This window comes from Aeromonas sp. XH, from assembly GCF_033348475.1.
GTDB classification, from domain to species: Bacteria; Pseudomonadota; Gammaproteobacteria; order Enterobacterales; family Aeromonadaceae; genus Aeromonas; species Aeromonas sanarellii.
Genome location: NZ_CP137630.1, coordinates 385001 through 439406, shown reverse-complemented (window position 1 = coordinate 439406; position 54406 = coordinate 385001). Strand labels below are relative to the sequence as shown.

Genomic DNA, 54406 nt, shown 5'->3' with positions numbered 1-54406 from the left:
CTCATCCATCTGGGGATCGGCCCCCGGCTGGTAGCCCCCCAGCGGCAGCAGCTCGCGCACCTGCTGGTAACGGCCCCACAGCTGGCGCAGGTTCACCGCCAGGGCCTGCCATTCTGGCGGCACCACCTGGGGCATCACCCGGCTCACCGAGGCGCCGATGTCGATGGCCGGGTAGTGTCCCTCCTCCGCCAGGCGGCGCGTCAGCACTATGTGACCGTCCAGGATGGCCCTGGCCGAATCCACCACTGGGTCCTGCTGATCATCCCCTTCCGCCAGCACCGTATAGAAGGCGCTCAGGCTGCCGTCCGGATGGGTGCCGTTGCCCGCCCGCTCCACCAGCTGGGTCAGCATGCTGAACACCGAGGGCGGATAGCCCCGGGTCGCGGGAGGCTCGCCGATCGCCAGGGCTATCTCCCGCTGGGCCTGGGCGTAACGGGTCAGGGAGTCCATCAGCAGCAGCACGTCCTGCCCCTGCTCACGGAAATATTCGGCGAGGCGGTGGCACAGCTGGGCGGCCCGCAGCCGCATCAGGGGGGACTGGTCCGCCGGGGCCGCGATGACCACAGCGCGGGCCAGCCCCTCGCTCCCCAGGCTGTGCTCGATGAACTCCCGCACCTCCCGACCCCGCTCGCCGATGAGCCCCACCACCACGATGCGGGCGCTGGTGTTGCGGGTCATCATGCCGAGCAGCATGCTCTTGCCCACCCCGGAACCCGCAAACAGCCCCAGGCGCTGGCCTTTGCCCACGGTCAGCAGGCCGTTGATGGCACGGATGCCCACGTCGAGCGGTTCGCGCACCGGGGTGCGCAGCAGGGGGTTGGGAGGGGAGGAAAACAGCGGCACCCGCACCCCTTCCTCTTTCAGGGGGCGGCCATCCAGGGGCTGCAGCAGGCCGTCGAGCACCCGGCCAAGCAGGTGCTCGCCGACCCGGATGGTCTCCTCCCCGTCGACGGGCAGAACCCGGGCACCGGCATAGAGACCGCTCATGGGCTGAAGCGGCATCAGGTAGGAGATATCCCGGTTGAAGCCGACCACCTCGGCCAGCAGGGCGGTCCCGGTGGCCGTCTCCACCTCGCAGCGCTGCCCCATCACCAGCTGGCAGCCCACCACTTCCAGGGTCAGCCCGGTGACGCGCACCAGCCTGCCGTAACGGCGAAACCCCGGGACCTCCTCCAGGCTGTCGAGGGCCGAGGTCAGCGCCTGCTGCAGCGCCTCATGCATCCTGCGGCAGCTCCAGGGTCTGGTTGAGCCGCTCGATACAGCGGCCGAGCCGCTCCCCCGTGTTGATCTCGATCACAGCTGCGCGGGTCTCGATCCGCGCGTCGCCGACCGCCAGCGCCGGGTCCACCTGCAGCGGCCACTTCTCGCAGCGGGTCACCCCCTGCTCGATCAGCCGCTGCCTGTCCCCCTCGTTGAGGTAGATCACCAGCTCCTCCGGCTCGCTCGGCAGGCTGGCCATGGCCTGCTCCACCTGATGGAGCACCTGCTGGGGATTGAGGGTGAATTCGGCCTGGATCACCCGCCTGGCCACCTGGGCGACCAGCTGGGCCACCAGGGCCTTCTGCTCCAGCATCCGGGCCCGGGTCAGGGACTCCCACTGCTGCTGCAACCTGGCGAAGGGGATCATGGCCTGATCGAAGGCGGCACGCCCCTCGGTCAGCCCCTGGGCCAGACCGCGCACCTGTCCCTGCTGCAGCCCCTTGGCTTCCCCCTCGATGAGGCCGCTGGCCAGCCCCTGCTGGTAGCCGGACTGGTACCCTTCGGCCTGCCCCTGTTCCAGCCCCTGCTGATAGCCGTATTCGAACTCTTCCTGCTGGCTCCTGGCCTCTTCCCCGCTCTGTCCCAGCGCCGGGAAACGGTAGAGACGGGTGGCCCCGGCCGCCAGTTTGCGAACATGCTGACTCATGCCTGTCTCCTGTTAGCTGACGGTGGGCTCTTCGAACAGCTGGAACTCGATCTCGCCCTGCTCCACCAGTTCCCGCACCAGCTTCATCACCTCTTCCCGGGCCTGCTCCACCTTGCGCAGGGAGACGCTGCCCTGATCCTGGATCTGGGCCTCCAGCGCCTGCGCCATTCGCTTCGGCATGGCCCCCAGCACCACCTTGCGGAAACCGGCCTCGGTGTTCTTCAGGGCCAGCGCCAGCAGATCCGCCGGCAGCTCCTGCACCAGGCGCTGCAGGGTGTCGTCGCTCTGGCGACGCAGGGCCATGAAGTCGAACATGTTCTTCTCGATCTCGAGGGCCATCTCGCCGTCGTGCTCCCGTAGCAGGGTGAGCATCTGCTCCTTGTTGCCCTGATAGCGGTTGAGGATGTCGGCCACCTGGCGCACCCCGTTGACCTTGGCGCCGGACTGGTCGGCCACATAGGCGAGACAGCGATCCAGGGTCAGCCGCAGCTCCCCCAGCACGTGCTCGCTGACCGAGCTGAGGCTGGCAACCCGCACCAGCAGATCGTCGTGGACCGAGCCCGGCAGGGCATCGAGCACGGCCGAGGCGGTCTGGGGCGGAAGGAAGGCGAGCAGCACCGCCTGCATCTGGGGGTGTTCGTTGCGGAAGAAGCGGGCCAGCACATCCGCCGGCACCCATTGCAGGCGCTGGATGTCCTGGCTCATCGCATCCCCGTAGAGGCTGTCGAGCAGGCTGCGGGAGAGGCGCTGGCCGAGGGCCAGATCCAGGGTCTGCTCCAGGTATTCCCGGGAGGCGCTGCCGATGCCGCTCTGCTCGCGATACTGGGTGAAGAACTGCTGCAGGGTCCACTTGGCTTCGATCGAGCTCACGCCGGAGAGGCCGGCCATCTTGGAGATGAGGCGCTGCACCTCGTCCCGCGACAGCTTCTGCATCACCTTGGCGGCCGCCTCGGTGCCCATGCTCAGCAGCAGGATGGCGGCCTTCTCGAGGTTGTCGATGTCGATGTCGACCGCGTTCTGATTCAGATTACCGTTGCTCATTGCCGCTCACCCATTGTCTGACCACTTCCGCCACCCGGGCGGTGTCCTTGTCCACCAGCAGTTGCAGGTGCTTGAGCTGGACCTCCAGCTCGGAGCCCGGCTCCGGCAGCGCCTCCAGATCCAGGGAGGAGAACTGGGGCTCCAGCCTGTATTCGGCCTGTTGCAGGCCCTTGCCGGAGGCCGGCACCTCGTGATCCTCATCGCCCTCCCGCCGCATGGCGAGACCAATGCTGGGTTCCTGCTCCTCGTCCGGCTCCTGTCCAGCCTCGGCATCAGGATATTGCTGGGTGCGCACCAGGTGCTTGACCAGGGGACGAATGCCGAAGAACACCAGGGTCAGCCCCAGCAGGCCGCCCACCAGATAGCGCAGGGAATCCTGCCAGTAGGGGGTCTCCAGCCAGCTCGACTCCGGCGGTGTCACCGGCTCGGCACCGGTGAAATCGAACACCTGCAGGCTGATCTGGTCGCCACGGGCGCTGTCGAAGCCCACCGAGCGTTCCACCATCTGGCGGATCTGTTCCAGTTGCTCGGCACTCCAACCCCCTTTGGGGCCGATCTGCTGATTGAGCAGGATGGAGACGTTCATCCGCTCCAGCCGCCCCTGCTGGTAGCGGGTATGCACTATGGTGCGGCTGTTTTCATACTGCTTGCTGACCTCCTGCCGCTCGGTGCGGGTGTCGTTCTTGGCAGGCTCTTGAGCCTTGTTATCCTCGGTGGCAGCCTGATCGGTCTGGGGCGCCGTTTCCGGGGGGCGGTTGGAGAGGGCCCCCGGGATGCCGAGGGCCAGGGCATCTATGGTCTTGTCGGACTTGTTGGATTCCTTGGTCACCACACCATTGGGATCCAGCTGCTGCTGGGTCTCCTCCACCGCATTGAAGTTGACGTCTGCGGCGATCTGCACCCGGAAGTTGCCGGTGCCCAGCATGGGATAGAGCATGTCATTGGCGCGCTGGCGGATGTACTGCTCCAGCTTGCGCACGTATTCCATCTGCTGGACGCTCTGCTTGCCGAACCCGGCCTTGTCCCCCAGCTCGGCGCTCAGCAGCTGGCCCGCCTGATCCACCACGGTCACGGCGCCGGGCTTCATGCCGGAGATGCTGCCCGCCACCAGGTTGGCGATCGCCTCCACCTGGCCCGGCTCCATGGATTGCCCGGGTTGCAGATCCAGCATCACGGAGGCACTGGGCTTCTCCTCGTCACGGCCGACGAACAGGGTCCGCTTCGGGATGGCCAGATGCACCCGGGCACTGCGTACCGCGTCCAGGGAGATGATGGTTCTGGCCAGCTCTCCCTCCAGGGCATGGCGGTAGCGCGCCCCTTCCATGAACTCGCTGGTGCCGAGGCCGGTGACATTGTCCAGCCCCTCCAGGCCCGCCGGCATGGCCGCCCTGACCCCCCGCGCCGCCAGCGCCATGCGCACGTGGGCCAGTTGGCTCTCCGGCACCAGGATCTGGCCCGAGCTCTTCTCCAGCCGGAAAGGTACCTGCTCCTTCTCCAGCATCTCCATGATGTTGGCGGTGTCGTAGAGCTCCTGCTTGCCGTAGAGGGGCACATAGTTCTTGCTGGAGGTCCAGAGGATCACCACTATGGTGGCGGCGACCACGGCGGCCAGCAGGGCGATGGTGAGGATGGACTTGTTGTCCCGCGACAGGGTGCGCCAGTTGCGCATCCCTTCCTGTACCCGGGCGATCAGGGAGCCGGACGCCCCCGGCGAGGATGATACCAGTTCAGTCATGACCTACCCTCAGAGCGGCATGCGCATGATGTCATCGAAGCCGGTCATCAGTTTGTTGCGCACCTGCATCAGGGCGGAAAAACTGAGGCCTGCCTTCTGGCTGGCCACCATGGCCCCCACCAGATCGTCGCTCTGACCGGCGTCGACGGCGGTCATCAGCCTGGAGGCGATATTCTGCTGCTCGTTGACGCGGCCGACGACGTCGCGCATGGCGTCGCTGAACGAGATGGCAGACGCCTCGTTCGGCTCGATGGAAGGGGTTTGGCTGGCGACTCGCTGCATTTCCTGCATCTGCTGCAGGAGCGTCACCTGTGATGACATCATCTCAATCTTCACTCGGTTATCCCTTAGTTTTGTATCTGCTGCTCGACATCGATGCCCTGCTCGCGCATGGCAGCCAGCTTGTATCTAAGTGCCCGGGTCGTCATCCCGAGGGCTTCGGCCGTGCGTGTCCGGTGACCACGGAAACGGCGCAACGTCTCAAGGACGAATTGAAATTCGGCATGCCGCTTGGTCTCGTTGAGCCCCTCCGGGGCCGCGAGCGTCTGCGGCTGCGGGGGATCGGCTTCGGCGGCGTAATGGGGCAGCATCAGATCGACGGCCTGAATATGCAATCCGCGAGCCATAATTAGCGCGCGCTGGATGACGTTATCCAGCTCCCGCACATTGCCCGGCCAGTCGTAGGAGAGCAGCTGCCTGCGCGCACTCTCGCCGAGGCGGTATCCCTGCTGGGGGGCGTGACGCTCGATGAAGTACTCCGCCAGGGGCAGGATGTCGTCCTGCCGCTCCCGCAGGGCGGGCCAGCTCATGGGCAGCACGTCGAGTCGGTAGAAGAGATCCTCGCGAAATGCCCCCCGCAGCACCAGCTCTCTCAGATCCCGGTTGCTGGCGGCGATGATCCGCACATCCAGCGGGATCACCTGGTGGCTGCCCAGCCGCTCGACCTCCTTCTCCTGCAGCACCCGCAGCAGCTTGGCCTGCAGCGCCAGCGGCAGCTCGGAGATCTCGTCGAGCAGCAGGGTGCCGCCCTGGGCCAGCTCGAACTTGCCCTGCTGGCTGGCCGTCGCCCCGGTGAAGGCCCCCTTGCTGTGGCCAAAGAGAATGGATTCGAGCATGGCCTCGGGGATGGCCGCACAGTTGATGGCCACGAAGGGTTTGGCCGCCCGGCTGGACATCTCGTGGATGTAGCGGGCCAGCCGCTCCTTGCCCGTCCCCGACTCGCCGCCGATGAGGATGGTGGCCGAGGTCTTGGCCGCCCGCCTGGCGAGCTGCAGCACCTGCAGGCTCTGGGGGGAGGTGGCGATCAGGTTGGGGATGGCCTGGCGCAGGCGCAGGGCCCCCCTGACCACATCGAGGATCTGTCGCTGGCTGAAGGGCTTGATGATGTAGTCGATGGCGCCGGCCCGCATGGCCTCGGCCGCCAGATAGGCCTGGTGCTCGTTGACCAGGATGACGCAGTCGGTTCCCGCCAGCGTCTGCACCATGGCAGGCCCGGCCTCGGTCATGACCGCCATGTCGAGCAGGATGAGATCGGCAGAATGGTTCGAGAGAAATTGCTTTGCCAGCGTCACTGAATCCAGACAGGAAACACGATAACCGGCATTCAACAATATATCCCCAATATCGTTTCCATTTGATAACGATGAGGAGACCAATAATAAATGCGCACGCGCTTCAATACCGACGGGTATTGAATTTTCCTTGATAGATAAATCAGAAATCATATAAACCCGAACCTGTGATTGCACATGAATCAATCAACAGAACTGACACCTGAAAAATGAAGACATACCGGAGACAGAGCAGCGCTTCTTATTGAGCGTTTACCCTGTATTGGTATAAAAACAAGGCGGGAATCATGGCCTTGGTAACCCCGCTATCATTAGCATCAATGCTGTTAGACCGGAGGCTTTGCGTCCTGACTTTTCAGTTCAGTTTGCCTTTATCATGCGACGACCCGTATTTGGATGGCATGGCTTTGTGATCCTTCAAGCCATGAGACACATCTGACTGTTTCTATTTTAATTTTTCACTGTCAGTCTGTGTCGCGTCAAAAGCCGTCACATCATAACGGCTTTATATGACAATTCAAGCAGATATGCGGAATAGCCTCTTCCTGCCGGCAGAGGGCCAAGGCAATTCAACTTCAGCCCAGGGTCCCAATCACCTCGACCCGCAATTCTTCCGGAATCTCGTTATAAGAGAGCACTTTGAGCCCTTTCGAGAAGGAGCGGGCATAACGGGCGATCAGAGGCCTGAGCTGGGGCATGACCACCAGCACGGGGGCATGGCCCTGCTGCTGCAACTGCTCCTTCACCAGCGGCATGTTCTGCTGCAACTGCGCCAGCAGCTGGGGATCCACCGGGAAGCTGTCCAGCTGGATCTTCCCCTGCTGCTGGGACTGGCTCATCGCATTCAACAGGGTCTGCTCCAGGCGATCGTCCAGGGTAAAGGCCGCCAGCACGTCGCGGGAGCCTATCGCCTGCCTGACGATCTGGCGCTTGAGGGCGCAGCGCACGTCCGAGGCCAGCAGGACGGGATCCTTGGTCAGCTCACTCGCGTCCAGCAGGGTGGTGGCTATGGTGCGAATGTCGGTGAGGCTGATCTGCTCCTTGAGCAGCTGGCGGAAGACCCGCAGTTGCTGCATCTGGGTCAGGGCCAGGTTGAGCTCCTCCGCCAGGCGGGGAGACTGGGTGGCGAGATGCTGGCCCAGCTTGCCCACCTCGTCATGACCGAACAACCCGTCGAGCTGCTCCCTGAGCAGCTTGCTGGCATGGGTGGCGATGACGGTGGCGGAGTCCACCACCGAGTAGCCCAGGTTGAGGGCCTTGGCCTTGTTGTCGGGGGAGATCCAGACCGCGTTCATGCCGTAGGCGGGATCCTGGGTCAGCTCGCCGTCCAGGGCACCATAGGTCTCCCCGCTGCTGATGGCCATCAGCCGCTGGCAATCCACATTGCCCGAGGCCAGGGCGATGCCGGAGAGCTTGATGCGGTACTGATCCGGCTGCAGTTGCAGGTTGTCGCGCACCCGGATCTCGGGCAGCAGGAAGCCGTACTGTTCGGAGAGCGTCTTGCGGATGCCGCGCACCCGGGCGAGCAACTCGGCCCCCTTGTCCGCCTCCGCCAGCGGCACCAGCCGGTAACCCAGCTCGATGGCGACGCTGTCCACCGGGGGCAGGTCCTGCCAGTCCAGCCCCTGGGGCTCCGGCTGCACCATCTGCCGCGTCAGCGCCTCGGCCGCATCCAGCGCCGGATCCGCCACCCGGCGCTTGCTGACGCTCCAGCCGGTCCAGGCCAGCACGGCGGCAAAACTGAGGAAGGCCAGCATGGGCATGCCGGGCACCAGGCCCAGGATCAGCATGATGGTCGCCGCCGTGTAGATCACACGAGGAGAAGCCAGGATCTGCTGGCCGACCTGATCCGACATCTCCCCCTCGTCGCTCACGCGGGTGACTATGATGGCCGCCGCGGTGGACATCAGCAGGGAGGGGATCTGGGCGACCAGGCCGTCACCTATGGTGAGCAGGGCATAGATACGGAACGCATCGGAGACCGGCAGCGAGTGCTGGAAGATGCCGATAGCCAGCCCCCCCACCAGGTTGATGATGAGCACCAGCAGGCCGGCGATGGCGTCACCACGGACGAACTTGGAGGCCCCGTCCATGGCACCGTAGAAGTCCGCTTCCCGGGCGATCTCTTCCCGCCTTGCCCGGGCCTGGTGCTGATCCAGGGTGCCCGCGTTGAGGTCGGCGTCGATGGCCATCTGCTTGCCCGGCATGGCGTCCAGGGTGAAGCGGGCGGAGACTTCGGAGATCCGCTCTCCCCCCTTGGTGATCACCACGAAGTTGATGATCATCAGGATCACGAAGACCACCAGACCCACCACGTAGTTGCCGCCTATGACCACCTCCCCGAAGGCCTGGATCACCTTGCCGGCGGCCTCGTGCCCCTCGTGGCCGTGCAGCAGCACCACCCGGGTGGAGGCGACGTTGAGGGACAACCGCATCAGGGTGGCGACCAGCAGCACGGTCGGGAACACGGAAAAATCGAGTGGACGGCGGGCCGAGACCGACACCAGCAGCACCAGCACCGCCAGCACTATGTTGAAGGTGAACAGGGCATCCAGCAGCCAACCGGGCAGAGGCAGTATCATCATCGCCAGGATGGCCAGCAGCATCATGGGGATAGCTGTATAGGATTGGGTCAATACACGCCAGTTCACAACTTACCTCTCAGGTTGACGTAATTCGGGCGGCACATGCAGGGGGGCAAGGGGGTTGGGTTTCTTGCCCTTGCCAGCCTCATAGGCCCGAAGCTGCAATACATGATTCAATACATAGGCGACCGCGGTGTACAAACCCGCCGGCACTTCCTGATCCACCCGGGTGGAGTAATAGATGGCCCGGGTAAGATCGGGCAGGCTCATCACCCTCTTGTCGTGCTGCCTCGCCACCTCGCGGATCCGCTCCGCCATGCCGTCCACCCCCTTGGCGATCACATAGGGGGCGTTGGCCCGTGCGGGATCATACTTGATGGCCACCGCGTAATGGGTCGGGTTCACTATGATCACGTCGGCCTGCGGCACCCGCTGCTCGATGCGAGCCCGCGCCAGCATGCTCTGTACCTGACGGATCCTGGCCTTGATCTCCGGGCGCCCCTCGCTGTTCTTGTGCTCGTCCTTGACCTCCTGCTTGGTCATCTTCAACTGCTTGTTCAGGGACCAGCGCTGATAGGGGACATCCAGCACGGCGATCAGCATCTGCACGCTGCCTAGCAAGATAAATGCCTGGGAGAGGATGCGCAGCGCCTGCTCCATGGCTGCCTGGGGCGGCATGCGGTTCATCATCATCAGCAGGGGCCACTGGTGCTGTAGCATCAGGGCCAGGGTGCCGCCGATCAGCAGCACCTTGAGCAGAGACTTCAGCAACTCCATCAGGCTGTGGGTCGAGAACATCCGCTTGAGACCCTTGAGCGGATTGAGTTTCTCCCCGCTTGGCATCAGCTTCTTCCAGACCAGCACCATGCCACCGGGCACTATGCTGAGCAGGATCAGCAACAGGGCGAGCAGGCCGAACAGCGGCAGCAGCACCCACAACATGCCGATCAGGGCATCCGCGGTCCACTGGATCATCATCTGGGGATCCCGCGCCCCCTGCCAGTTGAAGCGCTGGGGCTGCTTCATCAGCTCGGCAAAGAAGAGACCGAAGCTCGGCACCATCCACTGCATGGCCAGTCCACCGATCAGCAGCAGACCGGCGGAGCTCAGCTCCCTGGAGCGCGCTATCTGCCCCTCTTCCCGCGCCTTGCGCCGCTTCTGGGTGGAGGCCTCTTCGGTTTTGTCCTGGGCGCTGTGCTGGCTCATGGGGGCGTCAGCGCCCTGAGCTGGGCCAGCACGTGGCCGACCAGATCCAGATAGCGGGCCGGTACCCCGCTGATGGAGATGGCCATGGTGAGCAGCCCCAGCAGCAGGGTCATGGGGAAGCCCAGGGAGAAGATGTTCAGGGAGGGGGCCGTGCGGTTCAGCACCCCGAAGGTGAGGTTGACCATCAGCATGGCGACCACGGCGGGCAGGGTCAGGATGAGGGCTGCCCCTATGCTCCAGCCAAAGAGCCCGATGACCCCTTTCAGGTCAAGGGCATAGAGCGAGGTGCCCGGTGGCCAGGCACGCAGGCTCTGCACCAGCACGTCCAGGGTCACCAGATGACCGTTGAGGCCGAGGAACAGCAGGGAGCAGAAGATCAGCATGATCTGGCTGACGATGGGGGCAGTGTCCCCGTTGGAGGGGTCGTTCATCACCGCCATCGCCAACCCCATCTGCATGGAGAGGATCTGGCCCGCCATGGTCATCACCATGAACAGCATCTGGATGCAGAGCCCGAACAGCAGGCCGAACAGCAACTGCTCCAGGGTCAGCACCATCATGCCGACGCTGAGGGGATCCAGCACTGGCATCCCCTTCAACATGGGGGCGATCAGCAGGCTGATGACGAAGGCCAGAAAGATGCGCACCTGGGCCGGCACCCGGCCGTCACCGAAGACAGGCATCACCCAGAAGGCGGCCGCGATGCGAATGAAGGGCCACCACCACTGTCCCAGCCAGGCGGTCAGCTCGGCCGCACTGAACGACAGCAGGGAGTTCATCCGATGAGCCCGGGGATCTTCTGGAACAGGTCGGCGAACAGGGTGGTGATCTGCGACAGCAGCCAGTTGCCCGTGAAGATGAGCGTCAGCAGGGTCACGATGAAGCGGGGCAGGAAGCTCAGGGTCTGCTCCTGGATCTGGGTCGCCGCCTGGAAGATGCTGACCACCAGCCCGACGATGAGGCCGGGCACGATCAGCACGGACACCATGATGACCACCAGATTCACGGCGCCCCCCACCAGGGCCACACTCTGCTCGGGCGTCACGTCAGCCTCCGCCACCGAAACTGGCGGCCAGGGTCCCGACCGTCATGGACCAGCCGTCCACCAGCACGAACACCATCAGCTTGAACGGCAACGAGATGATGAGGGGCGAGAGCATCATCATCCCCATGGCCATCAGCACGCTGGCGACCACCAGATCGATGACCAGGAAGGGGATGAACAGCATGAAGCCTATCTGGAAAGCCGTGTTCAGCTCGCTCAGCACGAAGGCCGGCAGCAAGACGCCGAACGGGACCTCGGCCTTGCTGAGGGTGGTCGGCTCCCCTGAGATGCGCAGCATCTGCTCCAGATCCGGCTCCCGGGTCTGGGCCAGCATGAACTGGCGCAGCGGTTTCTCGGCCCGGGTCAGCCCCTCCGTCAGGGTGATCTCGTTCTGGTCGTAAGGCACGAAGGCGTGCTGGTACATCTCGGTCCAGACCGGCCTCATGATCACCAGGGTCAGGATCAGGCTGATGCCGATCAGCACCCGGTTGGGGGGGCTCTGCTGCAACCCCAGGGCCTGGCGCAGTATGGCCAGCACTATGATGATGCGGGTGAAGCTGGTCATCATCAGCAGCAGGGTCGGCAACAGACCCAGCAGGGTCATGAAGAAGAGGATCTGCAGCTTGATGCTGTAATCCTCACCCCCGGTCTCGCTGGGGGAGACCGAGAACAGCGTCATGTCCGCGCCCCAGCTCGGCAACGCGAACAGCAGCAGGGCTACCGGCAGATACCGCATCAGTCGTTCATGCCGCCCAGCAGCTTGGTGTCGACCACGTCCACCAGACGCAGGCCGTACTTGCCATTCACCACCACCACTTCACCCCTGGCCAGCAGACGGCCATTGACCCGCACATCCAGCGGCTCGCCGGCCAGCTTGTCCAGCTCGATGACGGCCCCCTCTTCCACCTTCATCAGTTCGCCCAGGGCCACCTCGGTGCTGGCCACTTCCAGGGTCACCTTGACCGGGATATGGTGAAAGAAGGAGAGGTCCCGCTGCTTGGTGCTGCTGGTGGGCGCCATGTAGTCGGCCGCACTCGGCATGCTGATGTCGTCCCCAAACAGCTGATCCAGGCCATCCAGATCCAGCGGGTCATTCATGTTGTGCTCGTTCACGATTCCACTACTCCTCTACCACCGTTGCGACCTGATACACCAGGCTGCCTTTATGCTCGGCAATGCGTCCATTGAAACAGGGGCGGTAGCCGATCAGGGCCGGCACCACCTCGGGTAAATCCAGCGAGAGCACATCTCCCACCTTGAGGCACTCCAGATCGGCCAGGGTCATGGACATCTGGCCCATGACCACCCGCAGCCGCACCGGCACCTGGACCAGGGCCTGCTCCAGCTGTGCCTGCTGCACAGTCTGACCGCCGATGCTGAGGGCCTCCTCGGGGGGAGCCAGCCAGAACTGCCAGTCATGCTGACTGCCCCCCGCCAGCATGCCGGCCTGCGCCACCCAGAGCCGGCTCGCCGGCACCGCATCCCGGGTGGTCAGGGTGAGCTGCCAGGCGAGGTCTCCCTGGCCCTGGCAGGCGGACCAGATCTCCACCTGATACTGGCAGAGCCGCAGCAGCAACCGCTGCTCGGTGTCGGTCAATCCCCTGCCATGGGCGACCGGGTTTCCCTCGTGTTGCAGAGAGCCCCCGAAAAACAGCACGGCGAGCCGATAGATGACGGCGGGAGCAATGGAGAAGTAGGCAACGCGCTGGGCATCCAGCGGGGTGCGGGCCTCGACCCAGATCAGCGGCTCGTCCCCTTCCTGCGGGAGCGCGGAGGAAAAATCCCGGTAAGCCAGGTCGCAGTCCGCCGCATTGAACAACTGGGCCATGCAGCCCGATACCTGCTGGGAAAAAGAGCCTAGCTGGGCATTGAGCTGCTTGAGGCGCGCCTGATTGGCGCGTTCAACCCCCAGCAAGTCATATTGAGGAAGGGCTCTGCCACGCTCGGCACAGAGCAACCGGGAAGGTGTGAGCATTACGCCGCTTGATGACATTACAAATCCACCTTTGCCATTTTCATCTCGTCCTGCTGCCATATGGCGACTCTCATCAGGCCGGCCGCGCGATCGATACCAATAGTCCAGCCGATACAGAGCGACCGAAACGGGCGAGAACTTTATTACAAAACCCCAAAAGGCGCCACGCGGGGGCATGGCAAGCCGGAAAATAAAAATCCCGGCACCTGGGGTGCCGGGATTTTAAGGTAATCGCTTACCTGAAGTAGGTCGGAGTCGGCCTGTAAGCCGGGTTCTGTACCGGGTTGCCCCGGGTAGCAATCATTCCTCTAGGCCAGCAATCGCTCGCTGGCTCAAGCAACCTACCCGCCCCCAACGCGGGCCGCGCCAATAGGGGCCTATTTGGTCTTGCTTCGGGTGGAGTTTACCGTGCCACGAACTGTTGCCAGTCGCGCGGTGCGCTCTTACCGCACCCTTTCACCCTTACCTGATCCCTTGCGGGCCATCGGCGGTCTGCTCTCTGTTGCACTGGTCGTAGGCTCGCGCCCCCCAGGCGTTACCTGGCACCCTGCCCTATGAAGCCCGGACTTTCCTCCCCTCCGCCCGTCTGTCCCAAGGGACACAACGACGAAGCAGCGATTGCCCAGCCAACTCCGAGGCGCGGATTATAGCCTCGTGAAGCGGACGGGGTAAACCGGCAATTCCCGATTACGACAATTAATGATGCTCGAGACCGTACTTGTAGAGGGCATTCTTCTTCACCCCGTGGATCTCGGCGGTGAGGGCCGCCGCCTTCTTGAGCGGCAGCTCGGCCACCAGCAGCCCCAGGGTGCGGATCGCCTCCGCCGGCAGCTCCTCTTCTTCCTTGCTGGCCCCCGCCACCACCAGCACGATCTCGCCGCGGCAGCGGTTCTCGTCTTCCCCGAGCCAGGCCAGCATCTCGGAGGCGGGCAGCCCGTGAATGGACTCGAAGGTCTTGGTCAGTTCGCGGCACACCACTACCTGGCGCTCCCCCAGGATACGGGCGATGGCCTCCACCGTCTCCTGCACCCGGCGCGGAGACTCATAGAACACCAGGGAGCGGGTGTCCTCGATCACCGCCTGCAGGCGATCATCCCGCCCCTTGGCCTTGGCGGGCAGAAAACCCTCGAAGGCGAAGCGGTCGGTGGGCAGGCCGGCCGCCGAGAGCGCCGTGATGGCGGCGCAGGGACCGGGCAGCGGCACCACCTTGACCCCGGCCTCGCGACAACGGGTGACCAGATGATAGCCGGGGTCGCTGATGAGGGGCGTGCCCGCATCGGAGACCAGGGCCACGCTCTTGCCCTCCTTGATCCGGCCGATCAGCACGTCCGCCTTCTGCTGCTCGTTGTGATCGTGCAGGGCGAAGGTCGGCACCGAGATCTGGTAGTGGCCGAGCAGGATGCCGGTGTGCCGGGTATCCTCGGCGGCCACCAGATCGACGCGGCGCAGAGTGTCCAATGCTCGCTGGGTGATATCCGCCAGATTGCCGATGGGGGTGGGGACTATATACAGGGTTGGGATGTCACTCATGGGATCTCCGAGCGTCCCGACAATTGTGTCGCCATATTGGCCCGTTTACACTATGGAGAATTTCAACACTGGTCGGGGAATGAACTTGAACCGGGTTACAAAGCAGCTAAGTGTATCACGACTCTTCGGCATCCTACTCGCGGCAGTCCTGCTTGCCGCCTGTGCGTCGGAGCCCAATCAACCTTCCGGACAGCCCGGCATGCCGTCGGCCTTCTCGGATCTGACCAAGAATGCCCAGTGGTATCTGGAGCAGGTGGATCCCGCCAAGCCGGCGGAAGCCTTCGTCTGGCAGGTGATGGCTGCGCGCAGCTACCTGGCCCTCGGCCAGGCCAAGCCGGCTGCCGCCCTGTACCAGCAGTTGCAGAAGCAGGCCCAGAGCCCGGAGCAGCAGGCGCAACTGCAGCTGCTGCAAGCGCACCTGCTGCTCGCCCAGGGCAACGCCAACCAGGCGCTGATCCTGCTGGAGGGCAAACCCGAGGTGGCGCTGGATGCCGATACCCAGAAGGACTGGTACCGCCAGCGCGTGGTGCTGCAACTGGACATCAACAACAAGTTCGGTGCCGCCAAGTCGCTGATCCTGCTGGAGCCCTACCTGGCCAAGAATGAGCTGGCCACCAACCATCAGCAGATCTGGTCTCTGCTCAAGAGCATGACCCCCTCCACCCTGCAGGCTCTGGAAGAGGCGCCGGCCCCCGACGTCACCACCGGCTGGCTGCGACTGGCCGCCCTGGTGAACGAATTCGGCGCCCAGCCGAGCCAGCTTGCCCGCCAGCTCGCCGGCTGGAAGCAAGCCTTCCCGAACCATCCGGCCCAGAGCGACATGCCGGCCGGCCTGGGTGATCTCGCCACCACGGATGCAGGTCCGCTGCAGCAGGTCGCCGTCTTCCTGCCCCTCTCCGGCAATCTGGAAACCCAGGGCGCCGCCATCCGCAACGGCATGCTGATGTCCTACAAGGAGAATCAGGGACAGTTCACCCTGAACTTCTACGACACCCAGGGCAAGGCGATGGGGGATCTCTACAAGCAGGCGATCCAGGAAGGGGCCAACATGATCATAGGCCCGCTGCTCAAGGACCAGGTCGAGGATCTGCTCAAGTCCAACCCGACCGTGCCCGTGCTGGCGCTGAACGAGCTGGACAAGCCCATCGTCAACGACAACACCTTCTATTTCTCCCTCTCCGCCGCCGCCGATGCGAGCCAGGCCGCGCAGTATCTCTATGGGCAGGGCTATCGCAAGCCGCTGTTGATCGCGGCGCAAGGCCGGATTGGCTACAGCAGCATCAAGGCGTTCGAGCTGGCCTGGGCCGGCGTCAGCCAGGAGAAACCCGTGGTTGCCACCTTCGGCGCGCGCAACGAGGTGCAGGGCATGGTCAAGAACGCCCTGAGCGGCCGATCCACCGCCCGTGCCGGGGAGATAGTCCAGCTGTCCGATGCGACGCCGCGCAGCATAGACGCCGTCTACGTGGTGGCCAACAGCCTGGAAACCCGGATGATCAAGCCCTATGTGGACATCTCGGTCAATCCCATGGGCAGCCTGCCCATCTACAGCAGCGCGCGCGGCTATGACAGCGGCGCGACCGAGGTCGCCTCCGAGCTCAACGGCATGCACATCTCCGAGATGCCGCTGTTGCTGGGCGGCTATGAGAAGCAACGTGAACAGATTGCCCTGCTCTGGCCGCAAACCCAGGGGGACCTGCTGCGCCTGTTCGCCCTCGGCTACGATGCCGTCGGCCTGGCTGGCAACCTGCAGCAGATGCGCAAGCTGAACGCCATGCAGCAACCGGGCATGAGCGGTCAGCTGAGCGTGGATCCTCAGGGCAACATAGTGCGCATGCTGGACTGGGCCACCTACCAGAATGGCCAGCTGGTCAGCGACAGCGCGGTGCCCCAGCTGGAGGACGCGACCCATGAAGAGGCTACTGGCACAACTGCACCAGCAGTGGTTGAACCTGTTGCCATCGGCGGCGACGAACAAGGGACAGCACTTTGAGCAAGTAGCGGAACGCTGGTTGCAGGCCCGTGGCCTGCAACCCGTGACCCGCAACTACCGCTGCCGCGGTGGTGAAATCGACCTCGTCATGCGCCAGGGGGAAACCCTGGTGTTCGTCGAGGTCAGATATCGCGCTCAAGCCAGCCATGGCGGAGCCGCCAGCTCGGTCACCCGGCGCAAGCAGCACAAGATCGTGCTGGCCGCACGCCACTATTTCAAGCAACATGCCATCAACGAGGCCAGCCAGGCCTGTCGATTCGATGTGATCGCGTTCGAGGGTGACCAGCCGGACTGGATCCAGAACGCGTTTTAAGAGGACTCCATGACAGACCCGATCAAAGAGAATTACACCGAGAGCATCCAGACCAAGATCGCCGCCGCAGAGGCGCTGCCGGACGCCATCCACACGGCGGCACAGATGCTGACCATCTGCCTGCTCAACGGCCACAAGGTGATGGCGTGCGGCAATGGCCCCTCCTCCGCGCTGGCACAGCTGTTCATCTCCGAGCTGGTCAACTGCTATGAGACGCCCCGCCCCTCTCTGCCCGGACTGGCTCTGACCCCCGACATGGCCACCATCAGCGCCATCGCCACCGATCACGGTTTCGAAGAGGTGTATGCCAAGCAGATCCGGGCCCTGGGTCAGCCCGGCGACATCCTGGTGGTCATCACCACCACGGGCAACAGTCGCAGCCTGATCAAGGCCGCCGAGGCCGCCCTCTCCCGCGACATGACCATCATAGTGCTGGGTGGCGGAGACGGGGGAGAGATCGCCGGTCTGCTCGGACCCAATGACGTGGAGATCCGCGTGCCGTCCGCCCGCCGCCCTCGCATTCTGGAAGTGAATCTGTTGACCCTGCACTGCCTGTGTGATCTCATCGACCAGACTCTTTTCCCGCAACAGGAAGACTGAAACCATGAAGAAGCCCATTCTCGCATTTGTCCTTCTGACCGGCGCCTTGCTGCTGCAAGGCTGCGCAGCCGTGGTGGTTGGCGGTGCAGCCGGTACCGCCAAGGCGACCGGGGATCGTCGCACCCTGGGCGCCCAGTGGGACGATCAGACCATTGAGCTGAAGGCGGCCAATCTGCTGGCCGACAACAAGCCCCTGAGCGCGGCCAGCAAGATCAGCGTCTACAGCAACAATGGCCGCGTTCTGCTGGTCGGCCAGACACCCTCTGACGCTTACAAGCAGGAGGCGGGCAAGATAGTGGCCCGCATCGAAGGGGTACGCCACGTCTATAACGAGCTGCGTCTCGGCAAGCCGGTCAGCATAGGGGTGCGCAGCAACGACACCTGGATCACCTCCAAGGTGCGGGCCGACATGCTGGGGACCAAGAACTTCGACAGCACCAAGGTCAAGGTCGTCACCGAGAACAGCGAGGTGTTCCTGATCGGTCTGGTGACGCGTCAGGAGGGGGATCAGGCCGTGGAGATCGCACGCCACGTCAGCGGGGTCAAGCAGGTGATCAAGGCCTTCGAGTTCGCCCAGAACTGATCGCGTCACCCGAACCCATAAAAAACGCAGCCAATCGGCTGCGTTTTTTTATTTGATGACTTTCAAAGTCGGGCGACCCGAGGGGCGTGGCGGCTCGGGGTCCGGCTCGGGCTGTATCTGGGTTTCCGCCTGCTCCAGCCAGAGATCGTAGCCAGGCTCGGGCGGGAACAGGGTCCCGACACCGTTCTCCCGGGCGTGGATGGCCAGTACGGCCGCCATCGGGATGTAGACCTGCTGCGACACGCCACCGAAACGGGCGCTGAAGCTGACTGCATCATTATCCATGTGGAACTGGCCAACGGCCCGAGGCGCAATGTTCAGGACGATCTGGCCATCCTGAACGAACTGCATCGGCACCATCACATGGGGGATGTTCGCATTGACCACCAGATGAGGGGTCAGGTCGTTATCCAGCAACCAGTCGAAAAACGCCCGCAACAGATACGGGCGACTGGGGGTCATCGTCGGTTCCATGCTCATACGCCGGCGCGGATCTCGCGCTCGGCTTCGGTCAGGGAAGCCTGGAAGGATTCGCGCTCGAACAGGCGCACCATGTAGGCCTTCAGCTCCTTGGCGCCACGACCGGTGAAGTCGATACCCAGGCTCGGGAGACGCCACAGCAGCGGAGCCATGTAGCAGTCCACCAGACCGAACTCCTCGCTCATGAAGTAGGGCATCTCGCCGAAGATGGGGGCGATGGCCAGCAGGTTGTCACGCAGCTCGGCACGGGCGGCTTCGGTATCCGTGCCCGCCATGATCTTGTCGGCCAGGGAGTACCAGTCCAGCTCGATGCGGTGCATCATCAGACGGCTGTTGCCGCGCGCCACCGGATAGACAGGCATCAGGGGCGGGTGCGGGAAACGCTCGTCCAGGTACTCCATGATGATGCGCGAGGTGTACAGAGCCAGCTCGCGATCCACCAGGGTCGGCACAGTGCCGTACGGGTTCAGCTCGGCCAACTCGTCCGGCAGGTTGGCAGGATCCACCTGGCAGATATCCACGCTAACACCCTTCTCCGCCAGGACAATGCGCACCTGATGGCTGAACATATCGTTGGCACCGGAAAACAGCGTCATTACCGAACGCTTATTGGCAGCTACAGCCATTGAACCCTCCCGTCATTAAAAAGCAGAAACGGCAATGAAGCATGTCTGTCTTCATTGCCGTGCGTCATATTACTCCGATCTGGTCGCTTAGTGAACGTCGCGCCAGAATTCCTTCTTCAACAGCACAGTGAAGATGAAGAAGATAGCGATGAAACCGAGCACCCAGAAGCCCATGCGTTCGCGCTCCTGCTGCACCGGCTCAGCCGAGTAGACCAAGAAGTTTACCAGATCCAGTACCGTCTGATCATATTCTTCGTTGTTCATTTCACCGTTGCCGTCAGATTTGATGCTGACAACCTGCTGGACATCGACGCCATCGACCTTGTGGGTCGTGAATTCGGCGCGGGGCGTCCCCTGCAGCGGCTCCAGTACGTGAGGCATGCCCACGGACGGGAAGACGGCGTTGTTCACTCCGAACGGTCGGGTCTCGTCCACGTAGAAGGAGCGCAGATAGGTATACACCCAGTCAGCGCCCCGCACCCTGGCGACCAGGGTCAGGTCAGGGGGCGGCGCACCGAACCACTTGGCCGCATCCTTCTCGGACATGGCGCTCTTCATCAGGTCGCCAATCTTGGCGCCAGTGAAGATCAGGTTCTCCTTCATCAGATCTTCCGGAATGCCGATGTCGGCGGCCACCCGGTTGTAACGCTGATACTGGGTGGAGTGGCAACCGGCACAGTAGTTCATGAAGGTGGCGGCGCCCCGTTGCAAGGATGCCTTGTCACTCAGGTCGTACTGCGCCTTGTCGAGGGGAAAGCCGCTGCCCGCGGCCAACACCAGACCGGGCAGAAGGGCCAGCACTGCAAAAATTATTCTTTTCATTTGAATGTCACCCTCTCCGGCAGCGGCTTGGTGCGCTCATTCTTGCTGTAGAAGAACAACAGGACGAAGAACCCGAAATAACCCAGAGTACAGATTTGGGCAATCAGGGTCAGCGTCGGGGTCGATGGCAACACCCCCAGCACACCCAGAATGATGAAGCAGACCACGAACTGGGCGATGTTCAGCTTATGCAGGGTGCTGCGATAGCGTACCGAACGCACCTTGCAGCGATCCAGCCAGGGCAGCAGGAACAGCACGACGATGGAGAGCCCCATCATGACGACCCCCAGCAGCTTGTCCGGCACCGCCCGCAGGATGGCGTAGAAGGGAGTGAAGTACCATACCGGGGCGATGTGCGCCGGGGTCTTCAGCCCGTTCGCCACCTCGAAGTTCGGCTTCTCGAGGAAGTAACCCCACATGTCCGGCTTGAAGAAGATGATGGCGCAGAAGAAGAACAGGAAACCGGCCACACCGATCATGTCCTTGACGGTGAAGTAGGGGTGGAATGCCACCGCATCCAGCGGCCAGCCGTTCTCGTCCTTGTGCTTCTTGATGTCGATACCGTCCGGGTTGTTGGAACCCACTTCGTGCAGCGCCAGGATGTGCATGGCCACCAGCATCACCAGCACCAGCGGCAGTGCGATCACGTGCAGCGCGAAGAAGCGGTTCAGGGTAGCGCCCGAGATGACGTAGTCACCGCGGATCCACAGGGTCAGATCGTCACCGATGACCGGAATGGCACCGAACAGCGAGATGATGACCTGGGCCCCCCAGAACGACATCTGGCCCCAGGGCAGCAGATAGCCCATGAAGGCTTCTGCCATCAGCACCAAGAAGATCAGCATGCCGAAGATCCACAGCAGTTCGCGCGGCTTCTGGTAGGAGCCGTAGATCATGCCGCGGAACATATGCAGATAGACCACCACAAAGAAGGCGGAGGCGCCGGTGGAGTGCATGTAGCGCAGCAGCCAGCCGTAATCCACATCCCGCATGATGTACTCGACGGAGGCGAAGGCCCCCTCTGCCGACGGGTTGTAGTTCATGGTGAGCCAGATGCCCGTGATGATCTGGTTGACCAGCACCAGCATGGCGAGGGAACCGAAGAAGTACCAGAAGTTCAGGTTCTTGGGAGCCGGATACTTGGCCATGTGATCGTTGTACATGGCCGTGAGCGGGAAACGATCGTCAATCCAGCCCATGAGTTTGGCAAACATGGTCAGGCCTCCTTGCCATCGGCACCCACCAGAATGGTGGTGTCGCTAAGAAATTGGTATGGCGGAATGACCAGGTTCAGCGGTGCGGGCACGCCCTGGAACACCCGACCGGCCATATCGAACTTGGAACCATGGCACGGGCAGAAGAAGCCGGAGGTCACCCCTTGCACCTGCTCGCCGAAGCTGTCCGGCAGGTAGGAGGGGGAACAGCCCAGATGAGTACAGATGCCCACGGCAACGAAGATCTCGGGTTTGATAGATCTGTAGCCGTTGTGGGCATAGTCCGGCTGCTGTGGTTCGTCCGAGGATGGATCTCGCAACTGACTATCGTGGGCAGCCAGGGCATCCAGCGTCTGCTTGGTACGCTTCACCACCCAGACCGGCTTGCCGCGCCATTCGACGCGGATCAGCTGACCCGGCTCCAACTTGCTGATATCCACCTCTACCGGTGCGCCCGCCGCTTTGGCTTTGGCACTCGGGTTCCATGACTTTATAAACGGCACTGCGGTAAAAGCAGCTCCTACTCCGCCAACGGCAACCGTTGACCAGGTAAGAAATCTGCGGCGACCGGTATCAACTGGCGCATTGCTCATCCAAAAACTCTCCCATGTGGACTCCGCTCATTCTTATAGTGTCCCCGTTTCCTATCTCCTCTCCCTGACAACTGCGGCGGAAGCGGAGTGGCAATTGACACAGAAAGACCATGGAAATTTTAAAGAAAAGATAACAATTTGACAAGAAAGGGAAGCGAGGGGCAAAAACAATAAATACACAAATTTTTGTCTTTTGTGACGTATGCTTAGCATTGACGTATGTAAGATTACCAATAAAAAAAGCCTGGCACGTGGCCAGGCTTTTTTGACACTCGTGAGAGTGCGTACCAAAAGCGGATTAACGCTTGGAGTACTGCGGACGCTTACGCGCTTTGTGCAGACCGACTTTCTTACGCTCAACCTTACGGGCATCGCGAGTAACAAAGCCTGCTTTACGCAGTTCGGAACGCAGGGTCTCGTCGTACTGCATCAGAGCACGAGTGATACCGTGGCGGATCGCACCAGCTTGACCGGAGATGCCACCACCGTTAACGGTGATGTACAGATCCAGTTTCTCGGTCATCTCGACCAGTTCCAGCGGCTGACGAACTACCATGCGGGCAGTCGGACGGCCGAAGTATTGCTCCAAGGAGCGCTGGTTGATTACGATTTTACCGCTACCCGCTTTGATGAAGACGCGAGCAGTGGAGCTTTTGCGACGGCCGGTACCGTAGTATTGATTTTCTGCCATGTTGCCAGTTCCCGTTAGATATCCAGTACTTGAGGTTGCTGAGCAGCATGAGCGTGCTCTGCGCCTGCGTAAACTTTCAGCTTACGGAACATGGCACGGCCCAGCGGGCCCTTCGGCAGCATGCCCTTGACGGCAGCTTCGATTACCATTTCCGGCTTGCGCTGAATCAGCTTGTCAAAGCTGATGGACTTGATACCACCCGGGAAACCGGAGTGAGCGTGGTACATTTTGTCGGTAAATTTCTTACCGGTTACGTGTACCTTCTCGGCGTTTACAACGATGATGTAGTCACCGGTGTCAACGTGCGGAGTGTACTCGGCTTTGTGCTTACCACGCAGACGAGCAGCGATCTCGGTTGCGATACGACCCAGAGTTTTACCTTCTGCGTCCACAATGTACCAGTCACGTTTTACGGTTTCTGGCTTGGCAACGAAAGTTTTCATTAAGTTAAACCCAATTACCTGTTACAGACCCAATTGCTTATGGGGGCTCTCCCACAAACAACAAACGATGGCCTACCTGTACCCCTTCGAATACAAGTAAAGCTTAAAGTGTTGCTGTCTTATCGACAGCTGTAACGTGGGCCGGGCGATTATAAGTGAAGTTGCCTTAAATATCACCTGCTAATTTCACTGCCATGAAACCAGCAAATGTCGCCCGGCCCTACCTGCCGCAGATGCCCATCCGACTGGCAGGCGCGGTATTGTGACTAAGGAAGGTGCACTCTGGCAAGGTATTCGTGCGATTGCATCTCCTGGAGCCGTGAAAGGCAACGCTTGAATTCGAAATTCAGCAGGCCGTTGCCATAGAGCGCCTGCATGGGCACCGCCGCCGACAGGATGAGCTTCACGTGCCGCTCATAGAACTCGTCCACCATGGCGATGAAGCGGCGGGCGGCATCGTCCGTCCCCGAGCCCATGGGCTGTACATTGGCCAGCAGCACGGTGTGAAACTCCCGGGCCAGCTCGATGTAGTCTCCCTGGGATCGCGGAGTGCAGCAGAGCTGCTCAAACTCCATGTAGAGCACCCCCTCCCCCATCCCCAACGCACTCAGCTGGCGGTGATTGACCTCCAGCCTGGTGGGGCTCGCCTGAGGCAACCCGGTCAGTTGCCCAAAATAGCGGTCGAGGTTGCACCTGGCCTGCTCGTCCAGCGGAAAGTGATAGATCTCCGCCTGCTCCAGGGTGCGCAGACGGTAGTCGATGCCCCCATCCACGTTGAGTACCTCGCAGTGGCGCTCGATGAGCGCGATGGCCGGCAGGAAACGGGCCCGCTGCAGGCCATTTCGATACAGATCCTGCGGCGGTATGTTCGACGTGGCCACCAGCACCACGCCGTGCCCGAACAGCGCCTGGAACAAGGTGCCCAGCAGCATGGCATCCGTGATGTCTGAAACGAAGAACTCGTCGAAACAGATGACATCTGTCTCGTCGGCCAGCTTGCGGGCGATCAGCTTGAGTGGATCGGCCTGCCCGGTCAGCCCCTTGAGCTCGTCATGCACCCTGTGCATGAAACGGTGGAAGTGGATGCGCAACTTGCGCTCTCCCGGCAGACTCTCAAAAAAAGTATCCATCAGCCAGGTCTTGCCTCTGCCCACACCGCCCCACATATATAACCCCTGGATGGGGTCGCGGCTCTTCGGCTTTTGCAGCCAGCCCAGCAGGCCGCGGGATCTGGTCGGAGTCGGGCTGGCACACAGATCCTGATAGAGTCGCTCCAGGCGGGCCACGGCCATGGCCTGGGCCGGGTCGGCCACAAAGCCGGGACGCTGCAAATCCTGCTGATATTTTTGCTGCGGGGTCATCCTGTAAACCGCCTCCAAGTCCCTGAATGAGGGACAAAATGGTATCACGCTCTCGGGGGGCACGGTATAGTGCCAACGAGGCGTTGCGGTCAATCCGACCGCTTCAAATTCATCGATTTAGCTGTAACAAGGAGCTTCTATGACTCTGCTTAACGGGATCCTGCTGGCGGTTGCCGCCCTGATCATCGGCGTCTTGATCGGCCGTTTCACTGTCCGCAGCCGGGATGCCGGACGCCTGGAACAGGAGCTGAAAAAGGCTCACAAGGAGCTGGAGAGCTATCAGGGCCAGATCACCACCCACTTCGCCGACAGCGCCGCCCTGATGGAGCAACTGGCCGAACAGTACCAGACCCTCTATCGCCACATGGCCGAACAGAGCAAGTTCCTAGCCAAGGCGCAGGAGCCGCTGTTCCGTGAACCTCAGGTGGAAGAGACAAGCGACGCCTCTACCGGTGAAGAGCCGGGTCAACCCCCCCGCGATTACGCGGGTGCCTCCGGTCTGCTCAAGCAGCCAGGCTAGTCTCTGGTGGAACTAATTACGCCTTATCGTGGTCAGACCTTGACGATTGCACTGCAACTTTTTCTGGGAGCTGTTTCTCATATGCGTAAATCTCTTTCTGTATTCAGTGTCTTAGCCCTCAGTGTCGGTATCGCCCTGTCCGCAGCACCGGCACAAGCCGCCCTGCCCCTGTCGGCGAACAGCCAGGAGATGCCGAGCCTGGCCCCCGTCCTCGAGCAGGTGACCCCTGCCGTGGTCAACATCTCCGTCTCTGGCAAGAAGATCACCCGCCAGCGTCTGCCGGAACAGTTCCGCTTCTTCTTCGGCCCCAACATGCCTGACGAGCAGGTGAGCGAGCAGCCGTTCCAGGCGCTGGGCTCCGGCGTCATCATCGATGCCAAAAAGGGCTACGTGATCACCAACGCCCACGTGGTCCACGAGGCGGACGAGATCAAGGTCAACCTGAAAGACGGTCGCGAGTACGCGGCCAAGAAGATCGGCGAGGACAAGCAGTCGGACATCGCCCTGCTGCAGATCAAGGCCGAGGATCTGGTGCAGATCAAGTTTGCCGACTCCGACGAGCTGAGGGTGGGTGACTACGCCCTGGCCATCGGCAACCCGTTCGGCCTGGGCCAGACCGTCACCTCCGGCATCGTCAGCGCCCTGGGACGCAGCGGCCTCAACATCGAGAACCTGGAGAACTTCATCCAGACCGATGCGGCCATCAACTCGGGCAACTCCGGTGGCGCCCTGCTCAACCTGCGCGGCGAGCTGATCGGCATCAACACCGCCATCCTGGGCCCGAACGGCGGCAACATCGGCATCGGCTTCGCCATCCCGTCCAACATGGTGCGCGACCTGTCCGAGCAGATCGTGAAGTATGGTGAAGTGCGCCGCGGCCAGCTGGGGATCACCGGCACCGAGCTCACCAGCGAGATCGCCAAGACCTTCGGCTACAACAAGAAGGACGGCGCCTTCGTCAACCAGGTCATGCCCGACTCCGCCGCCGCCAAGGCGGGTATCAAGGCGGGCGACATCATCATCAGCATCGACGGCAAGCCCATCCGCTCCTTCGGTGAGCTGCGCGCCAAGATCGCCACCATGGGGGCCGACAAGCAGGTCGCCCTCGGCCTCATCCGCGACGGCAAGGAGCAGACCGTCAAGGTCACCCTGAAGAAGGCCGATGACAGCGAGATCCTCGCCAGCGCCCTGCACCCGGCACTGGAAGGGGCCAAGCTCAGCACCACCACGGAGCCGGTGACCGGCGTGGCCGTGGCCGACATCGATCCGCGCTCCCCTGCGGCCGCCTCCGGCCTGCAGAAGGGCGACATCATCATCGGGGTCAACCGCCTGCGCATCAACTCCATGGGTGAACTGACCAAGGCACTGAAGAACAAGCCGGACGTGCTGGCGCTGAACATCCAGCGCGGCGACTCCTCCCTCTATTTGGTGATCCGTTAAGTCCCTCACACCCGCGGCAACCGCCGCGGGTGATTTTTATCCACCGATGATGTTATTCTCTGCGCGCAGCGTGTACGGACGAGAATGACATGAAAATCCCACCTTTGATCAGTTACTTGGGCAAGTCTGTCGGCTTTGGCCTCACCGTGGCTGCACTCCTGTTGCTGTTGTTTCCCAGTTTTCGCGGCGGCGCTCCCCTGCCGGGCCTCATCACCAGTGCTCGCGAGTTGAGCTTCTCCTACGCCGCCCATAGGGCCGGCCCGGCCGTCGTCAACATCTACACCCGCAGCTTCGCCGGCAATCGCGGCGAGAAGGCCGAACTCAGGCCCCAGGGGCTGGGCTCCGGCGTCATCATGAACCAGCGCGGCCACGTGCTCACCAACTATCACGTCATCGCCGACGCGGATCAGATCATCGTCGCCCTGCAGGATGGGCGAGTATTCAGCGCCGAGCTGGTCGGCACCGATCAGCTGACCGACCTGGCGGTGCTCTACATCGAATCGGACAACCTGCCGGTGATCCCGCAGGATCCGGAGCGTCTGCCGGACGTGGGGGACGTAGTGCTCGCCATCGGCAACCCCTATAACGTAGGCCAGACCATCACCCAGGGCATCATCAGTGCCACCGGCCGCATCGGCCTTTCCAGCATGGGGCCGGACAGCAACGGCCGGCAGGATCTGCTGCAGACCGACGCCGCCATCAACGAGGGCAACTCGGGAGGGGCTCTGGTCAATGCCCGCGGCGACCTGGTGGGCATCAACACCGCCGCCTACCACCTCAATGGCAACCAGGAGAGCTACGGCATCAGCTTCGCCATTCCCTACAAGCTGGCCAAGCGCATCATGGACGAGCTGATCGCCAACGGCCGGGTGATCCGAGGTTACCTCGGCATCTCCAGCGTCGAGATCAACCCCATAGTGGCGCGCATGCTGAACCTCGGAGATCTGCAGGGCCTGGTGGTGGAGAGCCTGGATCCCAACGGTCCCGCCACCAAGGCCGGCCTCAGGCGCGGAGACGTGCTGCTCAAGATCAACGGCGAGGCCATCACGGGCGTGCGTCCCGTCATGGACAAGATCGTCGAGAGCCGCCCTGGCACCAGGCTCATCATCTCGGTGATCCGCAATGGCAAGCCGCTGGACGTCGAAGTCGTCATCGAAGAGGATCTTCGCTACCAGAATCAGAACCTGCCGACCAGCGGCGCCGTCCCCGCCACCTGACCGGCACACCTTCGCAGGGTCCGAGAGGGCCCTTTCTTGTATCTGCAGCCCTCCGGCTCCCGCTTGTTCGTGAGATGACTCACGGTTTTCACCGATGCGTCCTCGGGGGGCGGAACCGCCAAAACGCGACTCCGATCACGCCTCACCGTCCCCTGATCCCCCCTTTTCTCCCTCTTGACCACAAAAATGGCCTCTCCCGACGCCGTTTCCTCCGGATTTCCATTTCGAATCGGAAAAAACCTGCCTCCTCTCCGCCGCCCCCCCGCCTTAAGGTGCTCCCATCCTTTCTGCCAGCCTGGAGAGCAGACCTTGAATACCGACCCCCATGACAGTCCCCTTACCCCGGACAGCCCGGCGCTGCTGCGCAAGACCGATCTCACCCTGGCCCGCATCCACAACCTGCTGGCGGATCAGGGCATCCGTCCCAACGAGGTGCAGCTGCAGATGCTGGCTTCCCACGTCAAGGCCATGGTGTGGCGCTCCCATAGCGGGGAATCCCTGCCGGAAGTCGACCTCAGCCTGTTCGAGGAGATCTCCCCCCTCTCCCTGCGCCTGGCGGAGCAGGTCGTCAGCTGGCTGGAGCGACTCGCCTACGAGGAGGCGCACCTGTTGTCCGTCCATTTCGAAGTTGCCAAAGAAAATGAGCTCAGCTCAGTCAAAGGAGAAAGCTAAATGACAGCCATCAAACTCGTGATTGGAGATCGTCTCGGCAAGGGTCAGAAAGTGGGAGCGGGCGCAGAAGCCGCCGGCGCTACCGTGACCGTCATCCCCGGCATGGCCGCCGACATGAAGCTTGGTGACGTGATGAACAGGGAGCAGGCCGACCTTGGCATCTCCTTCTGCGGCAGCGGCGGCGCCGGTGCCATCACGGCCCAGACCAAGTACGGCTACAAGTGCCGCTACGGCATGCGCTCCATCGAGGAGGGCGTCACCGCCATCAACGAGGGGTGCGTGGTGCTGGGTTTCGGCTTCATGGACAAGGAAGAGCTGGGCCAGAAGCTGGTCGAGGCCTTCGCCAAGAAACACGGACGCGCCTGATGAAAGAACACTTCACCACCCAGGTCACCGTCAACGGCAAGGGCGCGACCCGCCAGCAGGCGTTTGCCGCCGCCCTCAGCCAGGTGCAACCCGGCCTGCTCAAGGAAAGCCCGCGGGTGATGCTGCGCATCGAACCCCTCGAGGTCGAGGTACTCATGGCCGAGGAGTCGGTACGGGTGGAGAAGTTCCTGTTCTTCTTCCTGCCACGTCAGCGCCGCGAGTACCGGGTCCGGCTGGCGATCACCGTCAAGGTCACCAGCCTGGACGTCGACAAGGTGGACTTCACCCTCGCCTGACCCCACAACCAAAAGGACAAGTTGGATGTTTCTAATCATTTTGATGAAGTCACTCATCATCGGCGGCCTGGTAGGTGTCGGGGTGGGGGCTGGCGCGGCGCGGATGTTCCACGCCCCGACCGTGCAGGGGATGGGCGCGTTCCGTACCCTGGGCGAGCTCAACTCCTGCGAAGGGGACCCCGCCTCCCACTTCTCGTTCGGTCTGGGCTTCTTCTTCAACGCCTGGGCCTCCACGGTCGCGGCCGGCGCCTTCACTCAGGACGTGGATCACCGCATCCTGCCGAACTGGGGTGCAGCGGCCCTGATGATCAAGAACCGGGATCTCGCCACCACCCTCCATGATCCCAAAAAGATGGCCATCGCCTGCGGCATCATTGGTGCCATCGTGGTCGCCTTCCTCAACAGCACGGCCGCCGCCGTACCTGCCGCCCTGCAGGTGACCGCGGTCAAGGTGCTGGTGCCCGCCGCCAACCTGCTGGTCAACACCGTCATGCCGGTGATCTTCTGGCTGGCCGCCATCGAGGCAGGCAAGAAGTCCGGCTTCTGGGCCACCATCTTCGGCGGTCTGGCCCAGCTCATCATGGGCAACGCCGTACCGGGTCTGGTGCTCGGCATCCTGATCGGCAAGGGCGTGGAAGAGAGCGGCTGGAACCACGTCACCCGCGTCATGATGAGCGCCATCGTGCTGCTGTTCGTGCTGAGCGGCTTCTTCCGCGGCTTTGATATGAAACTGATCGAGTCCTTCCACCTGGGGATCCCCCTGTGGCTGGAGAACGTCCACAACCTGCTGAGCGGCAAATAAGGGATCACACCATGGATGAGAAACTGAGAAACAACTTCTGGTATGCCGACTGGTCCTTCCCCATCTTTGTCGGTCTGCTCTCTTCCGGCGTCTTCGCCGGTACCCATATGTTCTACCTCTACGGGGTCGGCGCCTTCAACGAGGTGGCCTTCGTTGCCATGCTCAAGGCCGGGATGGACACCGGCGCCTACGGTGCGGTGGCCGCCTTTGGCGCCAGCTTCCTGTTCGCCCGCATCATAGAGGGCTCCCTGGTGGGGATCCTGGACATCGGCGGCGCCATCCAGACCGGGGTCGGCCTTGGCGTGCCCGCCCTGCTGCTGGGGGCAGGCATCGTCTATCCAGTGGAAAACTTCACCGCCTCCCTGATCACCGGCATGGGGATTGGTCTGGCCATCGGTTACGTGATCATCCTGGCGCGCAAGTTCACCATCAACCAGAGCGACTCCACCTACGGGGCGGACGTCATGATGGGGGCCGGCAACAGCTCGGGCCGCTTCCTCGGCCCTCTGATCATCCTCTCCGCCATGGGCGCCTCCATCCCCATCGGCATCGGATCCCTGCTGGGCGCCCTGGTGTTCTACCTCTGGGAGAAGCCCATCACGGGGGGCGCCATCCTGGGAGCCATGCTGTTCGGCACCTTCTTCCCCATCGCCCTGGCATAAGCCCGGAATCACCGCCGCCCCTCGGGGCGGCCTTGTCGAGGCCATCAGCATGTACGACATGATCATCAGGGCGGGACGCCTGGGAAACGGGCAACTCGTCGACATCGCCATCCTGGACGGAAGGATAGCGGCCCTGGGTGCGCTGCCAGAGACCACGGAGGCGAAGCAAACCCTCACTCTGGCCGGACAGGTGCATGTGAGCGCCGGCTGGATCGACGGCCACACCCACTGCTATCCCGCCTCCCCCATCTATTGCGATGAACCGGACAAGGTGGGGGTGGCGTCCGGCGTCACCACCGTCATCGACGCCGGCAGCACGGGCGCCGACGACGTGGACGACTTCCAGCGCATAGCCGCCACCTGCAAGACCCGGGTGCACGCCCTGCTCAACATCTCCCGCATCGGTCTCTTGCGCCAAAACGAGCTGGCGGACAGCCGGGACCTCGATATGGATCTCGCCTCGGCAGCCATTCGACGCCATCCCGGCTTCATCGTCGGCATCAAGGCACGCATGAGCGGCAGCGTGGTGGGTGAGAACGGTCTGCAACCCCTGCGCATGGCCAAGCAGATCCAGCAGGCCAACGGCAACCTGCCGCTCATGGTGCACGTGGGCAACACGCCGCCGGATCTGGACGAGATCGTCGCCCTGCTGGGGGACGGCGATCTGCTGACCCACTGCTTCAACGGCAAGCCGAATCGCATCCTGACTCCGGCGGGCGAGCTGCGCCAGGCGGTGCGCGAGGCGATGCGGCGTGGGCTCTTGCTCGACATCGGCCACGGCGGCGCCAGCTTCAGCTTCGAGGTGGCGGAGCTGGCTATTGCCCAGGGGATCCTGCCCCGCACCATCAGCTCCGACATCTACTGCAAGAACCGCATCAAGGGGCCCGTCTACAGCCTGGCCCATGTGATGTCGAAATTTCTCGCCATCGGCATGAGCCTGGAGCAGGTGCTCGCCTGCGTCACCCACCATGCCGCCGACGCCCTGCGCCTGTCCGGCAAGGGGCGACTCGAGGTGGGCGCCGATGCCGATCTGACCCTGTTCGAGGTGATGAACGGCCCCACCCTCTTTACCGATACCGAAGCCGGCGCCCGCAGTGGCGATCGGCAACTGATGCCCCTCGCCGCCCTGGTCGGTGGCGAACTGGTTCTGACTCACTATGGGAAATCACACCATGCCTTCCGTGTATGAGAAATACCGGCTCAAACCGGTGATCAACGCCTCCGGGCGCATGACCATCCTCGGCGTCTCCACCCCCGAGCAGGAGGTGGTCGAGGCGGTCAACTTCGGCCTCGGCCACTACTTCGAGGTCAAAGACTTGATCAACAAGACCGGCGCCTACCTGGCCGACCTGCTGGGCGTTGAAGATGCGGTGGTGGTCTCCTGCGCCAGCGCCGGCATCGCCCAGTCGGTGGCCGCCATGATAGTGCGCGGCGACCCCTACCGTCTCGAGCAGTTGCACGCCCATGCCCACAATGTGCCGAGCGACATCGTGCTGCCCAAGGGACACAACGTGAACTTCGGCGCCCCCGTCGGCACCATGGTCAACCTGGGGGGCGGCAAGGTGGTGGAGGCCGGCTACGCCAACGAGTGCTCTGCCGCCCAACTGGCCACCTCCATCAGTGACAACACCGCCGCCATCCTCTACATCAAGTCCCACCACTGCGTGCAGAAGAGCATTCTGTCGGTGTCCGAGGCGGCCGAGGTGGCCAGGGCCCACGGGATCCCGCTCATCGTCGATGCGGCGGCCGAGGAAGATCTGCGTCTCTACTACAACCAGGGAGCGGATCTGGTCATCTACAGCGGCGCCAAGGCCATCGAAGGGCCCACCAGCGGCCTGGTGCTCGGCAAGCGTCAGTACGTGGAGTGGGTCAAGCAGCAGGCCAACGGCATCGGCCGTGCCATGAAGGTGGGCAAGGAGGGGATCCTCGGCCTCACCCACGCCATCGAGCGCTCCCTGGCCAAGGAGAAGGAGAGCGGCGCCGCCATGGTCGCCAAGATGACCCCCTTCATCGAGCGCCTCAACCAGTTGCCCGGCATCAGCGCCAAGGTAGTGTGGGACAGCGCGGGGCGCGACATCGCCCGCACCGATATCGCCTTCGACCACCAGCAGATCGGCATGACCACGGTGGAAGTGGTCTCCCGCCTGCAGCAGGGCACGCCTGCCATCTACTGCCGGGGCTACAAGGCCAACGAGGGACACATCGAGATAGACGTGCGCAGCGTCACCCAGCTCCAGCTCAACCAGATCCATGCCGCCATCGCCCACCTCGTTCAGGAGAACAACTGATGTCCCTTACCCCCAACTACTACCGTGATCGGGTCTGTCTCAACGTGCTGGCAGGTTCCAAAGAGAATGCCGTCGACATTTATGAAGCCGCCGAGGGCCACGTGCTGGTCGGTGTGCTCTCCAAAAACTACCCGGATGTGCCCTCCGCCGTCGCTGACATGCAGGCCTACGCCAGGCTTATCGACAACGCCCTCTCCATCGGGCTGGGGGCCGGCGATCCGCGCCAGTCCGCCATGGTGGCCGAGCTGGCTCGCCAGCTGCAGCCCCAGCACGTCAACCAGGTGTTCACTGGCGTTGGCGCCAGCCGGGCACTGCTCGGCCAGTCTGACACCCTGGTGAACGGCCTTGTCTCCCCCACCGGCACCCCGGGGATGGTGAAGATCTCCACCGGTCCCCTGAGCAGCCAGCAGCCGGACGGCATTGTGCCCATCGACACCGCCATCGCCCTGCTCAAGGACATGGGCGGCAGTTCGGTCAAGTTCTTCCCCATGGGAGGCCTGGCCTGCCGCGCCGAGTATCAGGCGGTGGCCGAGGCCTGCGCCCGTCACGGCTTCTGGCTGGAGCCCACCGGCGGCATCGATCTCGACAATTTCGAGGAGATAGTGCGCATCGCGCTGGATGCCGGGGTCGAGAAGGTGATCCCCCACATCTACAGCTCCATCATCGACAGCGAGAGCGGTCAGACCCGTCCCGAGGACGTGCGTACCCTGCTGGCCACGATGAAAGGACTGCTGGCATAGCAACACCCTCAGGCACCGGTCCGATCACTGACCGGTGCCTGGCTTGTCAATGACCCCCTTGTTAACATCGATATTTCATTCCGCGACAGGAGTCCGATCCCGCCTCATGATCAAGCTGCCCCACCCCAGACTCCAGCAACTGCTCACCCTGCTCCACGCCGAGCCGCTGCCGCAGGAGGAGCTGGCCCGCCGCCTCAACGTCTCTACCCGTACGGTGCGTACCGACGTGGCGACCCTGAACGAGCTCATCGCCACCCGGGGTGCCCACCTGATCCACCAGCGCGGCAGCGGCTATCAGCTCAAGATCTACAATCAGGGGCTGTTCGAGTCGCTGCTGGCGGCCCAGGAGCAGGAGAGCGGATTGCCCCGCACCAGCCGCGAGCGAGTGCTGCACCTGCAGATCCTGCTGTTGACGGCGGAGCAGGGGATCAAGCTCGACGAACTGGCGGACACCTGGTATCTGAGCCGGGCGGCGCTGCAGGGGGACATGGCTGAGGTACGGGAGCGGCTCGCCCACTTCGGGCTCGCCATCGACAGCAGACCCCGGCTGGGGATGCGCATCCAGGGGGGCGAGACGGCGATCCGCGCCTGCCTCACCCAGCTGCTCTGCCAGGAGCTGCTGCACCGGCATCCGCTCCAGAGCCTGCTGCCCACCCTCTGCCCCAGCAAGACGCTGGAGGTAGTGGGCAACCACATTCACGAGCAACTCGGTCGCCATCAGCTGCGTCTGGCCGACGAGAGCCTGCAGCAAGTCACCGTCTACTGCGCCGTCGCCCTGCTGCGCCAGGCGTCCGGCCACGAGTTGCGGCAGTTTGCCAGCGACGACATCACGCCGGCCCTGGCTGCGGTGGCCCGCGACATCTATGCCGAGCTGCCGACCCTGACCCCGCCGGGGCAGGAGGAGATCGCCTGCCTCGCCATCCAGATCCAGGCACGTCTCACCGCGGAGACGCCCCTGCTCAGCCCGGCCATGGCGACCGAAAGCGAGCAACTGGTGGCGCACCTGCTGGACTACATCCACCAGCACTACCCTTATGACCTTCGCGGCGATCCGCAATTGCGGGCCGACCTGCAGACCCACATCGGCGCCATGCTGCTGCGGGTCAAATACCAGATTGGCAGCCACAATCCGCTGGCGGACCACATCAAGCAGTACTATCCCCTCGCCTACGACATCACGCTGGCGGCCATCTCGGAGTGGATCAGGCAGACCCCCTACCACCTGACCCATCACGAGATAGGCTACCTGGTGATCCACATCGGGGTCGGCCTGGAGCGCCACCATGACATCGGTTACACCCGGCGCCCCCAGGCGCTGCTGCTGTGCGATGCGGGCAACGCCACCTTCCGGGTGCTGGAGGCGCGTATCCGGCGGGAATACCCCCAGCTTCAGCTGACCACGCTGGAGTCGGTGCGGGATTACGAGGGGCTGGTGCGGGTCGAACAGGATTTCGTCATCAGTACCGTCAAGGTGAGCGAGAAAAATGCCCCCGTGGTGCAGGTGGCCCCCTTCCCGACCCAATACCAGCTGGAGCAGCTCGGCAAGCTGGTGCTGGTCGATCGCACCCGCCCCTACCTGCTCGACAAGTACTTCGATGCCGACCACTTCATGGTGCTTGATGAACCTCTCAGTCAGGCGGCGCTGTTTGATCGCATCTGCAGCCAGCTGGAGGTGGAGGATCTGGTGGAAACCGGCTTTCGGGGATCATTGCAGGAGCGGGAGCGGATCGTCTCCACCCTGCTGGGGGACGGCATCGCCCTGCCCCACTCCCTCGGCCTGCTGGCGCGCCGCACCCTGGTCTATACAGTGCTGGCGCCACAGGGCATCGACTGGGGCAACGGGGAGAGCGCCACCCTGATCTTCGTGCTGGCCATCGCCAAGGCCGACTACGAGGAGGCCATGGGGCTTTACGACCTGTTTCTGGCGCTGATGAACGAAAAAGCCAGCAGGAACCTGCTGGCTTGTCGGGAGTTTGCCGCCTTCAAGGCGCTGGCGCGCAGCGCTCCCTGAGGCAACGGGGGGCGTTCATTCCTCGTTGAAGCCCGAGGTGAACAGCGCCACCACGGCGGCCAGAGCCTCCACTTCCTCGGGCCCCTCCACCTGGACTTCCACCTGCTTGCCCTGGGCGGAGTCCAGCATCAGCAGGCCGATCACGCTGTCCGCGTCGGCCTCCACGCCATCCTCGTTGCGCAGCAACACGTGGGCATCGAATCCCTGTACCAGCTCGAACAGCATCATGGCCGGTCGGGCGTGAATGCCTAGCTTGTTTTTGACTTCTACCGAGGCGGAAACTGTCATCTGAGCATCCTGTGTGTCAGGCGGGGTTTGAACGCTTGTCCAACGTGCGATGGCGGATCTGCACGTTCTTGCCAAGCAGCCGGAATGCGCTGGCGAGCCGCTCGGCGATGAACACCGACCTGTGCTGGCCACCGGTGCAGCCGATCCCGACGGTTACATAGCTGCGATTGTTGCGCTCCAGATGGGGCAGCCAGGTCCCCAGCATGTTCTCGATCTGCTGGATGAACAGCATGACGTCGGGCTGGCTCGAGAGGTAGTTGGCCACGGGCTCATCCTTGCCGGTGAAGGGCTTGAGCTCGGGAATCCAGTGCGGATTGGGCAGGAAACGGGCGTCGAACACGAAGTCCGCATCCTTGGGAATGCCGTACTTGAAGCCAAACGACTCGAACACCAGCACCAGTTCGTTCTCTTTCTTGCCGAGCACCCGGGTCTTGATGAGCTCGCTGAGATCGTGAATGCTGAGGTTGGTGGTGTCGATGCGCAGGTCGGCGGTCGAGGAGAGCGGCGCCAGCAGATGGGTCTCTTCCCGGATCGCCTCGTCCAGCGACAGCTTGTTGCGGGACAGGGGATGCAGACGGCGGCTCTCGCCGTAGCGTTTGAGCAGGGTGGTGTTGTCCGCGTCGAAGAAGAAGCTCGAAAACTTCACCCGTCCCTCGTTGCGAACCTGGCTCAGCAGGCTCTCCAGCTTGTCTGTCTGGGCTGGCAGGTTGCGCACGTCGATGCTGACCGCCAGCTTGTCATACTGGCTCTCCACCGAGACGATCAGCTGAGGCAGCAGGTTGACCGGCAGGTTGTCCACGCAGTAGTACCCCAGATCCTCCAGCACCCTCAGGGCTACCGTCTTGCCGGAGCCCGAACGACCGCTTACCACTATTAACTGCATCTTGTCCCCTCACGCCAACGTGGCTGTGTCAGACCCGGCCTCAGGCCGACGTCATGATCTGATAGAGTTCTTCGTCACTGGTCGCCTGGCGCAACTGGCGGCAGACGGCTTTGTCACCCAGCTTGGATGCCATCAGGGAAAGGGTCTTGAGGTGCTGTTTGCACTCGCTTTCCGGCACCAGCAATGCAAAGAGCAGGTCAACCGGTTGATTATCGATAGAATCGAAAGGGATGGGTTCGGAGAAGGTCATCAATACGGCGGTCGGGGCAAAAGCGTCGTCGATCCGACCGTGGGGAATGGCGATACCGGCACCGATCCCGGTACTGCCCATCTTTTCACGCGCCAGCAGGCTCTCAAACAGCACCTGGCGGGAGGCACCGAGGCGCTCTGCGGCCAGTTCACTGATGATCTCGAGCGCGCGTTTCTTGCTGGTACAAGGGACCGCACTCTTGGTGCAGTCCCGACTCAGTATGTGTTCAAGTTGCATAGTTATTTTTGATTTAACTTATCTTTGTGCTTGATGATCTGCCGATCCAGTTTATCCAGCAGGGTATCAATCGCCGCATACATGTCGGCATGCTGCGAATTGGCGAACACCTCTCCCCCGCTGACATGCAGCTTGGCTTCGGCGATCTGGTTCAGTTTTTCGACGCTCAACACCACATGTACGTTGTTGATATGGTCAAAGTGACGCTCGAGTTTGGCAAATTTGTTGTTCACATAGTCACGCAGAGCTTCGGTAATCTCGACATGGTGTCCGGTCAGGTTGATTTGCATAACGTCTTCCTTCTGTTTGCCTAAACCAGGCGTTTGCGCTGATTGGATGGCGGGATCAACAAGGATTCTCGGTACTTTGCGATCGTGCGTCTCGCCACCATAATACCCTGTTCGGCCAGCAAATCCGCGATCTTGCTATCACTAAGCGGCTTGGCGGGGTTCTCCGCCGTCACCAGCTTCTTGATGAGCGCACGAATAGCGGTCGATGAGCACTCTCCTCCTCCCTCCGTATTGACATGACTGGAGAAAAAAAACTTCAGTTCGAAGATGCCGCGGGGCGTATGCATGTACTTCTGGGTCGTGACCCTGGAAATGGTCGACTCATGCATCTCCACGGCCTCGGCGATGTCATTGAGCACCATGGGTTTCATCGCCTCTTCGCCATACTCGAAGAAGCCCTGCTGCTGCTCGACGATACAGCTGGCCACCTTGAGCAGGGTGTCGTTGCGGCTCTCCAGACTCTTGATGAACCACTTGGCCTCCTGCAAATGGGAACGGATGAACTGGGTATCCGTACTGCTGCGGGCATTGCGCGCCATGGCCGCATAGGCCTCGTTGACACGGATGCGCGGTGCCGAGTCCGGATTGAGCTCCACCACCCACTTGCTCCCCTTCTTGACCACGGACACATCCGGGATCACGTACTGGGATTCACTCTGGATGATGCCGTTGCCGGGCCTGGGCTCCAGTTGCTGGATGAGATCCAGCACCTCCTTGAGATCACTCTCCTTGAGGCGGGTCTTGCGAGCCAGGGTGCGATAGTCGCGATTGCCGAGCAGATCCATGTGCTCGCGGATCACCTCCCTGGCCTCGTTGAGCCAGGGCAATTCAGGCGAATACTGGCCGAGCTGGATAAGCAGGCACTCCTGTACCGAGCGGGCGGCGATGCCGACCGGATCGAAATGCTGCACCCGCTTGAGCACCGCTTCGACCTCATCCAGTTCGACTTCTACCTCTTCGCTGCTGACTGCAGCCTGAATATCTTCGAGGGTGGCCGTCAGATAGCCGGATTCGTCGATGGCATCGATGATGGCCAGCGCGATCGCTGCATCCACGTCGCTGAAGGGGGTGAGCCGCATCTGCCACAGCAGGTAGTCCTGCAGGTTCTCGGTGGTTTCCCCCTGATAGATGCTGTCCTCCCCGTCGTGAATGGGCCCTGCACTCTGGGCCGTACCGGCGGAGTAGACCTCGTCCCAGGTGGTGTCCACCGGCAGTTCGTCCGGCATGCTCTCCTGGGCCATGGCATCGCTGGAGTCGAGTTGACTGGCGTCCTGTGCCTCTGCCTCACTGGTTTCCTGCGCCTCGTTCTCCTCTTGCTCCAGCAAGGGGTTGTTGTCGAGCGCTTGCTGAATTTCCTGCTGGAGTTCCAGGGTGGAGAGCTGGAGCAGACGAATCGCTTGTTGTAATTGTGGCGTCATGGTCAGGGACTGACCGAGGCGCAACTGTAATGTCGGCTTCATCTACGTCGGGATATCCTTATGTTCAGCGAGGCAGTCACCTAACAAAAATGAGGGGTGCCCCCTTACTATAGACTGAATTGATCGCCCAAATAGACGCGCTTGACCTGCTCATCGGCGAGGATGTCGGCCGGCGCACCTTCGGCAATCATCTTGCCGTGACTGACGATGTAGGCCTTCTCGCACACATCCAACGTCTCTCTGACGTTGTGGTCGGTGATCAGCACACCCAGCCCGCGTTCTTTCAGATGCTGGATGATCTTTTTGATGTCTATGACGGAAATAGGATCAACACCGGCGAAGGGCTCATCCAGCAGAATGAAGCGCGGCTCAGCCGCCAGCGCCCTGGCGATCTCGACCCGGCGGCGCTCCCCGCCCGAGAGGCTCTGTCCCAGGCTGTCGCGGATATGGGTGATGTTGAACTCTTCCAGCAACTGTTCGACCTTATCCTCCCGCTCTTCCCGGCTCAACCCCTTGCGGGTCTGCATGACCCCCATCAGGTTGTCGAACACCGACAGGCGCCGGAAGATGGAGGCCTCCTGAGGCAGGTAGCCGATGCCGTTGCGGGCTCGGATGTGCATGGGCTGCAGGCTGATGTCCTGCTCGTCGATGGTGATGAGACCGGCATCCCGCTGCACCAGGCCCACGATCATGTAGAAGGAGGTGGTCTTGCCCGCCCCGTTCGGGCCGAGCAGTCCCACGATCTGGCCCGTTCCCACCTCCAGGCTCACGTCGCTAACCACCATGCGGCGCTTGTAGCTCTTCTGCAGACCCGTTGCTTTTAACACTGCCATGGTTTCTGTTTCCTACTTCTTCTGGTCGGCGGGCTTGTCGAAGTTCTCGACCTGATCCGGCAGGAACACCGTCTTGACGCGCTGGGCCGGCCCCTTGCTCTCGGCGATCATCTTCTGTTTGACGATGTCGTAGCGGATGAGATCCCCGTTCACCTGGCTGTCTTCCTGCTTGAGCTGGCCGTTGCCGGTGATGGTCACCAGCCGGTTCTTCAGTTCGTAACGGATGCTGTTGCCGTGGGCATTGACCGGCTTGCCGTTGTCCAGCACCTGGAAGAAGGTGGCCGGATTGCCGTAGGCCGTCATCACTTCCGCCCCCTTCTCGCCGGAGCGGATCACCACCACCTTGTCGGCCTGAATCTTGATGGTGCCCTGGGTGATGATGACGTCCTCGCTGAAGGTGATGCGGTTGTCCTGCATCTCGGCCACTTGCTTGACCGCATCCACATAGACCTTCTCGGCGAAGTCGGACTCTTTGGCGCTCAGAGTGCCGCACAGCAGCAGGGTCGTGAGGGCCAGATTAACGTTTTTCATTGAAATAAGTGGCATGGCCTTTATCCAGTAATTCGAAATATTTACGTTCCAGGTGACCCTTCAGGCCCACGCCTTCGGTCTGGAATTCCTGGCCCACTATGCTGATGTGCTGGTTGCTTCTCATCTCCTGAGTCACCAGATCCAGCTCCAGATAAGGGCTGTCCAGCGTGGAGATGAACGAGGTCGGCAGCAGGCCGTCCAGATGCACCTTGTCACGCAGGATCACATTGTCATCGGTGTTGAGCACCCCGGTCTCGGCCGTCAGCTTCCACTCGGCCTCCCCCTTCTCGTCGAACATGTAGACCACCGGCTTGTCGAAGGTGGCCTGCTCGAGGATCTGGTAATACTCCGCGTATTCCGACTCCAGCCGTTCGGTCCGCTTGCCCAGTTCGTTGAAGCGGGTCGTCACCAGGTTCCTAGCGGTGAAGTCCGGCTGAAAGTTCTCCACCTTGGTGGTCGGCTCCGGGGCCAGCTCGATCTCGCCCAACTGCCAGGCCGCCAGCGCCACCAGGAACAGCAGGCCGAAGAGCACCGTCTGCTTGTTCATATCGACGCCTCGGGTTGATAGTCTCCCAGGCCCTTGGCCTGGAGGATGAGATCGCACACCTCGCGCACCGCACCGACACCGCCTCCCAGCCGCGTCACCATGTCGGCCCGCGCCAGCACCAGAGGATGGGCGTCCGCCACGGCGATACCCAGGCCACAGGCCTGCATCACCGGCAGGTCTATGGTGTCATCCCCCATATAGGCTGCTTGTGATGCATCCAGCCCCAGCTTGGCCAGCAGTGCCTCGAAGTGGGGCAGCTTCTGATCCGCCCCCTGCACCAGGTGCTGTACCCCCAGGCCCTTCATGCGATCACTGACGATGCGGGAGTTGCGCCCCGTGATGATGGCGATCTCGATGCCCGCATTGAGCAGGGCCCGCATGCCGGCGCCGTCGCGGGTGCAGAAGGTCTTCAGCTCTTCGCCATTGTTGCCCATATAGATGAAGCCGTTTGAGAGCACTCCATCCACATCGCACACCAGCAGGCGGATCTGCGCCGCCCTCTCGTACTGGCTGCGCGTCACCGGACCATAGAGGGTCGGTACGTCTTGCATCAAATTACTCCGGCTTTCAGCAGGTCGTGCATGTTGAAGGCGCCCAGCGGACGTTTTTCCCCGTCCACGACCAACAACCCGTTGATCTTTCTGGTTTCCATCAGTTTGACGGCCTCGGCCGCCATCATCTCAGGTCCTACGGTAACACAGTTCACCGTCATGACGCGGCTGATGGGGGTGTGATGGATATCCACCTGCAGGTCCAGAATGCGGCGCAGGTCACCATCGGTGAACAGGCCGGCAAGCAGCCCCCGTTCATCTACCACCGCCGTCATGCCGAGCCCCTTGCGGCTCACTTCCAGCAGCGCCTGGCTGATGGTGGCATCTATCCCCACCTTGGGCAACAGCTCACCGCTGTGCATCAGATCGCCGACCCGCAGCAGCAGCCGCTTGCCGAGGGACCCGCCCGGGTGCGACAGCGCGAAGTCATCGGCGGTGAAGCCGCGGGCCTCCAGCAGGGCCACGGCCAGCGCGTCCCCCATCACCAGGGTCGCGGTGGTGCTGGAGGTGGGTGCCAGACCGAGGGGGCAGGCCTCCTTCTCCACCTTGATGCACAGATGCACATTGGCCTCTTTCGCCATGGTGGAGGCCGGGTTGCCTGTCATGCAGATGAGTGGAATGCCGCGACGCTTGAGCACCGGCAGCAGGGCCAGGATCTCGTCGCTCTCGCCGGAGTTGGAGATGGCGATGATGAGATCCCCGCCGGAGATCATCCCCAGATCCCCGTGGCTGGCCTCGCCCGGGTGCAGGAAGAAGGCGGGTGTCCCCGTGCTGGCCAGGGTCGCGGCAATCTTGTTGCCGATATGACCCGACTTGCCCATGCCGGTCACCACTATCTTGCCACTGCAGCGCAGCACCATCTCGCAGGCGCGCTCGAAGGCTTCGTCAAGGTACTGGTAGAGCCCATCGATGGCTTGTTTTTCTATGTCCAGCACCGCACGGGCACTGCGACGGAAATCGAACAATTCAGACACTTTTTCAGGCTTTACAGACATAAAGGCACAGCTCCGGGCCGAAATTTGCTGCGGGATTATAAAAAAGTCTGCCGAGATAAGCGAATCGGATGCGGAAGGGCCGGTCGTTGATGCAAGTTGTTACATAAAACTGTCGCATCTTTGGGGGGGAAACCCGCTCAATAGTTGTTCCTCGCTGTTGCTTAGACCTAGACTAGCCCATAAAATTCGCTCTTCATTTATACCGGATGGACAATTGTTTGAACGATGACCTGATCACCATCTCCGACCTGACGTTCAGTCACGGAGATAGGTTGCTGTACGACAGGATCAACCTGACCATTCCCCGTGGCAAGGTCACCGCCGTCATGGGGCCGAGCGGGATCGGCAAGACCACCTTGCTGCGCCTGATCGGGGGCCAGCTGAAGCCTGAATCCGGTCACATCCTGTTTGACGGGGAAGACATCCCCACCCTCTCGCGCAGCCGGCTGTATGAAGTGCGCAAGCGGATGAGCATGCTGTTTCAGAGCGGCGCCCTGTTCACCGGCATGACGGTCTTCGACAACGTGGCCTTTCCGCTGCGGGAGCACTCCGGTCTGCCGGAGGAGCTGATCCACACCATCGTCATGATGAAGCTGCAGGCGGTGGGCTTGCGCGGCGCGGCGAAACTGATGCCCTCCGAGCTCTCCGGCGGCATGGCCCGACGCGCGGCCCTGGCCAGATCCATCGCTCTGGATCCGGATCTCATCATGTATGACGAGCCCTTCGTCGGTCAGGACCCCATCACCATGGCGGTGCTGGTCAAGCTGATCAAGGAGCTCAACGGCGCCCTCGGCATCACCTCCGTCATCGTCACCCACGACGTGAAAGAGGTGCTGAGCATCGCCGACTACGCCTACATCATCGCCAACCGCAAGGTGGTGGCCCAGGGCACGCCGGAGCAACTGCGCGAAGAGCACAATCCCGAAGTCGAGCAGTTCCTGAAAGGATTGCCCGACGGTCCTGTTCCGTTTCATTTTCCGGCAGGCGACCTGCTACAGGATCTGTGATGTTGACAACTCAGGTAAGCAAGCTGGGGCGGAGCGGGGTGCGCTTCATCAGCGCCATCGGTCGCGCCACCATCATGCTGTTTCATGCGCTGGCGGGCCGCCCCCAGCCGCGCAAGCACTTCCCGCTGCTGGTGCAGCAGCTCTACGTGGTGGGTGTACAGTCCGTCGCCATCATACTGGTGTCGGGCCTCTTCATCGGCATGGTGCTCTCGCTGCAGGGCTACAACGTATTGAAGGATTTCGGCGCAGAGCAGAGCCTGGGGCCCCTGGTCTCCCTCTCCCTGCTGCGGGAGCTGGGCCCCGTGGTCACCGCCCTGCTGTTCGCCGGTCGTGCGGGCTCGGCCCTCACCGCCGAGATCGGCCTGATGAAAGCCACCGAGCAGCTCTCGAGCCTCGAGATGATGGCCGTCGATCCCCTGCGCCGCGTCGTGGCGCCACGCTTCTGGGCCGGTGTCATCAGCATGCCGCTGCTGGCCTTCATGTTCAGCCTCATCGGCATCTTCGGCGGCAAGCTGGTTGGCGTGGACTGGCTGGGGGTGGATGAGGGCAGTTTCTGGTCCGCCATGCAGGCCTCCGTCGACTGGCAGGACGACATCATGCAAGGGGCCATCAAGAGCCTGATCTTCGCCCTGGTGGTCACCTGGATCGCACTCTTCAACGGCTATGATGCCAAACCGACCTCGGCCGGGATCAGTCAGGCGACGACCCGCACCGTGGTCCACTCATCCCTGGCCGTGCTCGGTCTGGATTTTATACTCACCGCAGTCATGTTTGGATAAGGGAAAGATGAAGTTCAGCAAAGTAGAATTTCTGGTTGGCGCCTTCATGCTGGCTGGCATCGCGGCCATTCTGGCATTGGCACTGCAAGTGGCGGGGTTGAGTTTCAAACCGGAAGGAGAAACCTATACCCTGCGCGCCCATTTCGATAATATCGGCGGCCTGAAAGTACGCTCGCCGGTCAAGGTGGGTGGCGTCGTCGTCGGCCGGGTCAGCGACATCAGCCTGGATGCCAAGAGCCAGGTGCCCGTCGTCTCCCTGCAGATGCAGAAGAGTGCCGGCGAGTTCTCCGAGACCAGCACCCTCTCCATCCTCACCTCAGGCCTGCTCGGCGAGCAGTACATCGGTCTGGCTCCTGGCTTCACCGACGAGGAGATGGGCACCAGCATGCTCAAGGACGGCGACATGATCGAAGACACCAAGTCCGCCATCGTGCTGGAAGACCTGATTGGCAAGTTCCTTTACAGCCAGTCCTCTCCGGCCGCCAATACACCCGCAACCAAGGAGTAACCATGTTCAAGAAAATCGCCCTGCTGCTGGGTCTGATGACCAGCATGCTGTTCTCCCTCGTCGCCCGGGCGGATGTCAACACCTCGGATCCTTACGCCCTGGTGGATCAGGCCGCCCAGCAGACCTTTGCCCGCCTGAAAGCCGACCAGGCCCAGGTGAAGAGCAACCCGGACCACCTGAGGGTGATCATCCGCGAGGAGCTGCTGCCCTATGTGGACAACCGCTTCGCCGCCTACAAGGTGCTCGGCAACCAGATCAAGCAGACCACCCCGGCCCAACGTGACGCCTTCGTCGACGTCTTCACCGAGTACATGGTGAGCTCCTACGCCGATGCCCTGGCCCACTTCGACAAGCAGACCGTCAAGGTTCAACCGGGCAAGGCCGCCGAGAGCAACATCACCGCCGTCAACGTCAGCGTGAAAGAAGCCGGCAAGCCGGATATCTTCCTCGAATTCAAGCTGCGCAAGAACAACAAGACCGGCGAGTGGAAAGCCTTCGACATGGTCGCGGAAGGGATCAGCCTGCTCTCTGCCAAGCAGAACGAGCTCGGCGGCCTCATCCGCCAGAACGGCATCGACGCGGTGATTGCCCAGCTGCGCGAACACAATGCCAAGCCGCTGGTCATCAAGTCATGATCCTGAGCGGTGACTTGCAGGCTGCCCAGGTCAACGATCTGTGGCAACGCCGCGCCGACTGGTGGCAGGACGACCGACTCGAACTCGGTGCCGTCACCACCCTGGATTCCGCCGGCCTGGCCCTGCTGGTCAAATGGGCCAAGGCGGCCCTGGCACGAGGCGCCACACCGACACTGGTGGGCGCCTCCGACGATTTTCATACGCTGGCCAACCTCTACGGGGTGGCCGGCCTCTTTCATTCAACCCCGCTCACAACTGAGGACTCATAATGCAAGTCTCTGAAATTGAAGCGATACTCCTCGAGGCTTTGCCATTGTCCGAAGTCCATGTCAAAGGAGATGGCAGTCACTACCAGGTGATCGCCGTCGGCGACATGTTTGACGGCATGAGCCGGGTCAAGAAACAACAGGCCATCTATGCCCCCCTGATGGACAAGATCGCCACCAACGAGATCCACGCTCTCTCCATCAAGGCCTATACCGACGCCGAGTGGAAACGCGAGCGTAAATTCCAGCTGCCCTCCTGATTTGGTAAAGAAGTAACCATGGACAAATTCAAGATCACCGGCCCCTGCACCCTCTCCGGTGAAGTGACCATCTCCGGCGCCAAGAACGCCGCCCTGCCCATCCTGTTCGCCACCCTGCTGTGCGACGAAGAGGTGCAGCTCTCCAATGTGCCGCGTCTGAAAGACGTCGGCACCACCCTCAAGCTGCTGGAGATGCTGGGCGCCACCACCAAGGTCAACGGCAATGTGACCGTGCTGACCGGTGCGGTGAACAACCACGTCGCCCCCTACGAGCTGGTGAAGACCATGCGTGCCTCCATCCTGGCGCTGGGTCCGCTGGCGGCCCGCTTCGGGGCGGCCGACGTCTCCCTGCCCGGCGGCTGCGCCATCGGTGCCCGCCCGGTCAACCTGCACGTCCACGGCCTGGAGCTGATGGGCGCCAAGATCACCATCGAGGACGGCTATATCAAGGCCCGTGTCGATGGTCGCCTGAAGGGTGCCCACATCCTGATGGACATGGTCTCCGTCACCGGCACCGAGAACCTGATGATGGCCGCTGCCCTGGCCGACGGTCGCACCGTGATCGAAAACGCCGCGCGGGAACCGGAGGTGGTCGATCTGGCCCACTTCCTCAACGCGCTCGGAGCTAACATTCAGGGTGCGGGTACCGACACCCTGACCATCGACGGCGTCGAGCGTCTGCACGGTGGCAGCTACAGCGTGCAGCCTGATCGCATCGAAACCGGGACTTTCCTGGTGGGCGCAGCGGTCACCGGCGGCAAGATCACCTGCCGCAACACGGACCCGAGTCTGCTGGAAGCCGTGCTGGTCAAGCTGGAAGAGGCAGGCGCCTTGATCGAGAAGGGCGAGGACTGGATCACCCTGGACATGACGGGCCGCACCCTGAAGCCGGTTACCATCAAGACCGCCCCCTACCCGGCCTTCCCGACCGACATGCAGGCCCAGTTCACCGTCCTGAACGCGGTCGCCCAGGGTACCGGCATGGTCACCGAGACCATCTTCGAGAACCGCTTCATGCACGTGCCCGAGCTGGTACGGATGGGCGCCGATATCGAACTGCAGGGCAACGTGGCCATCTGCCGCGACACCAACCAGCTCAAGGGTGCCCAGGTGATGGCGACCGATCTGCGCGCCTCCGCCAGCCTGGTGCTGGCCGGCTTCGTGGCCGAAGGGGCCACCATAGTCGATCGCATCTATCACATCGACCGTGGCTACGAAGACATCGAGCACAAGCTGCAAGGCCTGGGCGGTCGCATCGAGCGCATCAAGGAATAAGTCCGGTTCCTCATGAGCCGAGCATAAAAAGGCCCCCTCGCCAGGCGAGGGGGCCTTTTTCATGGTCGCGATTCAGACAGGGCAAAGGGAGATCAGTGCCCCGCCAACTTCATCTGCTCGACCAGCACAGAGCCGGTCCTGAGGCTGGAGCGCTCGTCTTCGTCGCAGCCCACCGCCACGATATGGCTGAACACCTCGGCCAGGTTGCCCGCTATGGTGATCTCCTCCACCGGATAGGCTATCTCGCCGTTCTCCACCCAGAAACCGGCGGCGCCGCGGGAGTAGTCGCCATTGACGATGTTGACCCCCTGCCCCATCAGCTCGGTCACCAGCAGGCCGGTGCCCATCTCCTTGAGCATGCCCTGGAAGTCCTGACCTGTGCTGGAGACCTGCCAGTTATGGATGCCCCCGGCGTGGCCCGTGGTGGTCAGCCCCAGCTTGCGGGCGGAGTAGGAGGTGAGCAGCCAGCTCATCAGCTCGCCGTCGCGGACTATGTCCAGGTCGCGGGTACGCACCCCCTCCCCGTCGAACGGGGTGCTGGCGAGCCCCCCCAGCAAGTGGGGGAACTCCTGAATGGTGAGCCACTCGGGCAGGATCTGCTTGCCCAGCTTGTCCAGCAGGAAGCTCGACTTGCGATAGAGGTTGCCCCCGCTGATGGCCATCACCAGGTGGCCCCAGAGCCCGGCTGCGGTATCGGGGTGGAACAGCACCGGGGCGTGACGGGTGCTGATCTTGCGAGCCCCCAGGCGGGAGACGGTGCGCTCCACCGCCTCGTCGGCGATGCGCTGCGGGCTCCAGAGCCCGTCCAGGGAGCGGCTGGAGGAGTAGCCATAGTCCCGCTGCATATCGCCGTCCTGCTCGCCGATCAGCACGCAGCTCAGGGAGTTGCGCGATGCCGCATAGCCTTTGACGAAGCCGTGGCTGTTGCCATAGACCTTCACCCCCAGATGGCTGGAGAAACTGGCGCCGTCGGAGTGCTTGATGCGGGCGTCGCGCCCCAGGGCCAGCCGCTCGCACTCGATGGCCAGCTCGATGCCGCGCTGGGGATCGAGCTCGATGGCGTGACAGAGTTGCAGATCCGGCGCATCCCAGGCCAGCAGATCCGCATCCGCGAGGCCGGCGCACTCATCGGGAGAGGTATGGCGAGCGATCTCCATGGCCGCTTCCACGGCGGCACGAATGGCCGGCTTGGTCAGATCCGTGGTGGACGAGGAGCCCTTGCAGCCATCGCGATAGACGGCGATGCCGAGCGCCCCGTCCTTGTTGAACTCGATGCTTTCCAGCTCGCAGCCCCGGGTATTCACCGAGAGGCCGGTCTGTTTGCTGATGGAGACTTCGGCAAGCCCGGCGCCCAGCCCTTTCGCTATCGCCAGGGCCTCGGCGACCACGGCCTCGAGATGGGCTTGATCCTGGCGGATTTGATCTTGCTGGTCCATAACTCACATCTGTATGAAGGAAGGAAAGGGGCTAAGCATATCAGACCCCTGCGCCCAGCGGGAGAAGCTGGTAACATATCCGCCAAACGTGAATGACAGGAATCTAGAGACCGATGAGTCAATATCAAGACGACAACGAGTGGGAAGACTGGGGCCCCAGCAAGAGCCAGCTCAAGCGCGATGCCGAGGCCTTGCAGAAGATGGGGGAAGAGATCGTCTCCCTGAGCCACAGCGAGCTGGAGAAGATCCCGCTGGACGAGGAGCTGGCCGAAGCGGTCGAGCTGGGCCGCAAGCTCAAACCCAAGAAGGATGAGTCCTTCCGCCGCCATCTACAGTTCATCGGCCGCCTGATGCGCAGCCGCGATGTCGGCCCCATCGAAGAGGCCCTCTCCATCATCAAGATGCGCCACTCCACCGTGAACGCCCGTCTGCATCGTCTCGAACAGTGGCGCGAGCGCCTGATCACCGAGGGTGACAGCGCCCTCAACGAGCTGATGTCCCAGTTCCACGAACTGGACCGCCAGAAGCTGCGCCAGCTGATCCGGACCGCCAACAAGGAGCGGGAGCTGAACAAGCCGCCGGTCGCCTATCGCGAGATGTACCAGTACCTGCGCGGCGAGATCGAAGACCAGCTGTAAGCCAGCAGCCTGCTGACGGCAGAAACAAAGACGGGGCCAATCAGGCCCCATTTTTTATGCTAGATCAGTTGCCCGCCATACACTGGGTATGGGTGCCGGGCTGCAGATAAGGCACCAGCAGGGGGGCCATCCCCTTGAGTACCTGCACCGGTAGCGCCGACGTGAAGCGGAACTTGTCGGACTGGCTGCCCGGCACATAGGCCGTCAGGGTGCCGAAGTGATCATTCCCGATGTAGAAGACAAAGGTCGCGGTACGGTTGCGGGCCAGCGAGCTGGTCACATTGCCGTAGCGGCCAACCGTCTCGATCCTGTTGTCCCCCGTCCCCGTCTTGCCCCCCAGGGCCAGGACGGTGCCGTCCTGCAGGGCGAAGGCTCCGGCGATGCGCCGCGCCGTGCCCCCTTCCACCACCTTGGACAAGGCGTTGCGCAGGGCATCCGCCACCTCGACCGGCATCACCCTGACCCCTTGGGTATTGGCCGGCTCAAAGGCGGTGGCAAAGGGGGTGTCCTTGGCGAAGGAGAGATGCTCGATGCGCAGAGTCGGCGCCCGCATCCCGCCGTTCTGGATGATCCCCATCAACTCCGCCAGAGCCGCCGGCCTGTCACCCGAGCTGCCAAGGGCGGTTGCCAGGGAGGGCACCAGATGGTCGAACGGATAACCCAGGCGTGCCCAGCGCTGATGGATGTCGAGGAAGGCCTCGACCTCCAGCATGGTACGGATCCGGCTGTCCCTGGCACTGCGATGGCGGGTCTTGAACAGCCAGCTGTAGACCTCCTGACGCTCGTCCCGGCTGGCCTCGACGGCGTCGGCGAAGGTCGCCTTGTCAAACGCCCTGAGATAGGAGAGCAGCCACAGCTCCAGGGGGTGGACCCGGGCGATATAGCCCTGGTCCGGCAGTGAATACTTACCCGGACCGTAGCTGACATAGAGCTGCTCGACCCGCTTCTCGCTCAGCTTCTCCCGTGGCAGACGCTTCGCCAGGAAGGCGGCAAACTCCGCCTGCGATGCCTCCGGCATCAGGTAGCGATGCACGGCCGCGAGACGCACGGCGCTGGGCTTGAGACCGTCGAGGAAGGTATCGAGCTGCTCTTCCACCGTCTTGCCGCGATACTTGCGCCAGAAGCGCAGCAGATAAGTCTGGCCCTCCTTGTCGGCAAACTTGGCGAGATACTCGGTGCGGCGCGGATCCTTGTCATCCTTGAGCAACTGGGCCCGGTTGCCCTCCTTGTAGAGGCTGTAGCGCACTATATCCCGCATCAGCCGCACGAACGGCAGGTTGATGGATTCACGCAAGGCATCGCGGATAGGGGGGATGCGACCGTTGTCCTCCTTGCGGAAGTTGTTGAAGGTGTGCATGCCGCCCCCGGTGAAGAAGCCTTCATAGGGGCTCGCGGAGTACTTGCGGTCCAGCGCGGCCTCCAGCATCACGGGCAGGCTCCGATCCCTGGCATTGATCAGATAGGAAATGGCCCAGCGGCTGATGTTGTCCTGATCGGAGACCTCGATCTTGCGCAGACTCTCGGCCGGCATGTTCCCGTAGCTGTCGTGCAGCTCGGTGACGATCTCGAGATAGGTGGTCAGCACCCTCAGCTTGGCGGTGGACCCCAGCTCCAGCTTGCTTCCCTCGTTGATGTCGAACGGCTGATCCGTGTTGTCGGTCTGCACGCGCACCTTGACCCCTTCCGGGGTCTTCTCGAACAGAGTGAAGCTGTATTTCACGTCCCCCGTCTTCTCCGGCGAGAGCAGGCGCTCACCAAACAGGCCGACCTGGGCGGCGAAGGCGGGATCCGCCAACTGCTGCAGATAACGTGAGACCTCGTTTTGCAGCGGCATGTTGAGGGTGGTATTGGCCGTCAGATCCATGCGGTCCAGGTCATAGAGCTGAACCCCGAGCTGGCGGCTCAGACGGGTTCGAGCCACCTGCAGGCCCTTGTTGTTGTTGACCCGGGTGATGGCCGGTGCCTGCAGGAAATCGCGGAAGACCAGCTGGGCCTTGAGGGCGGACTCCATCAGGGGGGGCGTGATCATCCCTTCCTGCACGAACAGTCTCAGGTAGCTGTCTGTCAGGGTCGACAATGCCTCCCGGCCCTGAGCCAGGTAGTAGGAGGGGCGACGGTGGGCAATCATCAGGGAAACGACCTGGCGCAGTGCCAAGCCCTGTTCGGCCAGGGTAGCGTCCTGATTGCGGGCGGGGTCCAACAGACGATTGACCTCGTCCACATTGGCCCCGAACCAGACCCAGAGGCCATCACCGAGACCGTGCACCTCGCCATAACCGGGCGCCGCAGAGAGCGGGACCGAGTTGAGGTAGGCCCAGGCAACCAGCTTGCGGGCCTCCAGGGTTTCGGGCCCCAGCCGATAGGCACGCACGCTGGCCGAGACCATCTGGCGGATCTTCTCGGTCGGCGAAACGGTCAGGCCATCGGGAGAATGACGATACTTCTCCACCTGGGTCGCCAGGGTACTGCCGCCGGCCGACTGATCCTGCATGTCCAACGCCTTGCCCACCTGAGACAGGGCCGCCTTGGCGAAGCGTGGCCAGTCCACGGCCGGGTTGGCGAGGGGCTCCTTGTTGCTCAGCAGATCCCGGTTCTCGATAAACAGCAGCGACTGTATTACCAGAGGCGGTATGGCGTTGAAATCCGGATAGTAATGGGTCGGATACTTGTACTGGTAGAAGGGCTCGGCACGACAGTCATGCAGCGTCAGCCCAGCCTGAACCTTCTCGGTGTAAGGGACAAAGAAACCATGGCTGGCATAGTTGTAGAGTGCATCAGAAAAACGCACCTGCTCGCTCACCTGATAGCCGCGCTGGGTTAGACGCTCCTGGATCATGGGCATCAGCACATAGCCAAGGCGCTTGTCGAAGGGGCCATCGTCCGGGAAGGCGATCTGTTTACTGGGGCCGGGTTCAAGCTGATACGTCAGCTTGGCTGCATAGCGGGAGACCTCCTGCGACTGCAGCCGTGATGTCTTCATCTCATAGCCGACCAGGGCAATCACGGCAGCCAGGCAAAGCACGAAGATAAAACAGAACAACCAGCGCCACCAAGGGCGACGCTTGCGCTGATGTTGCCCGTCCGCATGCGGGACGGATGAATCCTGAGATGCCACTTTATTCGAATCCGTCTGTTTTGATGCGCCCATATCAGCCCCACCATGGTTGCGCAATTTATTGTCTTTCAATCAAGCTTAGTCGTTTCAAGTCAAGGGCTTGAAAACTATTGACTGCTTTGCAGCGATGTTAACAGGGCAATTGTGAAAATGGGAGCCGATTGTTGCAGCGCGGCAAGAGATCCGAGCTGAGGGGGAAATGAAACACCGGCCCAAGGCCGGTGTTTGCGAGAGCAGGGCGGGATTACTTGCTGGTGCTCATGCCTTTCAGCTTGGTGCTCAGTTCCTTGCGCTCCTTGGAGAGCTCTGCGTTCTTGATGATGTGGTCATCAACCCGCTCTTCATAATCCGCACGCATGTTGGCGATGATGGCCTGTACCTCGTCGATGCTCATGCCGGGCTTGATGTAGTCGCTCAGGTTGTCGAGCAGCAGGACCCGCTTCTGGTTGTCACGGATCTTCTTCTCGTTATCCGCGATCTCACGCTTGAGCTTGTTCTGACGACGGGACATACGCACATATTCCAACACATCGCTGAAGGTAGATTTATTTACTTGTTCCATATCGATACCACTACTGAAGGTGAATGAAAACTGATCTGTATTCCCAATACCAGATAAAGAGACGAAGGCATGGCATGGGCAAACCCGGAATGCCCTTTACTCTACCGAGTTATGATGCAGATACAACCCCAATCGCAGGCCCGATACCGGGTTTAGACAGAAGAGAGCCAACTGGACAATCTGATGCACAGCGGTGGGTGCTCAGGTAACGTCATGTCCATACGCCAAGCAATGACAGCGGGCAAATAGGCCACTCCATGCAGAGATATAAATAAGAGGGAGCGAGGGGCAGGACAACGGCGAACAGACATTTCAGGCAATAAAAAACCCCGCTCAAATGAGCGGGGTTCTTCGTGTTGGGTGCCTGGCAGTGTCCTACTCTCGCATGGCGAATGCCACACTACCATCGGCGCTACAGCGTTTCACTTCTGAGTTCGGCATGGGGTCAGGTGGTTCCACTGCGCTATTGCCGCCAGGCAAATTCTTCAATCCAGAAAGCTGACGTGAATAACAACTCGGCTAGTTTGCTTTGTCATTACCACTGAATTTGTAAGTAGTTCATGCACTTGCTACAAGTCTTCGAACACTTCTTGGGTGTTGTATGGTTAAGCCTCACGGGTAATTAGTATGGGTTAGCTCAACACGTCGCCGCGCTTACACACCCCACCTATCAACGTTGTGGTCTCCAACGGCCCTTTAGGACCCTCAAGGGGTCAGGGATGACTCATCTCAGGGCTCGCTTCCCGCTTAGATGCTTTCAGCGGTTATCGATTCCGAACTTAGCTACCGGGCAGTGCCACTGGCGTGACAACCCGAACACCAGAGGTTCGTTCACTCCGGTCCTCTCGTACTAGGAGCAACTCCCTTCAATCATCCAACGCCCACGGCAGATAGGGACCGAACTGTCTCACGACGTTCTGAACCCAGCTCGCGTACCACTTTAAATGGCGAACAGCCATACCCTTGGGACCGACTTCAGCCCCAGGATGTGATGAGCCGACATCGAGGTGCCAAACACCGCCGTCGATATGAACTCTTGGGCGGTATCAGCCTGTTATCCCCGGAGTACCTTTTATCCGTTGAGCGATGGCCCTTCCATTCAGAACCACCGGATCACTATGACCTACTTTCGTACCTGCTCGACCTGTCCGTCTCGCAGTTAAGCTGGCTTATGCCATTGCACTAACCTCCTGATGTCCGACCAGGATTAGCCAACCTTCGTGCTCCTCCGTTACTCTTTGGGAGGAGACCGCCCCAGTCAAACTACCCACCAGGCACTGTCCGCGAGCCCGATTCAGGGCCCTGCGTTAGAACATCAAACATACAAGGGTGGTATTTCAAGGACGGCTCCAGCGCAACTGGCGTCACGCCTTCAAAGCCTCCCACCTATCCTACACATGTAGGTTCAATGTTCAGTGCCAAGCTGTAGTAAAGGTTCACGGGGTCTTTCCGTCTAGCCGCGGGTACACCGCATCTTCACGGCGAATTCGATTTCACTGAGTCTCGGGTGGAGACAGCATGGCCATGGTTACACCATTCGTGCAGGTCGGAACTTACCCGACAAGGAATTTCGCTACCTTAGGACCGTTATAGTTACGGCCGCCGTTTACCGGGGCTTCGATCAAGAGCTTCGCTTGCGCTAACCCCATCAATTAACCTTCCGGCACCGGGCAGGTGTCACACCCTATACGTCCACTTTCGTGTTTGCAGAGTGCTGTGTTTTTGATAAACAGTCCCAGCCATCTGGTCACTGCGACTCCCGTCAGCTCCATCCGCAA

59 protein-coding genes, 2 rRNA genes, 1 other RNA gene and 1 riboswitch (2 of these 63 cut by a window edge) are annotated in these 54406 nt (G+C 62.0%); of the genes, 24 read left to right on the top strand and 38 right to left on the bottom strand.

All coding sequences use genetic code 11. The annotated features are described in order from the left end of the window. From lfiI to rsmI, 15 genes are all read right to left on the bottom strand, one after another. On the bottom strand, positions 1-1221 hold the 5' portion of the coding sequence (gene lfiI, locus R2B70_RS02040) for a lateral flagellar FliI-like assembly ATPase LfiI (RefSeq protein ID WP_318162509.1). The gene continues 111 nt to the left of window position 1, outside the view; 1221 of the gene's 1332 nt are visible here — the first part of the coding sequence; its start codon is at positions 1219-1221; the stop codon falls past the left edge of the window. Next, on the bottom strand, positions 1214-1906 hold the full coding sequence (lfiH, locus tag R2B70_RS02035) for a lateral flagellar assembly protein FliH (RefSeq protein ID WP_318162508.1): 693 nt from the start codon (positions 1904-1906) through the stop codon (positions 1214-1216). The genes lfiI and lfiH overlap by 8 nt, the downstream gene beginning before the upstream one ends. Positions 1907-1918: 12 nt before the next feature. Then, the gene (fliGL, locus tag R2B70_RS02030; RefSeq protein WP_104454871.1) at positions 1919-2947 is read right to left on the bottom strand and encodes a lateral flagellar motor switch protein FliGL; all 1029 of its coding nucleotides are present in this window, start codon (positions 2945-2947) and stop codon (positions 1919-1921) included. Then, positions 2934-4673 carry a lateral flagellar M-ring protein FliFL gene (gene fliFL, locus R2B70_RS02025; protein ID WP_412055164.1) on the bottom strand — a complete coding sequence of 580 codons (1740 nt, stop codon included), beginning with the start codon at positions 4671-4673 and terminating at the stop codon, positions 2934-2936. Before fliFL ends, fliGL begins: the two co-directional genes overlap by 14 nt. A gap of 18 nt (positions 4674-4691) precedes the next feature. Then, positions 4692-5018: a lateral flagellar hook-basal body complex protein LfiE gene (lfiE, locus tag R2B70_RS02020; protein WP_318162506.1), complete on the bottom strand. Its 327-nt coding sequence runs from the start codon at positions 5016-5018 to the stop codon at positions 4692-4694. A gap of 11 nt (positions 5019-5029) precedes the next feature. After that, positions 5030-6292 carry a lateral flagellar response regulator transcription factor LafK gene (lafK, locus tag R2B70_RS02015; RefSeq protein WP_318162505.1) on the bottom strand — a complete coding sequence of 421 codons (1263 nt, stop codon included), beginning with the start codon at positions 6290-6292 and terminating at the stop codon, positions 5030-5032. Positions 6293-6545: 253 nt separating this feature from the next. Then, positions 6546-6633: riboswitch (cyclic di-GMP riboswitch) on the bottom strand. Between the two features lie 195 nt (positions 6634-6828). Further along, entirely contained in the window at positions 6829-8904 is a 2076-nt protein-coding gene (gene lfhA / locus R2B70_RS02010) for a lateral flagellar biosynthesis protein LfhA (RefSeq protein ID WP_209794228.1), read from the bottom strand. Positions 8905-8907: 3 nt separating this feature from the next. Beyond that, positions 8908-10044 carry a flagellar biosynthesis protein FlhB gene (flhB, locus tag R2B70_RS02005; RefSeq protein WP_318162504.1) on the bottom strand — a complete coding sequence of 379 codons (1137 nt, stop codon included), beginning with the start codon at positions 10042-10044 and terminating at the stop codon, positions 8908-8910. Further along, positions 10041-10823, bottom strand: a complete 783-nt coding sequence (gene lfiR / locus R2B70_RS02000; RefSeq protein WP_318162503.1) for a lateral flagellar biosynthetic protein LfiR — start codon at positions 10821-10823, stop codon at positions 10041-10043. The genes flhB and lfiR overlap by 4 nt, the downstream gene beginning before the upstream one ends. Then, positions 10820-11089 (bottom strand): flagellar biosynthesis protein FliQ, encoded by a 270-nt coding sequence (gene fliQ, locus R2B70_RS01995; protein ID WP_041211832.1) that lies wholly within the window; start codon positions 11087-11089, stop codon positions 10820-10822. The genes lfiR and fliQ overlap by 4 nt, the downstream gene beginning before the upstream one ends. Before the next feature lies 1 nt (position 11090). After that, positions 11091-11825: a flagellar type III secretion system pore protein FliP gene (gene fliP / locus R2B70_RS01990; protein WP_216991126.1), complete on the bottom strand. Its 735-nt coding sequence runs from the start codon at positions 11823-11825 to the stop codon at positions 11091-11093. Next, positions 11825-12202 (bottom strand): lateral flagellar motor switch protein LfiN, encoded by a 378-nt coding sequence (gene lfiN / locus R2B70_RS01985; protein ID WP_041211834.1) that lies wholly within the window; start codon positions 12200-12202, stop codon positions 11825-11827. Before lfiN ends, fliP begins: the two co-directional genes overlap by 1 nt. Before the next feature lie 7 nt (positions 12203-12209). Further along, positions 12210-13082, bottom strand: coding sequence for a lateral flagellar motor switch protein LfiM (gene lfiM, locus R2B70_RS01980; protein WP_318162502.1), 873 nt, complete (start codon positions 13080-13082; stop codon positions 12210-12212). Positions 13083-13311: 229 nt separating this feature from the next. Further along, positions 13312-13698: RNase P RNA component class A (rnpB, locus tag R2B70_RS01975), an RNA gene on the bottom strand. A gap of 62 nt (positions 13699-13760) precedes the next feature. After that, positions 13761-14594 carry a 16S rRNA (cytidine(1402)-2'-O)-methyltransferase gene (gene rsmI, locus R2B70_RS01970; protein WP_209794234.1) on the bottom strand — a complete coding sequence of 278 codons (834 nt, stop codon included), beginning with the start codon at positions 14592-14594 and terminating at the stop codon, positions 13761-13763. Between the two features lie 199 nt (positions 14595-14793). Here rsmI and R2B70_RS01965 point away from each other — a divergent pair, with 199 nt between their 5' ends. From R2B70_RS01965 to dolP, 4 genes are read left to right on the top strand one after another with little or no spacing between them, the layout of a single operon-like run. Beyond that, positions 14794-16584, top strand: coding sequence for a penicillin-binding protein activator (locus R2B70_RS01965; protein WP_318162501.1), 1791 nt, complete (start codon positions 14794-14796; stop codon positions 16582-16584). Next, the gene (locus R2B70_RS01960) at positions 16502-16897 is read left to right on the top strand and encodes a YraN family protein (protein ID WP_209794236.1); all 396 of its coding nucleotides are present in this window, start codon (positions 16502-16504) and stop codon (positions 16895-16897) included. Before R2B70_RS01965 ends, R2B70_RS01960 begins: the two co-directional genes overlap by 83 nt. Before the next feature lie 9 nt (positions 16898-16906). Then, positions 16907-17497, top strand: a complete 591-nt coding sequence (locus R2B70_RS01955; RefSeq protein ID WP_010675848.1) for an SIS domain-containing protein — start codon at positions 16907-16909, stop codon at positions 17495-17497. 4 nt (positions 17498-17501) lie between these two features. After that, positions 17502-18080, top strand: coding sequence for a division/outer membrane stress-associated lipid-binding lipoprotein (gene dolP / locus R2B70_RS01950; RefSeq protein ID WP_042077591.1), 579 nt, complete (start codon positions 17502-17504; stop codon positions 18078-18080). Positions 18081-18128: 48 nt separating this feature from the next. Here the strand turns inward: dolP and R2B70_RS01945 are convergent, their stop codons facing one another. From R2B70_RS01945 to zapE, 8 genes are all read right to left on the bottom strand, one after another. After that, the gene (locus tag R2B70_RS01945) at positions 18129-18560 is read right to left on the bottom strand and encodes a ClpXP protease specificity-enhancing factor (RefSeq protein ID WP_219142942.1); all 432 of its coding nucleotides are present in this window, start codon (positions 18558-18560) and stop codon (positions 18129-18131) included. Beyond that, positions 18557-19186 (bottom strand): stringent starvation protein SspA, encoded by a 630-nt coding sequence (gene sspA, locus R2B70_RS01940; protein ID WP_318162500.1) that lies wholly within the window; start codon positions 19184-19186, stop codon positions 18557-18559. The genes R2B70_RS01945 and sspA overlap by 4 nt, the downstream gene beginning before the upstream one ends. Positions 19187-19273: 87 nt before the next feature. Continuing rightward, positions 19274-20008, bottom strand: coding sequence for a cytochrome c1 (locus tag R2B70_RS01935; protein ID WP_318162499.1), 735 nt, complete (start codon positions 20006-20008; stop codon positions 19274-19276). Continuing rightward, positions 20005-21222, bottom strand: coding sequence for a cytochrome b (locus R2B70_RS01930; RefSeq protein ID WP_042078452.1), 1218 nt, complete (start codon positions 21220-21222; stop codon positions 20005-20007). Before R2B70_RS01930 ends, R2B70_RS01935 begins: the two co-directional genes overlap by 4 nt. 2 nt (positions 21223-21224) lie before the next feature. Continuing rightward, complete coding sequence (gene petA, locus R2B70_RS01925) at positions 21225-21815, bottom strand: ubiquinol-cytochrome c reductase iron-sulfur subunit (protein WP_042078454.1); 591 nt, start codon at positions 21813-21815, stop codon at positions 21225-21227. A 298-nt stretch (positions 21816-22113) separates the two neighbouring features. Then, positions 22114-22506, bottom strand: coding sequence for a 30S ribosomal protein S9 (gene rpsI / locus R2B70_RS01920; RefSeq protein WP_005336286.1), 393 nt, complete (start codon positions 22504-22506; stop codon positions 22114-22116). Positions 22507-22520: 14 nt separating this feature from the next. Then, the gene (rplM, locus tag R2B70_RS01915) at positions 22521-22949 is read right to left on the bottom strand and encodes a 50S ribosomal protein L13 (RefSeq protein ID WP_005336289.1); all 429 of its coding nucleotides are present in this window, start codon (positions 22947-22949) and stop codon (positions 22521-22523) included. Positions 22950-23215: 266 nt separating this feature from the next. Next, positions 23216-24310: a cell division protein ZapE gene (gene zapE / locus R2B70_RS01910; RefSeq protein ID WP_318162498.1), complete on the bottom strand. Its 1095-nt coding sequence runs from the start codon at positions 24308-24310 to the stop codon at positions 23216-23218. Positions 24311-24449: 139 nt separating this feature from the next. Between zapE and R2B70_RS01905 the strand changes: the two genes are divergently transcribed. The 12 genes from R2B70_RS01905 (at position 24450) to R2B70_RS01850 (ending at position 35324) form a co-directional block, all read left to right on the top strand. Continuing rightward, positions 24450-24830 (top strand): YhcB family protein, encoded by a 381-nt coding sequence (locus R2B70_RS01905; RefSeq protein WP_042078458.1) that lies wholly within the window; start codon positions 24450-24452, stop codon positions 24828-24830. An 81-nt stretch (positions 24831-24911) separates the two neighbouring features. Next, positions 24912-26270, top strand: coding sequence for a Do family serine endopeptidase (locus R2B70_RS01900; protein WP_209794240.1), 1359 nt, complete (start codon positions 24912-24914; stop codon positions 26268-26270). Positions 26271-26359: 89 nt separating this feature from the next. Then, positions 26360-27487 carry an outer membrane-stress sensor serine endopeptidase DegS gene (degS, locus tag R2B70_RS01895; RefSeq protein ID WP_318162497.1) on the top strand — a complete coding sequence of 376 codons (1128 nt, stop codon included), beginning with the start codon at positions 26360-26362 and terminating at the stop codon, positions 27485-27487. A 309-nt stretch (positions 27488-27796) separates the two neighbouring features. After that, on the top strand, positions 27797-28159 hold the full coding sequence (locus R2B70_RS01890) for a PRD domain-containing protein (RefSeq protein ID WP_043762655.1): 363 nt from the start codon (positions 27797-27799) through the stop codon (positions 28157-28159). Continuing rightward, positions 28160-28525 carry a glycine-rich SFCGS family protein gene (locus tag R2B70_RS01885; protein WP_216991547.1) on the top strand — a complete coding sequence of 122 codons (366 nt, stop codon included), beginning with the start codon at positions 28160-28162 and terminating at the stop codon, positions 28523-28525. Next, complete coding sequence (locus R2B70_RS01880; protein WP_318162496.1) at positions 28525-28821, top strand: DUF4312 family protein; 297 nt, start codon at positions 28525-28527, stop codon at positions 28819-28821. The genes R2B70_RS01885 and R2B70_RS01880 overlap by 1 nt, the downstream gene beginning before the upstream one ends. Positions 28822-28846: 25 nt before the next feature. Further along, positions 28847-29623: a DUF4311 domain-containing protein gene (locus tag R2B70_RS01875; protein ID WP_134694721.1), complete on the top strand. Its 777-nt coding sequence runs from the start codon at positions 28847-28849 to the stop codon at positions 29621-29623. 11 nt (positions 29624-29634) lie between these two features. Next, positions 29635-30285, top strand: coding sequence for a DUF4310 family protein (locus tag R2B70_RS01870; protein ID WP_042074435.1), 651 nt, complete (start codon positions 29635-29637; stop codon positions 30283-30285). 49 nt (positions 30286-30334) lie between these two features. After that, complete coding sequence (locus tag R2B70_RS01865; RefSeq protein ID WP_318162495.1) at positions 30335-31474, top strand: amidohydrolase/deacetylase family metallohydrolase; 1140 nt, start codon at positions 30335-30337, stop codon at positions 31472-31474. Next, on the top strand, positions 31458-32573 hold the full coding sequence (locus R2B70_RS01860; RefSeq protein ID WP_318162494.1) for a DgaE family pyridoxal phosphate-dependent ammonia lyase: 1116 nt from the start codon (positions 31458-31460) through the stop codon (positions 32571-32573). Before R2B70_RS01865 ends, R2B70_RS01860 begins: the two co-directional genes overlap by 17 nt. Next, positions 32573-33313, top strand: coding sequence for a 2-dehydro-3-deoxy-phosphogluconate aldolase (gene dagF, locus R2B70_RS01855; protein ID WP_318162493.1), 741 nt, complete (start codon positions 32573-32575; stop codon positions 33311-33313). The genes R2B70_RS01860 and dagF overlap by 1 nt, the downstream gene beginning before the upstream one ends. 106 nt (positions 33314-33419) lie before the next feature. Beyond that, the gene (locus R2B70_RS01850) at positions 33420-35324 is read left to right on the top strand and encodes a BglG family transcription antiterminator (protein WP_318162492.1); all 1905 of its coding nucleotides are present in this window, start codon (positions 33420-33422) and stop codon (positions 35322-35324) included. A gap of 15 nt (positions 35325-35339) precedes the next feature. Here R2B70_RS01850 and npr read toward each other — a convergent pair whose 3' ends face one another. The 10 genes from npr to R2B70_RS01800 form a co-directional block, all read right to left on the bottom strand. Next, positions 35340-35612, bottom strand: a complete 273-nt coding sequence (gene npr / locus R2B70_RS01845; protein WP_042074425.1) for a PTS phosphocarrier protein NPr — start codon at positions 35610-35612, stop codon at positions 35340-35342. A 16-nt stretch (positions 35613-35628) separates the two neighbouring features. After that, positions 35629-36495: an RNase adapter RapZ gene (gene rapZ, locus R2B70_RS01840; protein WP_318162491.1), complete on the bottom strand. Its 867-nt coding sequence runs from the start codon at positions 36493-36495 to the stop codon at positions 35629-35631. A gap of 40 nt (positions 36496-36535) precedes the next feature. Continuing rightward, on the bottom strand, positions 36536-36982 hold the full coding sequence (gene ptsN / locus R2B70_RS01835; protein WP_010675870.1) for a PTS IIA-like nitrogen regulatory protein PtsN: 447 nt from the start codon (positions 36980-36982) through the stop codon (positions 36536-36538). A gap of 2 nt (positions 36983-36984) precedes the next feature. Then, a complete protein-coding gene (hpf, locus tag R2B70_RS01830; protein WP_005305957.1) occupies positions 36985-37272 on the bottom strand; it encodes a ribosome hibernation promoting factor in 288 nt (95 codons plus the stop codon). A 20-nt stretch (positions 37273-37292) separates the two neighbouring features. After that, a complete protein-coding gene (locus R2B70_RS01825) occupies positions 37293-38732 on the bottom strand; it encodes an RNA polymerase factor sigma-54 (protein WP_042074418.1) in 1440 nt (479 codons plus the stop codon). 65 nt (positions 38733-38797) lie between these two features. Then, positions 38798-39523, bottom strand: a complete 726-nt coding sequence (lptB, locus tag R2B70_RS01820; protein ID WP_010675872.1) for an LPS export ABC transporter ATP-binding protein — start codon at positions 39521-39523, stop codon at positions 38798-38800. A 12-nt stretch (positions 39524-39535) separates the two neighbouring features. Beyond that, a complete protein-coding gene (gene lptA / locus R2B70_RS01815) occupies positions 39536-40054 on the bottom strand; it encodes a lipopolysaccharide transport periplasmic protein LptA (protein ID WP_042074415.1) in 519 nt (172 codons plus the stop codon). Then, positions 40041-40601, bottom strand: a complete 561-nt coding sequence (gene lptC, locus R2B70_RS01810) for an LPS export ABC transporter periplasmic protein LptC (RefSeq protein WP_042074414.1) — start codon at positions 40599-40601, stop codon at positions 40041-40043. The genes lptA and lptC overlap by 14 nt, the downstream gene beginning before the upstream one ends. After that, positions 40598-41152: a 3-deoxy-manno-octulosonate-8-phosphatase KdsC gene (kdsC, locus tag R2B70_RS01805; RefSeq protein WP_042074412.1), complete on the bottom strand. Its 555-nt coding sequence runs from the start codon at positions 41150-41152 to the stop codon at positions 40598-40600. Before kdsC ends, lptC begins: the two co-directional genes overlap by 4 nt. Continuing rightward, on the bottom strand, positions 41152-42147 hold the full coding sequence (locus tag R2B70_RS01800) for a KpsF/GutQ family sugar-phosphate isomerase (protein ID WP_318162490.1): 996 nt from the start codon (positions 42145-42147) through the stop codon (positions 41152-41154). Before R2B70_RS01800 ends, kdsC begins: the two co-directional genes overlap by 1 nt. Positions 42148-42353: 206 nt before the next feature. Between R2B70_RS01800 and mlaF the strand changes: the two genes are divergently transcribed. From mlaF to murA, 7 genes are read left to right on the top strand one after another with little or no spacing between them, the layout of a single operon-like run. Beyond that, positions 42354-43154, top strand: a complete 801-nt coding sequence (mlaF, locus tag R2B70_RS01795) for a phospholipid ABC transporter ATP-binding protein MlaF (RefSeq protein ID WP_209794250.1) — start codon at positions 42354-42356, stop codon at positions 43152-43154. Next, a complete protein-coding gene (gene mlaE, locus R2B70_RS01790; RefSeq protein ID WP_042074408.1) occupies positions 43154-43933 on the top strand; it encodes a lipid asymmetry maintenance ABC transporter permease subunit MlaE in 780 nt (259 codons plus the stop codon). The genes mlaF and mlaE overlap by 1 nt, the downstream gene beginning before the upstream one ends. Positions 43934-43940: 7 nt before the next feature. Further along, positions 43941-44441 carry an outer membrane lipid asymmetry maintenance protein MlaD gene (mlaD, locus tag R2B70_RS01785; RefSeq protein ID WP_209794251.1) on the top strand — a complete coding sequence of 167 codons (501 nt, stop codon included), beginning with the start codon at positions 43941-43943 and terminating at the stop codon, positions 44439-44441. A 2-nt stretch (positions 44442-44443) separates the two neighbouring features. Beyond that, positions 44444-45076 carry a phospholipid-binding protein MlaC gene (gene mlaC / locus R2B70_RS01780; RefSeq protein ID WP_209794252.1) on the top strand — a complete coding sequence of 211 codons (633 nt, stop codon included), beginning with the start codon at positions 44444-44446 and terminating at the stop codon, positions 45074-45076. After that, positions 45073-45345 carry a lipid asymmetry maintenance protein MlaB gene (locus R2B70_RS01775; protein WP_042074400.1) on the top strand — a complete coding sequence of 91 codons (273 nt, stop codon included), beginning with the start codon at positions 45073-45075 and terminating at the stop codon, positions 45343-45345. Before mlaC ends, R2B70_RS01775 begins: the two co-directional genes overlap by 4 nt. Further along, positions 45345-45602, top strand: coding sequence for a BolA family iron metabolism protein IbaG (gene ibaG / locus R2B70_RS01770; protein WP_010675882.1), 258 nt, complete (start codon positions 45345-45347; stop codon positions 45600-45602). Before R2B70_RS01775 ends, ibaG begins: the two co-directional genes overlap by 1 nt. Before the next feature lie 18 nt (positions 45603-45620). Beyond that, on the top strand, positions 45621-46877 hold the full coding sequence (gene murA, locus R2B70_RS01765; protein ID WP_042074397.1) for a UDP-N-acetylglucosamine 1-carboxyvinyltransferase: 1257 nt from the start codon (positions 45621-45623) through the stop codon (positions 46875-46877). Positions 46878-46969: 92 nt separating this feature from the next. On the opposite strand, the gene pmbA is transcribed toward murA, so the two are convergent. Continuing rightward, complete coding sequence (pmbA, locus tag R2B70_RS01760) at positions 46970-48313, bottom strand: metalloprotease PmbA (RefSeq protein WP_318162489.1); 1344 nt, start codon at positions 48311-48313, stop codon at positions 46970-46972. Positions 48314-48426: 113 nt separating this feature from the next. Between pmbA and yjgA the strand changes: the two genes are divergently transcribed. Then, on the top strand, positions 48427-48951 hold the full coding sequence (yjgA, locus tag R2B70_RS01755; RefSeq protein ID WP_042074394.1) for a ribosome biogenesis factor YjgA: 525 nt from the start codon (positions 48427-48429) through the stop codon (positions 48949-48951). Between the two features lie 64 nt (positions 48952-49015). Here yjgA and R2B70_RS01750 read toward each other — a convergent pair whose 3' ends face one another. From R2B70_RS01750 to R2B70_RS01735, 4 genes are all read right to left on the bottom strand, one after another. Next, complete coding sequence (locus R2B70_RS01750) at positions 49016-52099, bottom strand: transglycosylase domain-containing protein (protein ID WP_209794255.1); 3084 nt, start codon at positions 52097-52099, stop codon at positions 49016-49018. A gap of 211 nt (positions 52100-52310) precedes the next feature. Continuing rightward, positions 52311-52628, bottom strand: coding sequence for a PTS system regulator TmaR (gene tmaR / locus R2B70_RS01745; protein WP_042074391.1), 318 nt, complete (start codon positions 52626-52628; stop codon positions 52311-52313). Between the two features lie 362 nt (positions 52629-52990). Further along, positions 52991-53105, bottom strand: a 5S ribosomal RNA gene (rrf, locus tag R2B70_RS01740). Between the two features lie 124 nt (positions 53106-53229). Next, positions 53230-54406: ribosomal RNA gene (locus tag R2B70_RS01735) — 23S ribosomal RNA — on the bottom strand (it continues 1712 nt past the right edge of the window).

Coding starts and splice junctions, on each gene's coding strand:
- lfiH (WP_318162508.1), bottom strand. CDS start 1,906: ATGAGTCAGCATGTTCGCAAACTGGCGGCCGGGGCCACCCGTCTCTAC.
- fliGL (WP_104454871.1), bottom strand. CDS start 2,947: ATGAGCAACGGTAATCTGAATCAGAACGCGGTCGACATCGACATCGAC.
- flhB (WP_318162504.1), bottom strand. CDS start 10,044: ATGAGCCAGCACAGCGCCCAGGACAAAACCGAAGAGGCCTCCACCCAG.
- lfiR (WP_318162503.1), bottom strand. CDS start 10,823: ATGAACTCCCTGCTGTCGTTCAGTGCGGCCGAGCTGACCGCCTGGCTG.
- fliP (WP_216991126.1), bottom strand. CDS start 11,825: ATGCGGTATCTGCCGGTAGCCCTGCTGCTGTTCGCGTTGCCGAGCTGG.
- lfiM (WP_318162502.1), bottom strand. CDS start 13,082: ATGTCATCAAGCGGCGTAATGCTCACACCTTCCCGGTTGCTCTGTGCC.
- rsmI (WP_209794234.1), bottom strand. CDS start 14,594: ATGAGTGACATCCCAACCCTGTATATAGTCCCCACCCCCATCGGCAAT.
- R2B70_RS01965 (WP_318162501.1), top strand. CDS start 14,794: ATGCCGTCGGCCTTCTCGGATCTGACCAAGAATGCCCAGTGGTATCTG.
- R2B70_RS01960 (WP_209794236.1), top strand. CDS start 16,502: ATGAAGAGGCTACTGGCACAACTGCACCAGCAGTGGTTGAACCTGTTG.
- R2B70_RS01955 (WP_010675848.1), top strand. CDS start 16,907: ATGACAGACCCGATCAAAGAGAATTACACCGAGAGCATCCAGACCAAG.
- dolP (WP_042077591.1), top strand. CDS start 17,502: ATGAAGAAGCCCATTCTCGCATTTGTCCTTCTGACCGGCGCCTTGCTG.
- R2B70_RS01945 (WP_219142942.1), bottom strand. CDS start 18,560: ATGAGCATGGAACCGACGATGACCCCCAGTCGCCCGTATCTGTTGCGG.
- sspA (WP_318162500.1), bottom strand. CDS start 19,186: ATGGCTGTAGCTGCCAATAAGCGTTCGGTAATGACGCTGTTTTCCGGT.
- R2B70_RS01935 (WP_318162499.1), bottom strand. CDS start 20,008: ATGAAAAGAATAATTTTTGCAGTGCTGGCCCTTCTGCCCGGTCTGGTG.
- R2B70_RS01930 (WP_042078452.1), bottom strand. CDS start 21,222: ATGTTTGCCAAACTCATGGGCTGGATTGACGATCGTTTCCCGCTCACG.
- petA (WP_042078454.1), bottom strand. CDS start 21,815: ATGAGCAATGCGCCAGTTGATACCGGTCGCCGCAGATTTCTTACCTGG.
- rpsI (WP_005336286.1), bottom strand. CDS start 22,506: ATGGCAGAAAATCAATACTACGGTACCGGCCGTCGCAAAAGCTCCACT.
- rplM (WP_005336289.1), bottom strand. CDS start 22,949: ATGAAAACTTTCGTTGCCAAGCCAGAAACCGTAAAACGTGACTGGTAC.
- zapE (WP_318162498.1), bottom strand. CDS start 24,310: ATGACCCCGCAGCAAAAATATCAGCAGGATTTGCAGCGTCCCGGCTTT.
- R2B70_RS01905 (WP_042078458.1), top strand. CDS start 24,450: ATGACTCTGCTTAACGGGATCCTGCTGGCGGTTGCCGCCCTGATCATC.
- R2B70_RS01900 (WP_209794240.1), top strand. CDS start 24,912: ATGCGTAAATCTCTTTCTGTATTCAGTGTCTTAGCCCTCAGTGTCGGT.
- degS (WP_318162497.1), top strand. CDS start 26,360: ATGAAAATCCCACCTTTGATCAGTTACTTGGGCAAGTCTGTCGGCTTT.
- R2B70_RS01885 (WP_216991547.1), top strand. CDS start 28,160: ATGACAGCCATCAAACTCGTGATTGGAGATCGTCTCGGCAAGGGTCAG.
- R2B70_RS01880 (WP_318162496.1), top strand. CDS start 28,525: ATGAAAGAACACTTCACCACCCAGGTCACCGTCAACGGCAAGGGCGCG.
- R2B70_RS01875 (WP_134694721.1), top strand. CDS start 28,847: ATGTTTCTAATCATTTTGATGAAGTCACTCATCATCGGCGGCCTGGTA.
- R2B70_RS01870 (WP_042074435.1), top strand. CDS start 29,635: ATGGATGAGAAACTGAGAAACAACTTCTGGTATGCCGACTGGTCCTTC.
- R2B70_RS01865 (WP_318162495.1), top strand. CDS start 30,335: ATGTACGACATGATCATCAGGGCGGGACGCCTGGGAAACGGGCAACTC.
- R2B70_RS01860 (WP_318162494.1), top strand. CDS start 31,458: ATGCCTTCCGTGTATGAGAAATACCGGCTCAAACCGGTGATCAACGCC.
- dagF (WP_318162493.1), top strand. CDS start 32,573: ATGTCCCTTACCCCCAACTACTACCGTGATCGGGTCTGTCTCAACGTG.
- R2B70_RS01850 (WP_318162492.1), top strand. CDS start 33,420: ATGATCAAGCTGCCCCACCCCAGACTCCAGCAACTGCTCACCCTGCTC.
- npr (WP_042074425.1), bottom strand. CDS start 35,612: ATGACAGTTTCCGCCTCGGTAGAAGTCAAAAACAAGCTAGGCATTCAC.
- rapZ (WP_318162491.1), bottom strand. CDS start 36,495: ATGCAGTTAATAGTGGTAAGCGGTCGTTCGGGCTCCGGCAAGACGGTA.
- ptsN (WP_010675870.1), bottom strand. CDS start 36,982: ATGCAACTTGAACACATACTGAGTCGGGACTGCACCAAGAGTGCGGTC.
- hpf (WP_005305957.1), bottom strand. CDS start 37,272: ATGCAAATCAACCTGACCGGACACCATGTCGAGATTACCGAAGCTCTG.
- R2B70_RS01825 (WP_042074418.1), bottom strand. CDS start 38,732: ATGAAGCCGACATTACAGTTGCGCCTCGGTCAGTCCCTGACCATGACG.
- lptB (WP_010675872.1), bottom strand. CDS start 39,523: ATGGCAGTGTTAAAAGCAACGGGTCTGCAGAAGAGCTACAAGCGCCGC.
- lptA (WP_042074415.1), bottom strand. CDS start 40,054: ATGAAAAACGTTAATCTGGCCCTCACGACCCTGCTGCTGTGCGGCACT.
- lptC (WP_042074414.1), bottom strand. CDS start 40,601: ATGAACAAGCAGACGGTGCTCTTCGGCCTGCTGTTCCTGGTGGCGCTG.
- kdsC (WP_042074412.1), bottom strand. CDS start 41,152: ATGCAAGACGTACCGACCCTCTATGGTCCGGTGACGCGCAGCCAGTAC.
- R2B70_RS01800 (WP_318162490.1), bottom strand. CDS start 42,147: ATGTCTGTAAAGCCTGAAAAAGTGTCTGAATTGTTCGATTTCCGTCGC.
- mlaF (WP_209794250.1), top strand. CDS start 42,354: ATGGACAATTGTTTGAACGATGACCTGATCACCATCTCCGACCTGACG.
- mlaE (WP_042074408.1), top strand. CDS start 43,154: ATGTTGACAACTCAGGTAAGCAAGCTGGGGCGGAGCGGGGTGCGCTTC.
- mlaD (WP_209794251.1), top strand. CDS start 43,941: ATGAAGTTCAGCAAAGTAGAATTTCTGGTTGGCGCCTTCATGCTGGCT.
- mlaC (WP_209794252.1), top strand. CDS start 44,444: ATGTTCAAGAAAATCGCCCTGCTGCTGGGTCTGATGACCAGCATGCTG.
- R2B70_RS01775 (WP_042074400.1), top strand. CDS start 45,073: ATGATCCTGAGCGGTGACTTGCAGGCTGCCCAGGTCAACGATCTGTGG.
- ibaG (WP_010675882.1), top strand. CDS start 45,345: ATGCAAGTCTCTGAAATTGAAGCGATACTCCTCGAGGCTTTGCCATTG.
- murA (WP_042074397.1), top strand. CDS start 45,621: ATGGACAAATTCAAGATCACCGGCCCCTGCACCCTCTCCGGTGAAGTG.
- pmbA (WP_318162489.1), bottom strand. CDS start 48,313: ATGGACCAGCAAGATCAAATCCGCCAGGATCAAGCCCATCTCGAGGCC.
- yjgA (WP_042074394.1), top strand. CDS start 48,427: ATGAGTCAATATCAAGACGACAACGAGTGGGAAGACTGGGGCCCCAGC.
- R2B70_RS01750 (WP_209794255.1), bottom strand. CDS start 52,099: ATGGGCGCATCAAAACAGACGGATTCGAATAAAGTGGCATCTCAGGAT.
- tmaR (WP_042074391.1), bottom strand. CDS start 52,628: ATGGAACAAGTAAATAAATCTACCTTCAGCGATGTGTTGGAATATGTG.